Genomic DNA, 55565 nt, shown 5'->3' on the forward strand with positions numbered 1-55565 from the left:
GACGTAGCTGGGTGGGATGAGCCGCACATCGTGGCCGAGCTGCTGGATCGCGCGGCCCCATTCATGAGCGCTGGCGCATGCCTCCATAACGACCACGCAACGCGGCTGCGCCGACAGGAACGGAAGCATTTGAGCTCGGGTCAACCGCTTCCTGAACGCGACGCTGCCGTCGATGTGTGCTCCGTGCGCGTGGAAGACGCGCTTCGCCAGATCGATGCCGATGATGGTGGCGTTGTTCATGTCCTTCCTCCTCTTCACCGCAGCTCATCCTGCTACTGCCACTGTGCCACGCCTCGGCACGGCGGGAGGGGCATCCACTCCATCAACTCCTGAGTAAGGTGGAGCATCATGAGCAAGACAACGAACAAGTTTTCTCCGGAAGTGCGTGAACGCGCGGTGCGGTTGGTCCTGGACAATGAGGGTCAGCATGGATCGCGGTGGCAGGCAGTCATGTCGATTTCCGCGAAGATCGGCTGTGCGCCCCAGACCCTGAACGAGTGGGTGAAGAAGGCCGAGGTCGACAGCGGCAAGCGTCCGGGCGTCTCCAGCGAGATGGCCGAGAAGATGAAGGCGCTGGAACGCGAGAACCGCGAGTTGCGCCAGGCGAACGAGATCCTTCGCAAGGCGTCAGCATATTTTGCGATGGCGGAGCTCGACCGCCGGTCGAAGTGATGGTGGGTTTCATCGACGCGCACCGGGATGCGCACGGGGTCGAGCCGATCTGCGACGTGCTGCCGATCGCCCCGTCCACCTATTATGATCACCTTGCGAAGCGGGCCGATCCGTCTCGGCTGTCGGATCGGGCACGTCGGGACGAAGCGCTGCGCCCCGAGATCCTGCGCGTGTTCGAAGAGAACTGGCGGGTCTATGGTGTCCGGAAGGTCTGGCGACAGCTTGGCCGTGAGGGCTTCGATGTCGCGCGATGCACGGTGGCACGGCTGATGAAGAGCATGGGTATTCAGGGCATTATCCGCGGCAAGCCGCACAGGACGACGATCCCGGACAAGAAAGCTCCCTGTCCGCTGGACAAGGTGAACCGCCAGTTCCGCGTTCCGGCCCCGAACATGCTGTGGGTGTCGGATTTCACCTATGTCGCCACCTGGAAGGGTTTCGTCTATGTCGCCTTTGTCATCGATGCCTATGCTCGCAAGATCGTTGGCTGGCGCGTCAGCAGTTCGGCGCATGCGGGGTTCGTTCTCGATGCCCTAGAGCAGGCGGTGCATGATCGCCGCCCGGGAAAGGGCATGGGGCTGGTTCACCACAGCGACAGGGGCTCGCAATACCTGTCTATTCGCTACACTGAGCGCTTGGCGGAGGCCGGTATCGAACCCTCGGTGGGCAGCGTCGGCGACAGTTACGACAACGCCTTGGCCGAGACGATCAATGGCCTGTTCAAGGCGGAGGTCATCCACCGCCGTGGCCCATGGCGCAGCTTGGAAGCCGTGGAATACGCGACGCTCGAATGGGTGGACTGGTTCAACAACCGCCGTCTTCTCGAGCCCATAGGGAACATCCCGCCCGCAGAAGCCGAGGCCAACTTCTATGCAGCTCTGGAAACTGAAGCCATGGCTGCGTAACTAACGTCAATCAGCCTCCGGAAAACCCGGCGCGGTTCACAGGGGGCAAGAACAAAAAGGGGTCAATATTTAGGATTCTCAGCCGACAGACGCCGGAAACAATCGCGGTACCGGGCGCGATCCTGTTCATTCAGTGCCTTGTAGATTTCGTTGCGTAGTTGCGAGTACCGTCTGTAATCCGCCATGTCTGCAAACTCGGGGAGGACATACATTGCCGGACAGGGAAATGGCGCAAGCCCGTAGTAGGTTGGGTCGTTGACGCGCTCCCATTCCCAGTCTGCGACGCGGTTGTAGTCTGTCCATTCCTCGATCGCTTCACGAATGTCGCGCTGTGTTACCTGAAGGTCGGGATTGCCCTGTTCCCTGCGCAGGCGGTCACGATTGGTTAGCAAGCCAGTCGCCACGAAAAGCGCGTCTCTTGGGTTCAGACCAGTACTCATTCCGAAACTGTGACCATCCGGGCGCTGACACATTCCCCATATCGTACTTTGCAGGCTAAGAACCTCGCCTACGATGGCATCGTAATCAATCAGCGGAGCAGACCACCCGGTCAGAAGGCTGGCCGCACTGATATTGGTGCGCTTTGCGAGCAATTGCAGCGCAGTAGCTGGAACCTTGCGAACTTCCTGACCCTCGTAGCCCTTATAACTACGCAAGCTGACTCCCATCAGTGCAGCCATTTTCGCTTGGGTCAGCTTCAGGCTCTTACGTACATCCTTCAGTAAACGGCCCAACGGGCGAGATGATGGGCGTGTCGTACCAGGGACGTGAGTCTCGTTACAGAGCAGATATGATTCGTCTTCTTCGTTTTCGTCGTCGCCGAAATCGAAATGCGTGTGGTTATCCTGCTTCATGATCGCCTCATGCTGTCACTTCGATGCAAAAAGTGCAAGAACTTGCACCGATATGGCATGGATTTCCTGAACTATTGAAACACTTTCTCGACCGTGCACCGATGTCGCCAGAAAGGAGATCTGCCATGTCGAAAATTTTCGATCTGGGCCGTACCCCCGAGGAGTGGTCCGCTCGCCTGCGCCCGCGCGGCGTCGAATTGTCGCCGCGAACTCTGCGCTCCAAAGCACGGGAACATGGTCAATATTTCGCCATCGGGCGCGCCATCTTCATCACCCCCGATCAGATGGATGAGATACTGCTGCGGGAAGCCGACCGCACATCGCGCTTTGCAGAGCTTCAGCACAACAGCGGTTCGAAGGGGGGATGACATGCCGGCACCAACTACTACTCAGGCTGCGATCCGCCGGGCGCTTGAGGCGGCTAAAGATATCGGGCTGAACGTCGCTGGCTATACTGTGGCGAAAGACGGTACGATTTCTGTGACGTTAGCCGGGGCCGAGGCCGGACAGCATGCACGCCCCGCGCCTCGCCAGATCGCCCCGAAATCCTGGGCAACGAGGTAGATCGTGAGAGTGGACTTCCCCGGATTGTTGATCGAGAGCCATCGCAACGGCTCTCCTCGCTATCGCGTTCGCGTCGAGGGCCGGAAGCATGTTCGTATTCACCTTCCGGTCGGACCGGAGGACAAGGACTTTGCCAACTACTATTACGCGGCGCGAGCAGGCGAGAGATGGCTTCCATCTGAGCGGAAGGCGGTCAAGGGCTCGATTGACTGGCTCTGCGCCGAATACCTGTCCTTTGTCGCGCGGATGGTCGAGGCCGGGCAGATGTCGCCCGCAACGCTGAAGCAGCGGCGCAGTGTCCTGCGCCGCCTCTGCGACTATTCGGGTGGGGGCAGCGTGCGCTATGGCGATTTCGACATGGATGCCCCCGCTGCCGCTTTCATCGAAATCCGGGATGCTTGGGCTACGCATCCGGGCGCTGCGGACAATCTCATAAAGACTGTTCGGGCGGTCTATACGTGGGCGCAGGAGCGTGAGTACATCAGGCACAATCCGGCGGCGGGGATAAAGGCCATCAACGTCAATCCTGCTGGTGGCGCCGTCCCCTGGTCCGTCGCCGAACTGAAGAAATTCAGGGAACATCATCCCAGAGGCACGACTGCGCATCTTTGGCTGACGCTGCATGCCTTCACGGCGTGCAGGATCGGGGATGCGATCTGGTTGGGGCGCGCGCAGGAAGTGATGCGCGACGGGCAACTCTGGCTGGGCTGGCAACCCAGAAAGCGCGGATCGGCCTTCGTTTCCATCCCCATGATGCCGCCCCTGATCGCGGCAACTCGTGCAGCCGACGGCCCGGCATACCTTCTGAACGAAAAGGGTAAACCCTTCGCCAGCGTCGAGGCGCTGCGCGTGCGTGTCCAGCGTTGGTGCAGCGCGGCAGGGATACCGGATCGCTCGTCCCACGGCATTCGCAAGGCGGTAGGCGAACTGATGGCCCAGAACGGGTGCACGCAGTATCAGGTCATGGCTGTCATGGCTCATACCCAGGCAAAGACCAGCGAAATCTACACCAAGCGTGTTAAACGACAAATTCTTGCGGCGGATGGCGTTAAGGCCCTGGCCGCGCTAGACTGGTGAGTGTCCCGCAGCATGGATTTGCGGGACACATATGGCAACAATCACTGAGGGAAATGAGGGAATGGGATTCCAGGGTCGCCCACCACTCAATCTTTTCAATAAATTACGGGACGGTGGCGCCGCTTCGGCTGCTTCATGTAAGCGCGGCTGTGTAAGCAATATGTAAGCGCCCCGCTTGGTTACGCCTGTATTGGCTTTGGTTGAAAATGGTGTGATTCTGATCTCGGTCCGTGTTCGCGGGGCCGTGAGCAGGGGGTGAAGATGCTTAATATCGAAGTGTGGGAAGCTCGAACCTATGTAAAGCAAAGCGACGGCGAAGATTATGAATTTCAAGACGACATTTCGCTGGGCAACTTCCGGGTGGCCGCGCTACCAGCTGCTGGCGAAAGGATCGTTATCACGGCCTACGGCGCCCCTGACTATGGCGAAGGGTTCTCGGAGAACATCTACGTCGTTCAAGAGGTTTGGCATGTTGCCCGCCATATCGATCCGACGGGGGGCCAGGTGACGGACTGGCGGGAAACAGATAACGAACCGTCGGCCAAGGTCTTTGTGGCATTCAGCCATTCGCGCAGGGGCTTTCATCGGTCAGACCGAAACCACGATCTTCGCCGCATTATCATCCCCGTTCAAGATCAGCCCTAGTTTTTTAGTCTTCGGCCCCGACGAAGGCGTCAAACGCCTGGTCCTCGGGGCTGTAGCCGCCCAATTCCTCGTTCACGATGTTGGCCAGGTGCGGCACCCGCGCCCCGAACTTGCGCAGCAGCCGGCGCCCCATGACCTGGGTGTCATGCGGGTTGTATTTGCGCAGCAGCGCGGCCGCCAGCGCCGGATCGTCCATGGCCTTGGTCATCAATTCGTTTATCGCCGCGGCCTGGACTTTCGAGGACCGGCCCCGGATCCAGCCCGACAGAAGATGAATGCCGGCGATCGGCTTGGACAATTGGCCGCGCGAGACGCTGCGCAGGGTCGATGCCACCGACGTGGCCGTCAGCGCCGGATCGGTCTTGCCCTGCAAGCTGATGGACGCGGTGCCCGAGGACGCCGGAGGCTTGGCGCGCAGCGCGCTTTCGCTGTCGATCAGCGCCGCGCCGATCTCGCGCAGGTTCTCCAGGTGCTCGCGCTGTTCGGGGCCGGTCCAAAGCTCGTCCATGACCTTCTGAACCTTGGGGTTCTTCAGGAAGCCGTCCAGCACCCGCCCGTTCCAGACGATGTTGCCTGCCGCGTCATGCGCGCTGTTCGTCGTGGTCCGCGCCAGATCTTCGAAGAAAGCCGCGCGGGCGTTCTGCAGGTTCTCGGGCGTTCGGCCTGCGGTATCCAGAAGCTCCTTGATCTCGTCACGGGCCCGCGGCGATTTCCAGACGCCGCGCATGGCGTCCGCGACGCCGGTGTCGTCGTGGCGGGTGAACTTGCCGACGGGCGTATTGCGGCCCGGCGCATAGCGCGCTTCCCGCGCCCGGGCGAATGCCTCGGCCTGGTCCAGCGCGGTCTTGCTGGCGCCGGCGGCCTCCAGCCCAGCGCGCACGTCCGGGAAATCGCCCACGGCATAGGCCCGATCGGCAAAGAAGCGGTTAAGCGTTTCCTGGTTGCGCAGCGCGCCGGCGTTCTGGGCATCGGCCAGGATCTGGTCGCGCACCGCAGCGCGGGTGCCGTCGCGGTCGCCGACAAGGCGCATGGTGTCGCGATAGGGCGTTTCGCCGGCGGTGACGCGCGGGCCGATCGTCTCGGCCGGCAGCCGATTCCGCCCGCGGGCGGTCGTGCCAAGGATGCGCGAGGGCAGGTTGCCGTCCTCGAAATCGGCCGCCACGCCGCGGCGCAACTCGCGGGCCTGGGCGTCCAGCGTCCGCGTCTCGGGCGACATGGCGTCGTCGATGGTGCCGCGCAGCCCTTCGGACAGGCGCGACAGCGCCCGGTGCTCGGGCGCGCGACCGGCGGCCAGGGCCTCGCGCTGGCGGGTCGTGAGCCCGTGCCGCAGCGCCAGCGCCTCGGATAGCGGGATTTCGGCCGGCGGGGTGTCCTGGGCGCGCAGGATCTGCCCGCCGAACATATCCAGCAGCCCGGTTCCCTGCGGGGCGGGTGCGGCCTCGGGCGCCAGCTTGCGCGCGCTGGCCATGATGTCGCCCGGCACATAGGCGTCACGCTCGAATGTCGTCAGCCGGTTCGCCTCATCCTGCAAGGCGCGATAGGGGGCGCCGGCGTCGATCCGGTCGCCCGCCATGGCTGCGTCGCGCGCATCATAAGCGCGCCGATATTCCGCCGTGCGATCATCGAACAGCGCGCCCAGGTCGTCGCGGATCTGCTGGCCGCGGTCGAGCGGCTGCATGCGGGGCCGGACGGCCTCCAGCGCGTCGTCCAGCCGGCCGCGCGCCGTGCTGGCCGCGCCCTGGGCGCTGTCGATCATATCTGCGGCAGCGGTGCGGACGTTGTCCAGGAAGGCGGCGCCGTCGCCATCGGGGACAATGCCCCGAATAAAATCACCCACTGCTGTCATGTTGCGTTCGCGGCGCACGCCGGCCGCGCCCGGCGCCAGCCCTTCCACGTTATACGCCAGCGAGCGCAGGCCGCTGTCGCCCGAGCGATCCGCGGTGCTGGAACGATAGCCCGGCACCAGATCGTCAAGCGCGGTCGGCTGGTCGAGACGCTGGGCCAGAACCTCGGCATCCAGCGGACGGCCCGCGAAATGCTCGCCCTGCATGACGGTCGAATTGTCCAGGATGCGATCGGCCACGGCTTCCCCGGCGATCTTCTGCTGATACCGCGGGTTGTTGCTGACGCGGCGATAAACGTCCGTTACGGTGCGCGCCAGGCCCTCGGTTATGCCAGCGGCGCCCAGACCGCCAAGTCCGCCCAGAAAATCGGTCCACCATGTCCCGCCGTCGCCGCCGGTGGCCAGGTCGTGCGCGGCATTGGCCGTCGCGGCACCCACGCCCGTGGCCGTGGCGCCGGCCATCTCGCGGCGCAGCGCGGCGCCGGGATTGCGACGAAGGGCTCGACCATGTTCTGCAAGCCCGCATGCGTGGTGGCAGGCGCGCCGGCTCCGGGAACGAAGCGCGCGCCGTATGCCGTGGCCAGGCCGGCTGGCAGTGCCGAGGCGCCGATTTCTTCGCCGACACGATGCGCGAATTTCCCGGCCCGGGTCTGGGGCTCATAATCCAAGGCACCGAAACCGCCGGTAACGTCGCGCAACAGGGCCGGGCGAGTATCGGCGCCCTCGGGCACCGCGAATTCGCCGTCGCCCATCGCCCAGTTCATGAAGGCGTTGGCGCCGTCGGTGACGGTGCCCACGTCGCCATAGGCATCTTCCATGCCCGGGATCATCTTCGGCAGGTTCAGCACCCGCGGCGCCTGGTCGACGGCATGAATGGCCACATCAGGCAGGGCGGTGAAGCCCTCGCGCACGCCGTCCGCGCCCGAGGCGCCGACATCCAGCGCCCAAGACGCAAGGTCGGAAAGATCGCTGCGGAAACGCTCGCCCCTTGTCTGGGGGCCGCGCGTCTCGCCCTGCTGATCGATCGCGGGCGAGGCGATAGGCACGCCGGCGGCCATGTCGTTGTTCGCCGGGCTCGCAAAGCGACGGGCCGAGGGCGCGTCGAACTGGTCGAAGAAATTACCGCTCCCTTCCGGGGCGTCGAACTGGTCGAAGAAGTTCGCCATGCGTCAGTTCCCCAAAACCCGCGCCGCCGCACCGGCACCATATTTCGCATCGAATTGGCCCCGCAGAGACGGGTCGGCCTGCAGTGCTTGCACAGCCCCGGCGGGCGGCGCTGCGGCCTGCGCACCCGGAACCGCCGGCGCTGTGCCGGGTGTCTGGGGAATGGGCGTGTTGCCGATCGAAGCGCGCAGCCGGGCGTCCCGGGCGTCCAGCATGGCCACTACCTGTTGCAGCCGCGCGATGCTGTCGGCCTGGTTCGAAAGCAGGTTGCCGATACCCATAGCCTGCCGCCAGCTCTTGACCGCTTCGTTGGTCAGGCGCTCTCCCGTCAGGGACTTCGCATATTGGTAGACCAGCGTATTGGCCCGAAGCTCGATCGCGGGCAGGCTGGGGTCGAATGCGCCGCCCGGCGACATGAGACTACCGGCCAGTTCCTGGGACTGCTGCGCCGCATCCTCTATCACGGCCTGCACGTCGCCGCCCAGCGCCTGGCCGAGTTCGTCACCCACCTGTTGCAGGTTCTGCAAGGTCATCCGGGCGCGCCCGACCAGCCCCTGGGATGATGGGTTGTCGCTGATCATCTGCGCCAGCTGCAGCGCGGTATTCCTTGGCCGTGCCGATCTCGATCAGCTCCCTTTCGACATGTCCGGCTGTGCTGGTGGTCAATCCGACATCCTGGGCGGTGCCCTGCGCCGCGGTCGAGAACATTCGCGACTCTCGCAGAGAGTGACTTCTGTCGGCACCGAACGGAAGGCCGGGTTTTCACCCGGCCCGCTTCCATGCCACCGGGGGGATGCAAGCGCGTCAGGTCGCGATGCGAGGGTGACAGGTAAAGGGAAGCGCCGATGAGCCGGCCCGGAATGATCCGCATCAGTCCTGAGGAACGGTGCCGCCGGGCCATGGCCGGGAAACGGTGATGGCGGTCCTGGCTCGGCTGCTTCTTTCCGTGGCGTGCGGCCTTGTTCTGAGCATCGTCTTTGCCGTGCTTTTCGTGCCGGTCTATACCCTGCTTCTGGACTGGGAGCATTTCTGCCTGCGAGGCATCAACGGCGGCGTGAACGGGTGCCTGAGGGACATCCCTATGGGCGCGCTGATATTCGGCCCGCTCTTTTCCATCGTCGGGCTGGTCGTCGGGACTCCGATCATTTTCGCCTGGTTTTCGGCGCGCGCGAAATAGCCGGAAGCATGCAGCCCATCGAACGAGCGGGGTCGGCATGGCATGTCCTCCCGGCCGTTCCGATCGCTCCCTGACATTGCCTGCGAGCCGACCCGTGCCGCGCGTTCGTCCAGCCGAAGGCGGCGCGAGAATGGTCGTGAGGGCGCTGCGCTAAGAGGGGTTCAGCGCCCCTCAGCGCTGATACCATGGCGGGTTTGCGCGCCTTCGTGAGCGGACGCCATTGATGAAAACGCGGTAAGACGTAGGGGCCGGCGGGGCGGGCATGGGCCAGTGATCTTGTCGGATTGCCATGCCGGAATCGGGCGTCGGGAGGCTGGCGCAAGGCCCTGTTCATGCGCAATCCCGAAGCGGATTTGAAGTTTTCGCACAAGACGGTATAATCGCTGCCACCGAAATCGGGGCCTTTGCCCCATTCCACGCAACAGGGTCGCATCCGACCCGCGGAGGTGACCGGCGCTGAGCGCCGGTTGGTTTCGCCCCCTGCGCCGCTTCATGTGCGCGCATTGAAAATCCGGAGAGAACGTTTGATGGGCAAATTTCTTGCTTCGACTACGCTTGCCTTCATGGCACTGGCCGTCCCCGCATTCGCCGCTGACGAGGAATGCGGCAGCATCACCGTGGCAGAGATGAACTGGGCCTCGGCGGGGCTGGCGGCGTGGGTCGACAAGATCATCCTCGAAGAGGGCTATGGCTGCGACGTGGCGCTGGTCTCGGGCGATACGATGCCGACTTTCGCGTCGATGAACGAAAAGGCCCAGCCGGACATGGCCCCCGAGTTGTGGGTCAACGCGGTCAAGGAGCCGCTGGACCAGGCGGTCGCGGAAGGGCGGATCGTGATCGCCTCGCAGATCCTGTCCGATGGCGGGGTCGAGGGCATCTGGGTGCCGACATGGCTGGCCGAAGAGCACAACATCCACACGCTCAAGGACGCGCTGGAACATCCAGAACTGTTCCCCGGCGCCGAGGACAGCAGCAAGGGCGCCTGGTTCGGCTGTCCCTCGGGCTGGGCCTGCCAGGCGATCAACCGCAACCAGTTCGTCGGCTCGGGCGCTGCGGACAAAGGGTTCGAACTGGTCGATTCCGGCTCGGCCGCCGCGCTGGACGGCTCGATCGCGCGGGCGGCGAACCGCAAGGAGGGCTGGCTGGGCTATTACTGGGCACCCACTGCCATCTTGGGCCAGTATGACATGACCCGGCTGGAACTCGAGGCCGAATTCGACCGCGAGCGCTGGGACAATTGCATGGTCAAGCCCGACTGCGTCGATCCGCAGGTGACGGAATGGCCGGTCTCGGACGTCTATACCGCCGTGACCAAGGAGTTCGCCGACAAGGCCGGCGTGGCCATGGATTACGTCAAGACCCGGGCCTGGAGCAACGAGACCGTCAACGCCATGCTGGCCTGGATGGTCAAGAACCAGGCCAGCAACGAGGATGCCGCCTATGAGTTCCTCGAACGGCACGAGGACATCTGGACCGAATGGGTTCCCGCCGAAGTGGCCGACAAGGTCAGGGCCGCCCTTTAATCCGCGCCATCGCGCCTGACGGGCAAGGTCGCGGGTCGCGGCCTTGCCCATTTCCGTTTCCAAAGGACGAAAAGACATGGACCTGATCCGTTTCCCGGAAATGAGCCGCGGAAACCTGCGCGCGATGCGCCAGACCGTCGACGGCGCCTTCCGCGACTTCACCCGCGCCTGGGGGGATACGCTGGAGGCGATCTTTGCGCCGCTGCAAAGCCTGCTGACCTTTATCGAGAACCTGTTGATCCGATCGCCCTGGATCGCGGTGCTTGCGGTGCTGGCGGCAGGCATCTGGCTGGTCAGCCGAAGCTGGAAGATCGCGCTGGGATCGGTGCTGGCGCTGCTGGTGGTCGGCTATTTCGGCATGTGGGAGGACACGATGCGCACCATTGCCATGGTTGCGGTCTGCACCCTGATCGCCGTGGTGCTGGGCATCCCCGTCGGCATCCTCATGGCGCAGTCGAACCGGATGAATGCCATGGTGACGCCGATCCTGGACATGATGCAGACCATGCCCAGCTTCGTCTACCTGATCCCGGTGGTGATGATCTTTGGCCTGGGCAAGGTGCCGGGGCTGATCGCGGTGGTGATCTATGCCATCCCGCCGGTGATCCGGCTGACCAACCTGGGCATCCGGCAGGTGGCGCCCGACGTGCTGGAGGCGGCCGAGGCCTTCGGCTCGTCCAGTTGGCAAAAGCTGCGCGACGTGCAATTGCCGCTGGCCCTGCCGACGATCATGGCCGGGATCAACCAGACCATCATGATGAGTCTCGCCATGGTCGTCGTCGCCTCGATGATCGGGGTGCGCGGGTTGGGCCAGCCGGTGCTGCAGGCGATCAACCAGCAATATTTCACCATGGGGGTGATGAACGGCCTGGCCATCGTCGCCATCGCCATCATCATGGACCGCACCACGCAGGCCTACGGCAAGCGGCTGCAAAAGCACACGGAGGCCGGCAAATGAACAAGGCGGGCACGCATGACATCGAAATCCGCGATCTCTACAAGATCTTCGGCCCCGAGGCCGGGCAGCATGTCGAGGCGGTCAAGGCCGGGCTGACCAAGGCCGAGCTGAACGACCGCCACAACCATGTCCTGGGGTTGCAAGACATCAACCTGACCATCCCGCATGGCCGGATCACGGTCATCATGGGGCTGTCCGGCTCGGGCAAGTCGACGCTGATCCGGCATATCAACGGGCTGATCCAGCCGACGGCGGGGCAGGTGCTCTATGACGGCATGGACGTGGTGACCATGACCCCGACGCAATTGCGCGATTTCCGGCGGCAAAAGACGGCGATGGTGTTCCAGAAATTCGCGCTGTTGCCGCATCGCACGGTGCTGCGCAACGTGGCCTATGGGCTGGACATCCGCGGCATGGCCGAGGCCGAGGAGCGCGCGCGGCACTGGATCGACCGCGTCGGATTGCAGGGTTACGAGGATTATTATCCCCGCCAGCTTTCCGGCGGCATGCAGCAGCGCGTAGGCTTGGCGCGGGCGCTGGCCAACGATGCCGAGATCCTGCTGATGGACGAGGCGTTTTCGGCGCTGGACCCGCTGATCCGCATGGACATGCAGTCGATCCTGCTGGAATTGCAGCAGGAGTTGCGCAAGACCATCATCTTCATCACCCACGACCTGGACGAGGCGCTGCGGCTGGGCGACAAGATCGCGATTCTGCGCGACGGCGCGATGGAGCAGGTGGGCAACGGGCAGGAAATCGTCCTGCGCCCCGCCAATGCCTATATCGCCGAATTCGTGCGCGAGGTGAATCGGGGTCGCATCATCGAGGCGCGGACCATCGCCACGCCCGCCACTCAGGGCCGCGAACTGCCTGATTTCACCGTCAAGGCGCGCTCGAAGCTGGACCTGGTCGCGCGCCGCATGACCAAGGCCGGCATGTCCGAGGCGCAGGTCCGCGATGGGGAGGTGCTGGTCGGCACCATCGATCTGCCGGCCATCCTGGAGGCGATGGTCAACCCGGCGGATGCGGCGAGCGACGACTGAGGCCAGCCCGCATCATGCGCCCTCGCCGGCAATGGGGGATGGTCGCTGATCCCCCTGGCGCTGGCGTGGGCCGTGGATAGGGCGGCATGCCCCGGGATCAACCTTGCCCGGCTTGCCCTGCAGGCGACCGAGCCCGGTTCAACATGCAAATGCCGCCGACAAGCCAGCGGGCGCCACGGCACCAGCCAAGCGCCCGTTTTCGCGAATGTCCGGATGGATCGATTTGTTCCGGGAATTGGAGCCCGAACTGCTCGCCATCGAATTTTCCAAATGAAATCAATAGGAAATGGCGGAGAGGGTGGGATTCGAACCCACGGAACCCGTGAAGGCTCAACGGTTTTCGAGACCGCCCCGTTCGACCACTCCGGCACCTCTCCGCGCTTTTCGGGTGGTGGCGGCGATGTAGACGGGCGGGGGTTGAAGCGCAAGGGGCTTCGCGCCAAAACCGCGAAAAATTTCTCTTACGGGTGAATCATGGTCAGAAGACGCAGCACCAGCCGGATCGCGAACTCCAGGAGGCTGCAACCATGCCGCTGCTGATCGGACCGCTTGCCCATCCGCTTATCCGTGCCCGGCTTGCCCCCCAGGCGACCGAGGCCGGGTCGCTGCAAGCTGCGCTGATTGGCGGCGGGCTGGCCGGGATCGCGCCCGATGGCTGGCCCCGGCTTGCTGCGGGCGATGATCGCCTGCCGCTCTGGCAGGCCGACTGGACGCCCGCCCTGCGCCGCTATGCCGAGATCTTCGGGCTCGCCCCGCAGCATCACCAGGGGCAGGAGTTGCTGGGCCTGGGCGAGCCCGCGAGCGATGCGCCGCAATGGCAGTCGGAACTGGCCGCCGCGATCGCCGACCGGTTGCTGGGGCTGCCCGGGAATCGCCCGGCAGAGGCGATCCGCAAGCGCCTGCCGATGATCGCAAGCTGGGTGGCCTCGCGTCTGCGCGCCGAAATCGAGACGGCAAGCCTGCCGCATGTCGGGCCCGCGGCCATCGACCGGGTCAGGATCGATTCGGTCGAGGAACCCCATGCCGAGTATTTCTCGGTCGAGGCGATCCGGTTGAGCCAGCACCGCAACGACGGCGGCTGGACCGAGCCGCTTGCGCGCGCGGTCTTCGTCTCGGGCGACGCGACGGTGGTGCTGCCCTGGGATCCGGTGCGCGACCGGGTGATGCTGATCGACCAGATGCGGGCCGGGCCGCTGGCGCGCGGCGATGCGCAGCCCTGGCTCTACGAGACCGTGGCCGGCCGCGTCGATGCCGGCGAAACCCCGGAACAGGCCGCCCGGCGCGAGGCGGTCGAGGAGACGGGCATCGCCCTTTTGCAACTCTTCCCGGCGCCGCACAACTATCCCAGCCCCGGGGCCGTGGCGGAATACCTCTATCTTTATGTCGGCATCGCCGACCTGCCGGACGACAGCGCCGGGCTTGGCGGGCTTGCGACCGAGGACGAGGACATCCGCTCGCATCTGGTCCCGCGGGCCGAACTGACCCGCATGGCGCTGGCGGGCGAGATCCGCAACGGGCCGCTTCTGAATCTCGCGCTGTGGCTGGAATTGCGCCACCACGAAATCCGCCGCGAACTGGGGCAGGGGACCGAGACCGCCCTGGCGGGGTTGCCGCCATCGGTCGGCGGCGTGTAAACCGGGCGGGAACATCCTGCGAAAGGCCAAGCCCATGCGCATCTGCCCCGACCTCGCCTCTGCCATCGGCAATACCCCCCTGATCCGGCTGCGCCGCGCCTCGGAAGAGACCGGCTGCGAGATCCTGGGCAAGGCCGAGTTCATGAATCCGGGCCAGTCGGTCAAGGATCGCGCCGCGCTCTACATCATCAAGGACGCGGTGGCGCGGGGCGAGTTGAAGCCGGGCGGCACAATCGTCGAGGGCACGGCGGGCAATACCGGCATCGGCCTGGCGCTGGTCGGCGCCTCGATGGGCTTCCGCTCGGTCATCGTCATCCCCGAGACGCAGAGCCAGGAGAAAAAGGACATGCTGCGCCTCGCGGGGGCCGAACTGGTCGAGGTGCCGGCGCAGCCCTACAAGAACCCCAACAACTATGTGCGCTATTCCGGCCGCCTGGCCGAGGAACTGGCCAGGACCGAGCCGAACGGCGCCATCTGGGCCAACCAGTTCGACAATGTCGCCAACCGCGAGGCGCATCTGCACACCACCGGCCCCGAGATCTGGGAACAGACCGGCGGCCGCGTGGACGGCTTCATCTGCGCCGTCGGCTCGGGCGGGACGCTGGCGGGCGTCGCCATGGCGCTGCAGCCCAAGGGCGTGAAGATGGGGCTGGCCGATCCCGAGGGCGCGGCGCTTTACAGCTTCTATACCGAAGGCAAGTTCGAATCGCCCGGCTCCTCCATCACCGAGGGCATCGGCCAGGGCCGGATCACCGCCAACCTGGAAGGCTTCACCCCGGATTTCGCCTATCGCATTTCGGATGCCGAGGCGCTGCCGGTGATCTTCGACCTGCTGGAATACGAGGGGCTGTGCCTTGGCGGCTCGTCGGGGGTGAACGTCGCCGGCGCGATCCGCATGGCAAGGGACATGGGCCCCGGTCACACCATCGTGACGGTGCTTTGCGACTATGGCACGCGTTACCAGACCAAGCTCTTCAACCCCGACTTCCTGCGGGCCAAGGGCCTGCCGGTGCCGGAATGGATGACGCGCAAGCCGGCGGACCTGCCCGAGGTTTACGAGGACTGATCCGAACCATGCCCCGCCTCGCCGCGCTGTCCCGGCTCGCATCGCTGATCCTGGTGCTGTTTCTGGCGCTGAACCTGCCTGCCCTTGCCCAGCAAGAGCAGGAGGCGCCGGATCTTGCCGCCTGGGACAAGCTGGCCGAGCAGGCCGAGCAGATCGTGGCATCGGGCTCGGCCAACGATGTCCGCTTGCAGGCCATCCGCGAAGAGGTGGTGAAATGGCGCGAGCGGCTGAAGGCGGGGCAGGGTATCAACGCCACCCGCATCGCCACGCTCAAGGACCAGATCGCCGCGCTGGGGACACCCCCTGCCGAGGGCCAGACCGAGCCCGAGGAGATCGCCGCCCGCCGCAAGGAACTGAACGAGCAGCTTGCCACGTTGCAGGCACCGGGCTTGCAGGCGGTCGAAGCCTATGGCCGCGCCGACGGCATCGTCGCCCAGATCGACCAGACCCTGCGCGCCCGCCAGACCTTTGCGCTGATCCGCAAGACGCCCACGCCGCTGAACCCGGCGAACTGGGGACCGGCCATGGCCGAAGCGGGCCATGTCGCCGGACAGATCTATGCCGAGGCGCGGGCGCGCTGGGACGGCACCGGCGGCATGTCCGGCTTTACCCAGCGCCTGCCGCTGATCGGGGGTTTCCTGCTGGTGGCGCTGATCCTGCTGTCGCGGGGCCGGCACTGGATCGATTCGCTGCCCTCTCGGCTGTCGGCGCGGGCCAGCGAGCGGTCGCGCGCGGCGCTGATCTTCGGCGTCTCGCTGGGCCAGATCGCCATCCCGCTGATCGGCGTGATCCTGTTCGCGGCGGCGCTGGCCTCGACCGACCTGCTCGACGACTGGGGCCTGCCGCTTCTGCGCTCGGTGCCGGCGGCGGGGCTGTCCTTCTTTGGCGGCATCTGGCTTGGGCGGCAGCTGTTCCCGGCCGCCGATACCGCCGTCCAGCCGCCCCTGCCGATGGACGAGGAGCGCCGTGCCAAGGCACGTTTCCGCGTCACGCTGCTGGCTTCGGCGTTGGCGCTGCACCAGCTTTTCGCCCGCTCGATCCTGCCGCTTTCCGGCTTCAACAGCCAGAACGACAGCGGCACCGTGCCCCAGCGCCTCAGCGAGGCTTCGGCCGGGGTCTGGCACTTCCTGCTGATCCTGTTCGGGGCCTTCTGCCTGTTCAGGCTGTGCAACCTGCTGCGCGGGCTGCGCCCCGCCGAAGCGGCCGATACGCCCGATTACCGCGTCCGCGTGGTAAGCTTTCTGGCCATGACGGGGCGGCTGGCGGCGCTTGTCGCGCCGGTGCTGGTGGCGGTGGGCTATGTCACGGCGGGCAATGCGCTGCTCTGGGCGCTGGTGCTGACGCTGGCGCTGGTCGGGCTGCTGGTCATCCTGCAGGATTTCATCGCCGATCTTTATGCCCTGGCCAAGGGCGGCGACCAGTCGGCGCGGGATGCGCTGATGCCGGTGCTGATCGGATTCGCGCTGATCCTGCTGTCGCTGCCGCTTTTCGCGCTGATCTGGGGCGCGCGCGCCAGCGACCTGGCCGAGGCCTGGACCAAGGCGCAGCAGGGCTTTTCCTTCGGCGGCGTGCGGCTGTCGCCCATGGCGATGCTGACTTTCCTGATCGTCTTTGCCGCCGGCTATTTCCTGACCAATTTCGTGCAGGGGGCATTCCGCAGCTCGATCCTGCCCAAGACGAAACTGGACTCGGGCGGGCAGAACGCGGTCGCCTCGATGATCGGTTATGTCGGGCTGGCGCTGGCGGCGGTCTTTGCCGTCACCTCGGCCGGGATCGACCTGACCTCGCTGGCCTTCGTCGCCGGTGCGCTTTCCGTCGGCATCGGTTTCGGCATGCAGCAGGTGGTGTCGAACTTCGTCTCGGGCATCATCCTGCTGGTCGAGCGTCCCATCGCCGTCGGCGATTGGATCGAGGTCGGCGGCCAGCAGGGCGTCGTCAAGAAGATGGCGGTGCGCGCCACGCAGATCCAGACCTTCGACCGCACCCAGGTGATCGTGCCGAACTCGAACCTGATCACCCAGCCGGTCACGAACTGGACGCGCGGCAGCCTGTCGGGCCGGATCATCGTGCCGGTCACCGTCTCGCATGGTTCGGACAGCCGCAAGGTCGCCGAGCTGCTGCGCGAGATCGCCGAGGATCAGCCCACGGTGCTGATCAACCCGGCGCCCGCCGTGCTGTTGCGCAGCATCACCGCCGACGGGCTGAACTTCGAACTGCGCGCCGTGCTGTCGGACATCAACGGCGGGTCCGGGGTTTCGTCCGAGATCAACCACCAGATCCTCGAACGCTTTGCGGCGGCCGGCATCGTCCTGCCGGGCAGCACCCGCCCCTCGCGCGACATCTACCTGCATGGCGAGGCCGACATGCCCGCGCCGGCGCCGAAACCCGTGCCCGCCGCGGCAGCTGATCCGCGCAAGACCACGCCGCAGGAGGCCGAGACGCATGACAGTGGCGAATTCGGTCCCGCCGGCATGCAGGACGACGATGGAGGCCGCGCATGACTTCACCCGAGGAGCCGCGCTTCCTGGCTGCCATCCCCGTCCTGCGCAGCTTCGACGAGGGCAAGGCGCGGGAATTCTACTGCGGCTTCCTGGGCTTCTCGGTCACGTTCCAGCACCGTTTCGCACCCGGCCTGCCGCTTTACTTCGAGGTCGAGCGCGCCGGGCTGAGGTTGCACCTGTCCGAGCATCATGGCGATGCCTGCCCGGGTGCCACGGTCTTCGTGCCGATGCGGGGTGTCGCGGCCTTCCATGCGGAGCTGAGCGCGCGGCGCTACGCCTCCAACCGGCCGGGTCTTGAAGAGCTGCCCTGGGGCATGCAGGTCGAGGTGATCGACCCGTTCGGCAACAGGATCCGCTTTTGCGAAAGGCCGGGCGAAGGCTAGCGGCGCAGGCCGCTGGCCGGCTCCTGCTCGGGCAGGCCCTCTTGCGACAGCATGATCGCGACCGGGCGCAGCCAGGGGATCTGGGCGCAGACGATCATGATCGCCACCATGATCGGCACGGCCAGGAACGTGCCGGCGATGCCCCAGACCACGCCCCAGAACGCCAGCGACAGCACGATCCCGAACGAGGACAGCCGCAGCGTCTGCCCCAGCAGCATCGGGTCGAACACGTTGCCGATGATGAACTGCACCGCCACGGTCAGCCCGCCCACGGTCAGCGTCACCGTCGGATCGCCGGTCTGCGCCAGCACCATGGCGATGGTGATGACCGTGGCCGCGATCGAGCCCAGCGTCGGGATGAAGTTCAGGATGAAGGTCAGCATGGCCACCGCCCCGGCCAGTTCCAGCCCCTGCACCCGGAAGATCGTCCAGATCAACCCTGCCGTGACCGCGCTGATCGCCGCCTTGACCACCAGATAGCGGTTCACCCGGCGCATGATCTTGTGGACCGTCTCCAGCACCTGCCGGGCCTGGTCCGGGTCGCCGGTCAGGCGCTCGATCTTGATCGGGAACCAGATCCGTTCGCTGAACATGAAGCCGACGAAGGTCAGGATCAGCACCGAGCCCGAGATCAGGTTCGAGGCCTGCGCCGCCGCCGAGCGTATCCAGCCGGCGAAATCTATGCTGGCCATGAAGGTGCCGATCGCCTCCTGCACGTTCGGCCCCCAGCGTTGGCTGAGCCGCGCCAGTGCCGCCTGCGCCCGGTCGGCATAGACGATCGAGGTCGAGACCACCTCGTTCACCTGCGCCACCAACGCCGTCGCGGCCCAAAGCAGGCCGACTGCGATGGCGATCAGCGCCAGCGTCGTCGCCAGCCAGTTCGGCACCTTCAGCCGGGCAAAGGCCGAAATCGCGTCGCTGGTCAGCGAGAAGATGATGATGGCCAGCACCAGGCAGATCAGGATGAAGCGCGCCTGCACCAGCAGGAACAGGATCAGGCCAAAGGCGATCACGCCCAGAAAGCCGGTCTGCAACCGCTCGCTCAGATGCGAGTCCCGCCCGTCCAATCGCGTCCCCTCATGCTGCGGCCCGTGCGGGCGGCGGGGTGCGTCATGCGCACCCCGGTCCCGGCTCAGGCTTCGGCCTCATCCTCGCCATTCTCGGCGATGCGGGCAACAGAAACCACCTCTTCGCCCGGCGCCGTGTTGAAGACGCGCACGCCGCCGGCGGAACGCGAGCGGAAGCTGATGCCGTCGACAGGCACCCGGATCGACTGGCCGGTCGAGGTGGCCAGCATGATCTGGTCGTCGCGATCCACCGGGAAGCTGGCGACCAGCGGCCCGCCGCGCATTGCCTTGTCCATGGCCATGACGCCCTGGCCGCCGCGGCCGCGCACCGGATAGTCGTGCGACGAGCTGATCTTGCCCGCACCGCGCGCGGTGATGGTCAGGATCAGATCCTCGGCCGCCGACATCTCGGCATAGCGCTCCTGGCTGATCGCGGCCTCGACGACGTTGTCCTCGTCCTCGTCTGCCTCGGCGCCGTCGTCCAGTGCGCCCTCGACGGCGCGGCGCATCTTCAGATAGGCGGCGCGCTCGCCGGCATCGGCCTCGAAATGCCGGATGATCGACATGCTGACCACGCGGTCGCCGGATGCCAGGCGGATGCCGCGCACGCCGGTCGAATCGCGACCCTTGAACACCCGCACATCGGTGGTCTGGAAGCGGATCGCACGGCCGGCGGCGGTGAACAGCATCACGTCGTCGCTTTCGGTCGCCATGCGCGCGCCGATCAGTTCGACCCCTTCGGGCAGCTTCATGGCGATCTTGCCGTTACGCATGACATTGGCGAAATCGGACAGCGCGTTGCGGCGCACGTCGCCCTCCGAGGTCGAGAAGATCACCTGGTAGCCGTCCCACTCGCTTTGCGGCGCATCGACCGGCATCAGCGCGGCGATGGAAACGCCGGACCCGATCGGCAGGATGTTGACGATGGCCTTGCCCTTGGCGGTGCGCCCGCCCAGCGGCAGCCGCCAGGTCTTGAGCCGGTAGACCATGCCGTCGGTGGTGAAGAACAGGAGCTCGGTATGGGTATTGGCGACGAACAGGGTGGTGACCACGTCGTCCTCTTTCGTGGCCATGCCCGACAGGCCCTTGCCGCCGCGCCGCTGGGCGCGGAACTCGGCCAGCGCCGTGCGCTTGATATAGCCGCCCGAGGTGATGGTGACGACCATGTCCTCGCGCTCGATCAGGTCCTCGTCGTCCAGGTCGCCGGCCCAGTCTGTGATTTCGGTCCGGCGCGGCACGGCGAACAGGTTCTTCACCTCGCGCAGTTCGTCCGAGATGATGCCCATGATCCGCTCGCGCGAGGCAAGGATCGCCAGGAATTCCCGGATCGCCTCGGCCAGCGATTTCAGCTCGTCGGTGACCTCCTGCACGCCCAGCTGGGTCAGGCGCTGCAGGCGCAGTTCCAGGATGGCGCGGGCCTGGGTCTCGGACAGGTTGTAGGTGCCGTCCTCGTTCACCGGATGCAGCGGATCGTCGATCAGCTTCAGATATTCCACGATCTCATGCGCCGGCCAGCGCCGGGTCATCAGCCGCTCACGCGCCTCGGCGGCGTCTGCCGAGGAGCGGATGGTCGCCACTACCTCGTCGACATTCGAGACCGCCACGGCGAGGCCGCACAGCACATGCGCGCGCTCACGCGCCTTGCGCAATTCGTAAGCGGTGCGGCGGGCGACGACTTCCTCGCGGAAAGTCAGGAAATGGGTCAGGAAGTCGCGCAGCGTCAGTTGCTCGGGCCGGCCGCCGTTCAGCGCCAGCATGTTGGCGCCGAAGCTGGTCTGCATGGGGGTAAAGCGGAACAGCTGGTTCAGCACCACCTCGGCGGTGGCGTCGCGTTTCAGCTCGATCACCACCCGCACGCCGACGCGGTCGGATTCGTCCTGCACATGGGCGATGCCCTCGATGCGCTTTTCCTTGGCCAGCTCGGCGATCTTCTCGATCAGGCTGGCCTTGTTCACCTGAAAGGGGATCTCGTCCAGGATGATGGCCTGGCGGCCGGCGCGGGTCTCCTCGATCCGGGTCTTGGCCCGCACGATGATGCTGCCGCGCCCTTCCAGGTAGGCCTTGCGCGCCCCCGAGCGGCCCAGGATGATGCCGCCGGTGGGGAAATCCGGGCCGGGCACGATCTCCAGCAGCCGTTCGGTCGGCAGGTCCGGGTCCTCGATCAGCGCCAGCGTGGCGTCCACCACCTCGCCCAGGTTGTGCGGCGGGATGTTGGTCGCCATGCCGACGGCGATGCCGCCGGCGCCGTTGACCAGCATGTTCGGGAAGCGTGCCGGCAATACGGTCGGCTCGCGGTCCTTGCCGTCGTAGTTGTCCTGGAATTCGACGGTGTCCTTGTCGATGTCCATCAGCAGATAGGCCGAGGGCTTGTCCATCCGCACCTCGGTATAGCGCATGGCCGCCGGGCTGTCGCCGTCCATGCTGCCGAAGTTGCCCTGGCCGTCCAGGAGCGGCAGGGACATGGAAAAGTCCTGCGCCATCCGCACCAGCGCGTCGTAGATCGAGGCGTCGCCATGCGGGTGATACTTACCCATGGTGTCGCCGACCGGGCGGGCCGACTTGCGATAGGGCTTGTCATGCGTGTTGCCGGTTTCGTGCATGGCGAAGAGCACGCGGCGATGCACCGGCTTCAGCCCGTCGCGCAGGTCGGGAATCGCCCGGCTGACGATGACCGACATGGCATAGTCGAGATAGGACGAGCGCATCTCGTGCGCGATGTCGATCACCGGGCCGTCGTGATGCATCACGGCGCGCTCCGATCCGCCGTTCTCGGGGGTATCGTCGTCGTTTTCAGGGATGTCAGCCACGGGGGAAACCTCAAGATCTTGTTGGGCATGGGTCTATCCCATACCCGCCTTGGGTGCAATCTTGACGGGCCGGTGCGTGGCGGGAAATCCGGCCTCAGGCCAATCCGGCCTCGCGCCTGCGGCCGCGGACCGAGGCCAGCCACAGCGCCGAGAGCCCGGCAGAGAGGATCGCGTTCCAGCCCGCCATGGAAATGCCGAACAGGCTCCAGGCCACCTCGTCGCAGCGCACGACCGGCGCCTTTTCCAGCGCCGCCATCAGGTCCTGCGTGGACATGGTGGCAAGCCCCGAGACCCCGCCCGAGCAATGCTGCGGCCCCAGCCACAGCTTCAACTCGACCCCGGCGTGATAGATGGCAAGGCCGGTGGCGCAAAGCGCGGCGATCAGCCCCAGCGCCGCCAGCCAGCGCTTCCAGCCGAAAAACCAGATCAGCCCGCCGATGATCGCGGCCACGAGATGCGGCCAGCGTTGCAGGATGCAGAGCTCGCAGGGCGCATAGCCGAGGCTCTGGAAGGTCAGCGCGGCGACCAGCAGCGCGGCGGAACCCGCGCCGGCGGTCACGGCGATATGCTTGCTCGAAAATCCGTTCATGGCTTCCGGTTAGGACCGCGCATGGCGGCGGGCAAGTGCCAATCGCGTGAACTCAATGCGGCTTCCAGGTGACGACGCGGTAGAGATAGATCGCCACCACCGCGATCACCACCAGCTTGGACAGCGGATCGACGTAATCCGCGACCAGCGCATAGTTTTCATGCAGCATCAGCCCGGCAAAGGTCAGCACCCCGGTCCAGAGCGCGCTGCCGATCACCGTGTAAAGCAGGAACTTCCACATCGGCATGCGGGCGAGCCCGGCGGGAACCGAGATCAGCGTGCGAATGGCCGGAATCATGCGGCCGAAGAACACCGCCATGGCACCGTGGCGCTGGAACCATTCATGCGCCGCGTCGATGTCCGAGGGCGAAAGCGTGAGCAGCCGGCCATGCCGGGCGGCGAAACGCTTCAGCCGCTCCTCGCCGAACCACAGGCCGATGTAATACCACATCAAGGTGCCCAGCACCGAGCCGATGGTGCCCACGACGATGGTCAGGGTCAGCGACAGCCGCCCGCTGCCGGCAAGAAAGCCGGCCAGCGGCATGATCACCTCGGAGGGGATGGGGGGAAAGACGTTCTCGGCCACCATGAGCATCAGCACGCCCAGATAGCCCCAGCCTTCGATCGTCGAAACCACCCAGTCGAACATGTCCGCCCCTTTCGTTTCGCGACGTGCTGCGGGCTGGGACCGGAACTGTCAACCCTGCGCAGGTGTTGCGCCCTGCCGGGGTTGCGGTAACCTTGGCGTGAAGGGCCGGATCATGGCGGAGGGGGTGGCGGATGGAGTGGCGGGGCAGACGGGGCAGCCGGAATGTCGAGGACCGGCGCGGCATGGGCCGGGCGGCCGGCGCGGGCGGCATGGGTGTCGTCGGCGTGCTGGTGGTTCTGGCGGTGGGTTATTTCTTCGGCATCGACATCTCGCCCATCGTCGGCGCCATCGACGATGGCGGCCGGCAGGGAGAACCGCGGGCGCTTACGCAGGTAGAGCAGGAGATCGGCCAGTTCGTTTCGGTCGTGCTGGCCGATACCGAGGAGGTCTGGGCCGGCGTGCTGCCCGGCCAGGCCGGGACGCGCTATCAGGATCCGGGGCTGGTGCTGTTCTCGGGCGCGGTGCAATCGGCCTGCGGCGGTGCTTCGGCGGCGATGGGGCCGTTCTATTGTCCGAACGACCGCAAGATCTACCTGGACACGGATTTCTTCCGCACGATGGCCGGCAAGATGGGGGCAGGGGGCGATTTCGCCTATGCTTATGTCATTGCCCATGAGGTCGGGCATCATGTGCAGAACCTGCTGGGCACGCTTTCCGAGGTGAACGGGCTGCGCGCCCGCGTCAGCCAGCGCGATTCGAACCGGCTGTCGGTGCTGACCGAATTGCAGGCGGATTGCTATGCCGGGATCTGGGCAAGGCAGGCGAGCGAGCAGTTCGGCAGCATCGAGGAGGGCGATATCGACGAGGCGATCAACGCGGCTGCTGCGGTGGGCGACGACACGCTGATGGAAAGCGCCGGCCGGGCGGTGGTGCCCGACGCCTTTACCCATGGCTCGGCCGCCGAGCGCCAGACCTGGTTCAAGCGCGGCTTCGCCTCGGGGCAGATGGGGCAATGCGACACGTTCGGGGCCGCGGGGATGTAGGGCGGCTACGGTGGCGCGTGTGGCGCGGTCGCATGAGTATTTGCAGAACGAAGAAGCGCGGGGGTGCCCGAATCGGACCGGCCGGCGCGAGCGGTTGCGGGCGCGGGAGTATTTGGGAAACGGTGAATGGGTGGGGCGGCGCCCGGAACGATTCGCCGGCCCGTCGCGGTTCAGGGGCGTTGCAGCCGCAGGCCTTGCGGGCGTTCGGTCGTGGCCCAGTCGGGCCAGAGGCCGAAATGTTCGAGCCCGGCGAGCAGCAACCCCAGCGCGATGATGCCGAGCACCAGCTTGACCATCCTGGCGCTTGGCGGGTTGCGCGCCCAGCGAGAGGCCCGGATCAGCCAGATGAGGTTGTTCATGCGCCCGTTCCTTTGCTAGTGCTGCCCCGAAACCGAACACGCCCCGGGACGACGACCTCTTGCCTCAGCACAGCGACAGCCGAATCCTGCCCTATACCGCCGACCAGATGTATGCGCTGGTGGCCGATATCGAAAGATACCCCGAGTTCCTGCCCTGGAACACCGCCGCCCGCATCCGCTCGCGCCGGCCGGGCGCCTCGGGCAGCGAGGTGGTCGAGGCCGATCTGGTCATCAGCTTCAAGGTCTTTCGCGAACGCTTTGGCTCGCGCGTGACGCTGTGGCCCGAGACGAAGCGCATCGATACCGAATATCTGGATGGTCCCTTCAAGTATCTGCGCAGCGGCTGGAGTTTCGCCGACCTGCCGGAGGGCGGCTGCAAGGTCGATTTCTTCGTCGATTTCGAATTCCGCAACGCCATCCTGGGCAAGGTGATCGGCGTGGTCTTCGGCGAGGCGATGATGCGCATCGTCCGCGCCTTCGAGGACCGGGCGAGGGCGCTTTACGGCGCCTGACGCGCGGCCTGCCAGATCGCCTGATCGGTGGCCAGCGCGTCGCGCAGCCGCGCCTCGGCCTCTGGCGGCAGGTCCGTCGCGGCGGGCGGCGAGACGTTGCTGCGCTGCAGCCTGATCGCGGTTCCCAGCCGTTGCGACAGGAAGTCGATCAATGCCGGCATCGCCTCGTAGCGGAAGAGGTGATCGACGGCGATCTTGCCGTCATGGCCGGCCAGGAACTCGGATTGCCGGCCAAGCCGGGCGTAGGCAGGGCGGTCGCCGGGGTGCAGGTAGTCATCCACGAAACGCGCGAAGCTGACCCGGGCGGTGCTGTTCGGATGGCCGATCAGCTCGTCGCGGGCCCGGAAGCGATACCAGCTGCGCAGCCAGTCCAGCGGCTCGCGGATCACCGCCACCGTTTCGAACTCGGGCCCGCCCAGCGGGGCGAGCAGCGGCCGGATGCGGTTCTGATACTGCCGCAGGTTCAGGTGCTTGATCTCGGGCCGGGTGCGAAAGACGATCTCGGCCCTGGGCGCCAGGGCCTGCTCCAGCGCCGTGGTCCCGGTCTTGGGCACCGACAGAAGCACGATGCGGGGTTGGAGAAAGATCAGCATGAGCGGGCCCTGGATGCGGCGGCATGCCTGCCGATTAGCGGTCCGCATCCGGGCTGGCAAGGCGGGCCGCGGTCCGGCCCGCCTGCTGCGGCATCAGATCACGCCGAAGGCGCGCATCGGTTCGGCCACGCGGATGAAGCCGGCGATGTTGGCGCCGATGACATAGTCGCCCGGAGCGCCGAATTCCTCGGCCGTGCTGTAGCAGCTGTCATGGATGTCGCGCATGATCTCGGCCAGCTTGGCCTCGGTCTTTTCGAAGCTCCAGCGGTCGCGCGAGGCGTTCTGCTGCATCTCCAGCGCCGAGGTGGCGACGCCGCCCGCATTCGCCGCCTTGCCGGGGCCGAACTTGACGCCGGCCTGCTGGAAGGCCCGAATCGCCTCGGGGGTGCAGGGCATGTTCGCGCCCTCGCCGACCGCCGTGACGCCGTTCTTGACCAGTTTCGCGGCATCCTTGCCGGTCAGCTCGTTCTGCGTGGCCGAGGGCATGGCGACCTCGCAGGCCACGTCCCAGATCGAGCCCTCGCCCGATTTGACGAAATAGGCGCCGTTGCCTTCGCCCTTCATGCGGACATATTGCGAAATGCGGCCGCGGCGCACCTCCTTGATTTCCTTGACCAGCGCCAGGTCGATGCCGGCCTCGTCCACGATATAGCCCGAGCTGTCCGAGCAGGCGATGACCTTGCCGCCGAATTCCTGCACCTTCTCGATGGTGTAGATGGCGACGTTGCCCGAGCCCGAGACCACGACCGTCTTGCCGTCGAAATCGGTGCCGCCGGTCTTGAGCATGGCCTGGGTGAAATAGGTGTTGCCGTAGCCGGTCGCCTCCTTGCGGGCCAGCGAGCCGCCGTAGAACAGCCCCTTGCCGGTCAGCACGCCCGCCTCGTAGCGGTTGGTCAGGCGCTTGTATTGGCCGAACATGTAGCCGATCTCGCGCGCGCCGACGCCGATGTCGCCCGCGGGCACGTCGGTATATTCGCCCAGGTGACGGTAGAGCTCGGTCATGAAGCTTTGGCAAAAGCGCATGATCTCGCCGTCCGAGCGGCCCTTGGGATCGAAGTCCGAGCCGCCCTTGCCGCCGCCGATGGGCAGGCCGGTCAGCGCGTTCTTGAAGATCTGCTCGAAGCCGAGGAACTTGATGATGCCCACGTTCACCGACGGGTGGAAGCGCAGCCCGCCCTTGTAGGGGCCCATGGCCGAAGAGAACTGCACCCGGAAGCCGCGATTGATCTGCACGCGGCCCTTGTCGTCGGTCCACGGCACGCGGAAGATGATCTGGCGCTCGGGTTCGCAGATGCGTTCGATCAGCGCGTCCTCAAGGTAGTCCGGGCGCTTGGCGACGACGCGGCCAAGGCTTTCCAGCACCTCGCGCACGGCCTGATGGAACTCGGGCTCGCCTGCGTTGCGGCGGACCACCTCCTCATAGATGGGGGCAAGTTTGTCGTCGATCTGCGGCATGTCGCGGAATCCTTCCCTTGGGGTCGGACGGCTCCTTAGCTCAAGGTTCAGGCAGTTTGAATGGGCAAAGAGCAATATTTGGGCAAAATGCCGCAGTTTTTGGCGGAATGTCGGGACCGAGGCCGCGAAAATCCATGAAAATCAGCGGATAGTGCGATCTTTTTCTGCCCGATCCCAAGGCAGCGGGCGGTGCTGCGACAAAAAAGACCGCCCGGCACCTCCTCGCGCCGGGCGGTCCGCATGCGCCGGGGCCGGGGTCAGCGGCGCCCCGCCTCCAGCGCGTCCTCGAAGGTGCGCAGGCCCGTGACCGGCGCCTGGACCAGCACCGCCATGTTGCCGGGCTTGTGTTCGTTGCGCAGCATCTTCAGATGCGCCTGCGGGATTTCGGCCCAGGGAAAGACCTCGGACATGCAGGGGTCGATGCGGCGTTCCAGCATCAGCTTGTTGGCGGCGCTGGCCTGTTTCAGATGTGCGAAATGGCTGCCCTGCAGGCGCTTCTGGTGCATCCACATGTAGCGCACGTCGAAGGTGCAGTTGAAGCCCGAGGTGCCGGCGCAGATCACCACCATGCCGCCCTTCTTGCAGACCAGCGTCGAGACGGGGAAGGTGGCCTCGCCCGGGTGCTCGAAGACGATGTCGACATTCACGCCCTTGCCGGTGATGTCCCAGATCGCCTTGCCGAACTTGCGCGCCTCGGTGAACCACTCCTTGTATTCGGGGGTGTTCACCCTGGGCAATTGCCCCCAGCACTTGAAGTCCTTGCGGTTGATCACACCCTTGGCGCCCAGGCTCATCACGAATTCGCGCTTGTCCTCGTCGCTGATGACGCCGATGGCATTGGCGCCCGCCGCGTTGATCAGCTGGATCGCAAAGCTGCCCAGCCCGCCCGAGGCGCCCCAGACCAGCACGTTCATGCCCGGCTTCAGCTCATGCGGCTCGTGTCCGAACAGCATCCGGTAGGCGGTGGCCAATGTCAGCGTGTAGCAGGCCGATTCCTCCCAGGTCAGGTGGCGCGGGCGCTTCATCAGCTGCTGGGCCTGCACGCGGGTGAACTGGGCGAAGCTGCCGTCCGGCGTCTCATAGCCCCAGATGCGCTGGCTGGGCGAATACATCGGGTCGCCGCCGTTGCATTCCTCGTCGTTGCCGTCGTCCTGGTTGCAATGGATGACGACCTCGTCGCCGACCTTCCAGTTCTTGACCTTGTCGCCCACCGCCCAGACGATGCCCGAGGCGTCCGAGCCGGCGATGTGATAGGGCGCACCGTGGCCGTCGAAGGGGCTGATCGGCACGCCCAGGCCCGCCCAGATGCCGTTGTAGTTGACGCCCGCCGCCATCACCAGGACCAGCACCTCGTTGCTGTCGATCGGCGGCGTCTCGACCACCTCGACCTGCATGGCCTTGTCCGGCTCGCCATGGCGTTCGCGGCGGATGGCCCAAGCGTACATCTGCTTGGGCACATAGCCCAGAGGCGGCATCTCGCCGATCTCGTAGAGATCCTTTTCCGGCGCGTCATAGGGCGCGATCGGGGTCGGTTGATCCAGGGCCATGTCACATTCCTCTCTTGCCGCGTTTCTTGCGCCCGGGGTTTCCGCCGCAGCGCAGAATCAGCGCGGGTTGCTGAGCCGGTTGTAAGGTCGCTTGCGCAACATTGCAATATTACAGATGCAGAAATTGTAATAATCTGTCGTAACGGATTTGCGAGCGCCGCGATGCAGCGCAAGCTTGCCGGCAGCGCCGCCTATCCCGCCAGATGCCGCGCCAGGAAGGCGGCGAGCTGCCCCCGCGTCCTTGTGCTGGCAAAGCCGACGCTGCCATGACCTTCATCCGGCAGCAGGGCGAAATCGACCGGCGCCTCGGGGTCGATCTCCTGCCAGGCCTCGCGCAGGCGGCGCGCCTGTCCCGGGGGCACGATGCGGTCGCGCGCCCCATGCCGGATCAACAGCGGCGGCAGGGCGGTGCCGGGGCGCATGGCGCGCAGCCGGCCCACGGGCGACAGCGCCGTCGCCTCGGCGCGGCGTTGGCCCACGGCATAGCCGACCAGCAGCGATTCGGCGCTTTTCGGCGAATCGGCCGGCAGCCGCGTCGGCTTGCCGTCCATGCGCGCCATATCCGCATCCATGCTGCCGAAATCCATCGGCCCATAGAAATCGACCACCGCTCGCGGCGGCCTGCCGTCCTGCACCAGCGTCAGTGCCGCGGATACAGCCATGAACGCCCCGGCCGAACGACCGCCAAGGGCCATCCGGCCCGGCGCCAGGCCCAGATCCGGCCCGTGGCGGTTCAGAAAGGCTGCGGCGGCCAGAACGTCCTGCTCCTGCGCGGGCCAGCGTGCCTGATTCGACAGCCGGTAATTCATCCGCACCACGGCGATGCCGCTTTCGCCAAGCTGCGGCGGCACCGGCAGCAGCCGCTTGTCGCCGGCGCGGAATCCGCCGCCATGCAGGTCGAGCAGCCAGGGAAACGGCCCGTCGCCCCGCGGGAGGTGGATGTCCAGCAGGTTGCGGGGCGAGCTGTCCGAATAGGCCAGATCCAGCAGTTCCTGCCGCGCCACCACCGGTCCGGCGGCCAGCGCGGCCAGGATCGCAAGGGTCGAGCGGCGGGTCAGCGCCATGCGGACGGTCCGTATCCTTGTCGGTTGCGCCAAGGCTAACATTCGTCCCGCCCTGCGCCAATGCTGCATATGCATTGCCGGGCCTCAGCCGGTCTTTCCCCGGCGGTTCTGCTGGTTTCCAGGGCATTGCCCATGAATGGCGCGCGGCCGTCACCTCGCGGCCTCTCTGCGATGCGGCGAATTGACCGGGCATGATTGTTACGCTATCGGTTTGTCAGTCGTAATATTGTTGCGAGGACAAATCGTGGCCGAGAAAGACAAACCCTGGCTTTTCCGCACCTATGCGGGCCATTCGACCGCCGAGAAATCCAACGCACTTTATCGGGGCAACCTCGCCAAGGGGCAGACCGGCCTGTCGGTGGCCTTCGACCTGCCGACCCAGACCGGCTATGACAGCGACCATGTGCTGGCGCGGGGCGAGGTCGGCAAGGTCGGGGTGCCGATCTGCCATCTGGGCGACATGCGGATGCTCTTCGACCGGATCCCGCTTGAACAGATGAACACCTCGATGACCATCAATGCGACGGCGCCCTGGCTCTTGTCGCTCTATATCGCCGTGGCCGAGGAGCAGGGGGCCGACATCGCCAGGTTGCAAGGCACGGTGCAGAACGACATCATCAAGGAATACCTGTCGCGCGGGACCTATATCTGCCCGCCCAAGCCCTCGCTGCGCATGATCACCGACGTCGCGGCCTATACGGCGAAGCATCTGCCGAAGTGGAACCCGATGAACGTCTGCTCCTACCACCTGCAAGAGGCGGGGGCGACGCCCGAGCAGGAACTGGCCTATGCGCTGGCCACCGGCATCGCGGTGCTGGACGACCTCAAGGACAAGGTCGAGCCACAGGACTTTCCGGCCATGGTCGGCCGCATCAGCTTCTTCGTGAACGCCGGTATCCGCTTCGTGACCGAGCTGTGCAAGATGCGCGCCTTCACTGAGCTGTGGGACGAGATCTGCCGCGAGCGCTACGGAATCGAGGAAGAGAAATTCCGCCGCTTCCGCTATGGCGTGCAGGTGAACAGCCTGGGCCTGACCGAGCAGCAGCCGGAAAACAACGTCTATCGCATCCTGCTGGAGATGCTGGCGGTCACGCTGTCCAGGAACGCCCGCGCCCGCGCCGTGCAACTGCCGGCCTGGAACGAGGCCCTGGGCCTGCCGCGGCCCTGGGACCAGCAATGGTCGCTGCGCATGCAGCAGATCGTCGCCTACGAGACGGACCTGCTGGAATATGGCGACCTCTTCGACGGCAACCCCGTCATCGCCGCCAAGGTCGAGGAACTGAAATCCGGGGCCCGAGCGGAACTGGCGACGCTGGACGAGATGGGCGGCGCCATCGCCGCCATCGAATACATGAAGTCGCGACTGGTCGAATCGAATGCCGAGCGCCTGAATCGCATCGAGGCGAACGAAACGGTGGTCGTGGGCGTCAACCGCTGGCAGCAGGGCGAGCCCTCGCCGCTGACCGCGGGCGACGGCGGCATCATGGTCGTCGACCCGGCGGTCGAGCAGGACCAGATCGCCCGGCTGCGCTCTTGGCGCGAGGCGCGCGACGAGGCGGCCGTCGAGGCCGCCCTCGCCGCGTTGCGCGATGCCGCGCAGGCGGGACGGAACGTGATGCCGCCTTCGATTGCTGCCGCCAAAGCCGGCGCCACCACCGGCGAATGGGCGGCGGTGATGCGGCAGGTCCATGGCGAATATCGCGGCCCGACCGGCGTCTCCAGCAGTCCCTCGAACCGCACAGAGGGCCTGGAGCCGATCCGCGAGGCGGTGGACGCTGTCAGCCGCCGTTTGGGCCGGCGGCTGAAATTCCTGGTCGGCAAGCCCGGCCTCGACGGCCATTCCAACGGCGCCGAGCAGATCGCCTTCCGCGCCCGTGACTGCGGCATGGACATCACCTATGAGGGCATCCGCCTGACCCCCGAGCAGATCGTCGCCCGCGCCGCCGAGGACAATGCCCATGTCGTCGGCCTGTCGATCCTCTCGGGCAGCCACCTGCCGCTGATCGAGGAACTGATGGAGCGCATCCGTGCCGCGGGCCTTGCACATGTCCCGGTCGTGGTCGGCGGCATCATCCCCGACGAGGACGCGGCCAGGCTGCTGAAGATGGGCGTGGCACGCGTCTACACGCCCAAGGATTTCGAGCTCAACCGCATCATGATGGACATCGTGGCCCTGGTCGAGCCCGAGGAGGCTGCCGCCTGATCCGGCGGCAAGGCCGGATGGGTATTTAAGAAACGGAAAGCACCTGGGAGGCGCCCGGTTCTTTCCGTTTTACAAATACCCCAAGCGCAACCGCGCCGTCAGTCCTTCAACAGCAGCAGAAGCGCGGCGATGGTCGCCAGCACGCCAGGCAGCACCGCCAGCGGCGGCACGCCATGGGTCAGCGCGGCCTCCAGCCCGATGACCCAGGCCGGCGTCAGATAGGTATAGGCCATCACCTTGGACGAGGGCAGGCGCATGGTTGCGAATTGCACCAGCGCCGTGGTCAATGCGCTGGCGAAGATCGCCACATAGAGCAGTGTCACCCAGACGATGGCCGGCAGATGCGCCCAATCCGTGTGCAGGATCGCCTGTCCGCCCCAGACCAGCAGGATCAGCCCGCCGGCGCAGAGCGTGGCGAAGGTCGATACGATCGGTGTCTCGCCCCGGTTCAGCCGGCGCACCATCGGCGTGTAGAGCGCATGGGCCGCGCAGCCGATCAGGTAGATCGCCTCGCCGCGGCCGAATTCCAGCCGCATCAGCGCCGCCACATCGCCGCGGAAGATCACCCAGAGCGATCCCGCCGCCCCCAGCGCCAGCGCCCCGGCGATGCGCCCGGTCATGCGTTGCCGCATCAGGAGCCAGCCGAATCCCGCCGACATCAGCGGCGTGAGCGTGAATACTGCCGCCGCCGAGACCGGCAGCGCGGTCTTGAGCCCCTCGAACATCAGCACGAAATAGGCGGCGAAGAGTCCGCCGAGCAGCAGGTAGCGCCAGGGTGCACGAAAGCTTGCGCGCGGGATGCCGGGGCCGGCCATGGCGATGCCGCCGACGACGCCCGCGGCGATGGCGAAGCGGGCCGCCGAGATCGCCGCGGGGTCGATCAGGTTCGCCGCCCGCGCGCCCAGCGAAAACGAGCCGGCGATCGCCGCCGAGAACAGCAGCATCGCCGCATGGCCTTGCAGCGCCTCGCGGCGCGCCTCGGGCACGGCGGAAAGCTCGGCCATCAGTTGCGGCCCAGCATGTAGAATTCGTCGTTCGGCCGGATGTCGCCGGCATTCACCAGCCGGTTCGACATGCCGAAGAAGGCGGCGATGGCGCCGATGTCCCAGATCTCGTCCTGGCTGAATCCGGCCTCGTGCAGCGTCTGGTGATCCGCATCGCCGATCTCTTGCGCGTTCAGTGCCACCTTTTCGGCATAGGCCAGCATGGCGCGTTCGCGCGCACTCAGGTCGGCCTTGCGCCAGTTCACCGCCACCTGATCGGCGATGAAGGCGTTCCTGGCCCGGATGCGCAGGATCGCGCCATGCGCCACCACGCAATACTGGCACTGGTTCAGACCCGAGGTGGCGACCACGATCAGCTCGCGCTCGGCCTTGCTCAGCCCGCCCTCGCGCTCCATCAGCGCGTCGTGATAGGCGAAGAAGGCGCGGAATTCGTCCGGGCGATGCGCTAAGGCCAGGAAGACGTTCGGGACGAATCCCGATTTCTCGGCCACCTTGCGGATGCGCAGGGCGATGTCCTCGGGCATTTCGTCCAGCGAGGGCACGGGAAAGCGGCTGATGGGATGGGTCATGGTTCGGTCCTCCGGGCGCGAGGTTTTCACCAAAGCCGGGGCAGGGTCAACCGGCCCGCGCTTGACTTTGACGGCCGTCCGGCCTATCCACGCCCGGATTCCCGGAAGGTCTGCCCTTCCGGTCCCCGCGCCTTGCCGGGGATCGCCCCCCGTCAGCGCGTTGCGCCCACGGGGGCGTTACTGTTTATTCGCGCCCATCCGGGCAACGGCAACCATTGGAGGGCCGCCGATGTTTGAAAACCTGTCCGACCGCCTTGGCGGCGTCTTCGACCGGCTGACCAAGCAGGGCGCGCTGTCCGAGGACGACGTCGCCGCCGCCATGCGCGAGGTGCGCGTCGCGCTGCTCGAGGCCGATGTCTCGCTGCCCGTCGCGCGCAATTTCGTCAAGGCGGTGACGCAGAAGGCCACGGGAGCCGCCGTCACCAAGTCGATCACGCCCGGCCAGCAGGTCGTGAAGATCGTCCATGACGAGCTGATCAAGGTTCTGCAGGGCGAGGGTGCGCCCGATGCGCTGCGCATCGACAACCCGCCCGCGCCGATCCTGATGGTCGGTTTGCAGGGCTCGGGCAAGACCACCACCACGGCGAAGCTGGCCAAGCGCCTCAAGGATCGCGAGAAGAAGCGGGTGCTGATGGCGTCGCTGGACACCAACCGCCCGGCCGCCATGGAGCAGCTGGCGATCCTGGGCCAGCAGATCGGCGTCGATACCCTGCCCATCGTGCCGGGCGAGAATGCGGTGCAGATTGCGAAACGCGCCAAGCAGCAGGCGACGCTGGGCGGCTATGACGTCTATATGCTCGACACCGCCGGCCGGCTGCATATCGACGAAGTGCTGATGGACGAGGTGCAGGCGGTCCGCGACGTGGCCAGCCCGCGCGAGACGCTGCTGGTCGTCGACGGGTTGACCGGCCAGGACGCGGTGAACGTCGCGGCCGAGTTCGACGGCAAGGTGGGCATCTCGGGCGTGGTGCTGACCCGGATGGACGGCGACGGCCGCGGCGGTGCGGCGCTGTCGATGCGCGCCGTCACCGGCAAGCCGATCCGCTTCGTGGGCCTGGGCGAAAAGATGGATGCGCTGGAGGCCTTCGACGCGCAGCGCATCGCCGGCCGCATCCTCGGCATGGGCGACATCGTGGCCCTGGTCGAGAAGGCGCAGGAGGTGCTGGAGGTCGAGCAGGCCGAGCGCATGATGAAGCGCTTCCAGAAGGGCATGTTCAACATGAACGACCTGCGGGGCCAGCTTGAGCAGATGCTCAAGATGGGCGGCATGCAGTCGATCATGGGCATGATGCCCGGCATGGGCAAGATGGCCAAGCAGGCCGAGGCCGCCGGCTTCGACGACAAGGCGATCAAGCGCCAGATCGCGCTGATCAACTCGATGACGAAAAAGGAACGCGCCAATCCCGACCTGCTGCAGGCTAGCCGCAAGAAGCGCATCGCGGCCGGCGCCGGCATGGAAGTGTCCGAGCTGAACAAGCTTCTGAAGATGCAGAAGCAGATGGCCGACACGATGAAGAAGCTGGGCAAGATGGGCAAGGGCGGGCTGCTGAAGCAAGCCATGCGCGCCATGACCGGCAAGGGCGGCGGGCTGCCCGACATGGGCAATGTCGATCCCGAAAAGATGGCCGAGGCGACCAAGATGCTGCAGGACCCCAAGGGGCTGGGTGGGCAGTTGGGCGGCATGAACCTGCCCGGCGGGCTCTCGGGCCTGTTCGGAAAGAAGTGAGCGCATGATCCGGCTTGCCGACACTCCGCTGATTGCGACCGAGCGTCTGGTCCTGCGCGCGCCGCAGGCCGGCGACTGGCCGGCATGGCGCGATTTCGCGACCAGCGAGCGGGCGCGCTGGATCGGCGGCCCGATGGTCGAGCCGGGACAGGCTTGGCGCGCCTTCGGCCATATCGTCGGGCATTGGGTGCTGCGCGGCTTTGGCTCCTTTGTCGTGACGGATCGCGACAGCGGCGCGCCGCTCGGCTCGGTCGGCCCCTGGTTTCCGGATGGCTGGCCCGAGCATGAGCTGGGCTGGACGCTGTGGACCGCCGAGGCCGAGGGCAGGGGCATCGCCCATGAGGCGGCGCTGGCCACCCGCGACTTCGCCGCCCGCGAACTGGGCTGGACCAGTGCCGTCAGCTACATCCTGCCCGGCAATACCCGCTCGGCCGCGCTGGCCGAAAGGCTGGGCGCGCAGCGCGACCCGGATGCCGCGCATCCCGGCAAGGAGCCCTGCCTCGTCTATCGCCATCCCATGGGGGCCGCCGCATGAGCGACCACCCATGCCCCGTGCAGCCAGAATTCCAGCCAGCGGAGACCCCGATGAGTGACCCGACCGCCCGCGCCGCGGCCCTGCTCAAGGAGCATCGCGCCAGCATCGACCGGCTGGACGCGATCCTGGTCTATACGCTGGCCGAACGCTTCAAGCACACCCAATCCGTCGGCCGCCTGAAGGCCGAACACGACCTTCCTCCGTCCGATCCCGCCCGCGAGGCGCAGCAGATCGAGCGGCTGGAACGCCTCGCGCGCGAGGCCGATCTGGACCCGGAATTCGCGCGCAAATTCCTGAACTTCGTGATCGCCGAAGTGATCCGGCATCACGAGACCTTCCAATCGTAGGCAGGGCATCGCCCCGCCGCAATCACGCCATTTCAAAGGAGAAAACCCAATGGCAATGAAAATCCGCCTGGCCCGTGGTGGCTCGAAGAAACGCCCCCATTACGCCATCGTCGCGTCCGATTCGCGCATGCCGCGCGACGGCCGCTTCATCGAGAAGCTGGGCACCTACAACCCGCTGCTGCCGAAGGATTCCGAGGATCGCATCAAGATGAACCTCGAGCGCGTGCAGTACTGGCTGGGCCAGGGCGCGCAGCCGACCGACCGCGTCGCCCGCTTCCTGGAAGCCGCCGGCGTCAAGGAGAAGGCCGAGCGCAAGAACCTGAAGAAAGGCGAACCCGGCAAGGCCGCGAAAGAGCGCGCCGAAAAGCGTGCCGCCCGTGAGGCCGCCGCCAACGCCCCGGCCGAAGAAGCCGCTTCGGAATAATGACTGAGCGGGTCTGTGTCGGTGCGATCGCGGGCGCCTTCGGCGTCCGGGGCGAGGTGAGGCTGAAGAGCTTTACCTCGCAACCAAACGATATTGCCGGATATTCCCCGCTTTACACCGAAGACGGAAACCGCTCGTTCACCATCCGCCTGACGCGGCCGGTGACGGGCGGGCTTGGCGCCCGGCTATCGGGCGTCGAGACGCGCGAACAGGCCGAGGCGCTGAAGGGCGTGACGCTTTGGGCCGACCGCGACAAGCTTCCGGCCCTGCCGGACGACGAATTCTATCATGCCGACCTGATCGGCCTGTCGGTCTATGACACCGGCGGGGCGCTTCTCGGCAAGGTCCGCGCGATCTACGACCATGGCGCCGGCGACATCCTGGAGATATTCGGACCCGGTCGCCGGCAGGTGCTGCTCTTGCCCTTTACCCGCGCCTTCGTGCCCACGGTCGATCTGGCCGCCGGCCGCATCGTCGCCGACCCGCCGGAAGAGCAGGAATGAGCGAGGCTCCGAAATCCCACGGCCGGCTGTCCATCCGCGCCAGCACGCAGCCGCGCGACCTCATGGCCGAGCCGCAGGTCAAGGGCGCCTGGACCGCACAGGTCGTCACGCTTTTCCCCGAGGCTTTTCCGGGGGTTCTGGGCCTTTCCTTGACGGGAAAGGCGCTGGCCGAGGGGCTGTGGAACCTGCGCAGCATCGACCTGCGCCCCTTTGGCATCGGCAAGCATCGCAACGTGGACGATACGCCCGCCGGCGGCGGCGCCGGCATGGTGATCCGTCCCGACGTGATGGATGCGGCGCTGCGCGAGGCGGGCGGCGATCTGCCGGTGATCTATCTTTCGCCGCGCGGCAAGCCTTTCACCCAAGGCCGGGCCAGGGAGTTGGCGCGGGGCCCCGGCATGACGCTGATCTGCGGCCGGTTCGAGGGCGTGGACCAGCGCGTGCTGGACGCCCATGGCGTCGAAGAGATCAGCATCGGCGATTATGTCCTGACCGGCGGGGAACTGGCGGCTCAGGTCTTGATCGACGCGACGGTTCGCCTTATACCGCGCGTGCTGGGGAATCAGGACTCTCTGGCCGAGGAATCCTTTTCCCCGGACCATGGCGGCCTGCTGGAACATCCGCAGTATACGAAGCCCGCCCTTTGGGAAGGCCGCGCGATCCCGGAAGTGCTTTTGTCCGGCAATCACGCGGCTATTGCCAGTTGGCGGCGCGACATGGCCGAAAGGCTGACCAAGGAACGCCGCCCCGACCTGTGGCGGGCATATGGGCAAGCCCATATGGACCCGGCAAAGGACCGACAGCTCTCGGGCGCATCAGACCAATCGCGGGACTACCGCGAGCATCAAGAGGAACCAAAGCGATGAACCTGATCGCCCAGTTGGAAGCCGAGCAGATCGCCGCGCTCGGCAAGGACATCCCCGATTTCAAGGCCGGCGACACCGTGCGCGTCGGCTACAAGGTGACCGAAGGCACCCGTACCCGCGTGCAGATGTACGAAGGCGTGGTCATTTCGCGCAAGGGCGGCGGCATCGGCGCCTCGTTCACCGTGCGCAAGATCTCGTTCGGCGAGGGCGTCGAGCGCGTCTTCCCGCTCTATTCGACCAACATCGACTCGATCACCGTCGTGCGCCGTGGCCGCGTTCGCCGCGCCAAGCTGTATTACCTGCGCGATCGCCGCGGCAAGTCGGCCCGGATCGCCGAGGTCAGCAACTACAAGCCCAAAGCCGACGCCAAGGCCTGAGGAGACGCGCCATGAAAGCAGACATCCATCCCGATTACCACCTGATCGAGGTCAAGATGACCGACGGCACCACCTATCAGGTGCGTTCGACCTGGGGCAAGGAAGGCGACACCATGTCGCTGGACATCGATCCGAACTCGCATCCCGCCTGGACCGGCGGCTCGGCCAAGCTGATGGACACCGGCGGCCGCGTGTCGAAGTTCAAGAACAAATACGCCGGCCTGGGTTTTTGATCCAGTCGCCTGCCGGAAATACGAACGCCGCCCCGAAGGGCGGCGTTTTTCGTTGCGGCGGGCGGTGGGCGGCCCGGAGGCGGCGCGGTCGCGACAGGTCGGGCCGCGCCGGATTGCAGGCTCAATAGGCCAGGCCGAACAGCGGCATCCAGACCGGCATGCCGGGGCTGCGGTTCAGGGCATGGCCGGCCAACTGGCCCCGGCCGGTATCGATCACCACCCGGCCGTCGTGATATTCGCGCAATACCGGGCCTTGCGCGCTTTGATAGGGTGACAGCGCGATGGTGGCGTAGTCGCAGCTCGGCTTGGAGAAGATGGCGCGGATCATTGGATCGTCCCTTTCCGGTCGAGGCGATGGATGGCGGTGTCCCAGCGCGCCGGATCGCGGTCGCGCATCAATTCGCGTGCTGTCTCGAAGGGTTCGCAGGTGATCAGCCGCAGCGGAATGTCGGAAATGCGATGCGGCTTGCCGGTGCGCCGGTCGATCAGGCTGACGGCATAGCGGGGCGGGGCAGGGGTGATCCGCCGCGTGCGACCGGCAAAGGCCGTCAGATGGTTCAACATGGTCATCTCTGGCTCCTTCCCTTGGCTGATCCGGCCGGGGGTTCCGGCATGGCTATATAACGACATGTTTGATCGTGTTTTACAAGATAAATATCGACTCATCTTGTCGTGATGAAAGAATGAAGCCGGAACAAAAGGTTGAGCAGCCGGACGGGCGGCGGCGTTCCGTCGCGAAAAGCACGCCTCCCGTTGCGATTCGGCCGGTCTCGACGCTTTTCATCGTGGCGGGCGCGGCCTATGGTCCGGCGCGACGCGGGCGGGCATCGCAGGGGGATTCGTGGCGCATATCATCGTCGTCGGGAACGAAAAGGGCGGTTCGGGCAAGTCCACGACCTCGATGCATGTGGCGACCGCGCTGGCGCGCATGGGCCATAAGGTCGGCGCGCTGGACCTGGACGTGCGCCAGCGCAGCTTCGGCCGTTATCTGGAGAACCGCGCCGCCTTTGCCCAACGCGAGGGGCTGGACCTGCCGACGCCGCTGCTGGGGCATCTGGAGCCCGAAAGCCCCGGCGGCCCCGACCCCTTGTCGCAGGCGGTGGACGCGCTGGACCGGGAATGCGATTTCATCCTGCTGGACTGCCCCGGCTCGCATACGCGGCTCAGCCAGATGGCGCATACGCTGGCCGACACGCTGATCACGCCGATGAACGACAGTTTCGTCGATTTCGACCTCTTGGCCCGCATGTCGCCCGAGGGCAGGATCCTCGGCCCCTCGATCTATGCCGAGATGGTCTGGTCCGCCCGCCAGTTGCGCGGCGAGGCCGGTGCCGGGCCGATCGACTGGCTGGTGCTGCGCAACCGGCTGGGCACGCAGGCGATGCACAACAAGCGCAAGGTCGGCGGCGCATTGACCACGCTGTCCAAGCGCATCGGCTTTCGCGTCGCGCCCGGTTTTTCCGAGCGGGTGATCTTTCGCGAGCTGTTTCCGCGCGGATTGACGCTCCTGGACCTCAAGGATATCGGCACGGAACAGCTCAGCATGTCGAATATCGCCGCCCGCCAGGAACTGCGTGAGCTGATCGGCGAGTTGAACCTACCCGGCGTCAGCGTTTCCTTCTGAAACCCGGCTGGCATTGTTGCCGGCGACTGGCGCCATTATGTTGCGCCGCAGATTGGTTTGGAGGGGACGATGACGGCAACCTGCCGGATCACCCGGATCGCGATTCTGGCGCTTGCCTTGTCCCTGTCGGGATCGGGTCTGGCCGCCATGGCCGAGACGGCAGGCGCAGTCGAGCAAGCCGAATTGCCCGTGGTGACGCTGGCCGATGCCGAGCGCGGCTGGATCGAGGCGCGCGTGCCGGTCTCGGGCTCTCTGGTCGCCCGGCAGGAGGTGCAGGTCCATGCCCTGGTCTCGGGTCACGAGATCACCCGGCTCGAGGCCGAGGTCGGCGACCGCGTCGAGGCCGGCGCGGTGCTGGCGCGGCTGTCCGAGGATGTGTTGTCGGCGCAACTGGCTCAGGCCGAGGCCGAATATCAGCGCGCCGAGGCGGGAATCAGTCAGGCCGAAAGCCAGATCGCCAGCGCCGAGGCCAGCCTGACGCAGGCGGTGGCGACGTTGGAGCGCACCCGCAGCCTGCGGCAAAGCGGCAATGCCAGCCAGGCGGTGCTGGACCAGGCCATCGCGGCCGAGGCTTCGGCGCGGGCGGCGGCGGCCTCGGCCTCGGACGGGCTGGGGGTGGCGCGGGCCGCGCTTGCGCAGGCTGCGGCGGCGCGGCGCATCGCGCAGCTGAACCTGGGCCATGCCAGCGTCACGGCGCCGGTCGACGGCGTGGTCGTGGCGCGGACCGCCCGGCTGGGTGCCATTCCCGGCAGTGGCGGCGAGCCGCTGTTCACCCTGATTGCCGGCGGCGAGGTCGAGCTTGAGGCCGATGTGATCGAAACCGCGCTGAGCCAGTTGAAAGCCGGCGATGCTGCCGAAATCCAGGTCGCCGGCCTTGGTCGCGTCCAGGGCAAGCTGCGGCTGGTGCCGGCCGCCGTCGACCCGGTCACGCGGCTTGGCCCGGCGCGAATCGCGCTGGACCCCGACCCGCGCTTGCGTCCGGGGCTTTTCGCCAGCGGATGGATCATCACCGACCGCCGTGAGGCGGTGACCGTGCCCGCCTCGGCCATCCTTGCCGATGCCTCGGGCGAGCGGGTACAGGTGGTCAAGGACGGCCAGATCGAGACGCGCGAGGTCCGCGGCGGGCTTGTCTGGCAGGGCCGCCGCGAGATCCTCGACGGGCTGGCCCCGGGCGAGACGGTCGTGGCCCGCGCCGGTGCCTTCTTCCGCAGCGGCGACCAGGTGCGGGCGGCGCCATGAACTTCTCGGCCTGGTCCATACGCCATCCGGTGCCGCCCATCGCGATCTTCCTCGTGCTGATGCTGATGGGGTTCTACAGCTTCAGCCGGCTGGCGGTCACGGCCATGCCGAACATCGACCTGCCGCTGGTCAGCGTGGTGGTCAGCCAGCCCGGCGCCGCGCCCAGCGAGCTGACCCGGCAGGTGATCCAGCCGATCGAGGATTCCATTGCCTCGATCACCGGCGTCCGGCACATCACCTCGTCTGCGACCGACAGTTCGGCGCGGATCTATGTCGAGTTCGAGTTGGAGACCGATACCGACCGCGCCGTGAACGACGTGAAGGACGCGGTGGCCAATGTCCGCGCCGACCTGCCCGAATCCATCGTCGAACCGCTGATCCACCGCATCGATATCAGCGGCATGGCGATCCTGACCTATGCCGTCAGCAACCCCGGCATGAGCATCGAGGGGCTGTCGGATTTCGTCGACGACGTGGTGTCGCGCGACCTGTCCACCGTGTCCGGCGTGGCCAGCATCACCCGTATCGGCGGTGCCGACCGGCAGATCAATGTCGAGCTGGACCCCGATCGCATCATGGCCTTCGGGCTGACGGCGGCCGAAATCTCGGACCAGCTTCGGGCCAAGAACATCGACATGGGCGGCGGGCGCGGCGATCTGGCCGGCACGGAATACTCCATCCGCGCGCTGGGATCGGCGGGCGACGTGGCCCGGCTGGGTGCGACGCCGATCCTGATCGGCGGCGGGCGCACGGTGCGGCTGGACCAGTTGGGCAGCGTGACCGACGGCGCCAGCGAGGAACGCAAGTTCGCGCTGCTCGACGGCCAGCCGGTGGTGGCCTTCGGCGTCTTCCGCGCCAGCGGCGAATCCGACCTGGAGGCGGGCGACGGCGCCAAGGCCCGCATCGCCGAGATCGAGGCGCGCAATCCCGGCACCCGGATCACCCTGATCGACGATGCGACGACCTATACCTCGGGCAGCTATCACTCGACCATGGAGACGCTCTACGAGGGCGCGGCGCTGGCGGTGGTGGTGGTGTTCCTGTTCCTGAGGAACTGGCGTGCGACCCTGATCGCCGCCGTGGCGCTGCCCCTGTCGATCATCCCGACCTTCTTCGTCATGCACTGGCTGGGCTTTACGCTGAACGGCATCAGCCTTCTTGCCATCACGCTGGTCACCGGCATCCTGGTCGACGACGCCATCGTCGAGATCGAGAATATCGTCCGGCACATCAACATGGGCGTTCCGGCCTACGAGGCCAGCATGGAGGCCGCGAACGAGATCGGCCTGACCGTCATCGCCATCAGCTTTTCCATCGTGGCGGTGTTTGCTCCGGTCAGCTTCATGGGCGGGATTCCGGGGCAGTATTTCAAGCAGTTCGGGCTGACCGTCGCGGTCTCGGTCCTGTTCTCATTGCTGGTGGCGCGGCTGATCACGCCGATGCTGGCGGCCTATTTCCTGCGCGACAACACCCGCCTGCCCGAAGAGCGCGACGGGCCGGTGCTGCGCAACCTGATGGCGGTTCTGGCCTGGACGCTGCGCCATCGCGGCCTGACGCTGCTGATGGGGCTGGGGGTCTTTGCCGGCTCGATCTATTCCGCCACGCTGCTGCCGACCGAGTTCATCCCGGCCTCGGATGTCGGCCGCAGCCAGATCAGCATCGAACTGCCGCCCGGCGCGACGGTTTCCGAAACCGAGGCGGCGGCGCGGATGATCTCGCAGCGCATCAAGGCGGTGCCCGAGGTGCGCTCGGTCTTCGTCAATGGCGGCGAGGACGACGTGACCAAAGCCAAGCTGATGGTCAATTACGGCCCCAAGGAAGAGCGCGAGCGATCCAGTTTCGTGATCGAGGATGAATTGAAGCGCGACCTGTCGCAGATCCCCGACATGAGGATCAATTTCCAGAACGAGGAGGGCAATGCCGATCTGTCGATCTCGGTCCTGGGCGACAGCGAGGAGGGCGCGGCCGATGCGGCCGAGCGGCTGATGGCGGCGATGAAGACGCTGCCCACGCTGGAGGGGGTGACATCCTCGGCCAGCCTGCAGCGCCCCGAGATCCAGATCCATCCCCGGCCCGAGGTCGCGGCCCAGCTTGGCGTGACCGCAAGCGCGCTGGCGACGACGCTGCGGGTGGCGACGCTGGGCGACACGGAATCGAACCTTGCCAAGTTCAACACCGGAGACAAGCAGATCCCGATCATGGTGCGGCTGGACGAATCCGCCCGGCGCGACCTGATGACGGTGCGCAACCTGCGGGTGCCAAGCTCGGCCGGGCAGGTGCCGCTGGAGGTGGTGGCGGATGTGTCGATTTCGGCCGGGGCGACCGAGATCGGCCGCTATGACCGACGCTATCGCACCACGGTATCGGCGAACCTGGCGGGCGGTGCGCTGCTGGGGCCGGTGAACGCGCAGGTGACGGCCTTGCAGGGCCAGGTGGAACTGCCGGCGGGGACAGAGATCCAGGCCTCGGGCGATGCCGAGATCATGGCCGAGGTGTTCCAGGCCTTCACCGTGGCGATGATCTCGGGCGTGCTCCTGACCTATGTGGTGCTGGTGCTCCTGTTCCACAATTTCGTCACTCCGGTTTCGATCCTGATGTCGCTGCCGCTGGCCATCGGCGGCGCGATCCTGGCGCTGTTCCTGACCGGCAACTCGATCAGCATGGCGGTGGTGATCGGCTTCCTGATGCTGATGGGGATCGTGACCAAGAACGCCATCATGCTGGTGGAATTCGCGGTCAGCTCCATGGACCAGGGCACCGAAAAGCGGGCGGCGATCCTGGATGCGGTGCACAAGCGCGCCCGGCCCATCGTGATGACCACCATCGCCATGACGGCGGGCATGGTGCCCTCGGCGCTCGGCACGGGCGAGGGGGCCGAGTTCAGCTCGCCCATGGCCATCGCGGTGATCGGCGGGCTGCTGCTGTCCACGCTGCTGTCGCTGCTGTTCGTGCCCTCGCTGTTCTCGGTCATCCATGGCGGGCAGGTGCGGGTGGCGCGCTGGCTGCGGCGGCGGATCGGGCTGAATGCGGCACCGGAGGCGGCGGGCGAGTGAGGCCGCACCGGGGGCTTCGCGCCCCCGGACCCCCGCGGGGTACTTGGAAAACGAAAAAAAAAGGGGGCCGCGAAGGCCCCCTTGTCCGTTCGTTCTTGCCGGCGATCAGGCCAGCATGCCCATGGGGTTTTCCAGATGCTTGACGATGGCTTCCAGCAACTGGGCGCCAAGCGCGCCGTCGATCACGCGGTGGTCGACCGACAGGGTCATCGACATGACGTTGCGGACCACCACCTCGCCATTCTCGACCACCGGGGTCTGGATGCCGGCGCCGACGGCAAGGATCGCGCCATGCGGCGGGTTGATCACCGCGTCGAAGTTCTCGATCCCGAACATGCCGAGGTTCGAGATAGCGAAGCTGCCGCCCTGGTATTCATGCGGCGCTAGCTTCTTGGTCTTGGCGCGGTTGGCCAGGTCCTTCATCTCGGCGGACAGCGCCGACAGGGTCTTTTGCTGCGCGTCCTTGAGCACCGGGGTGAAGAGTCCGCCCTCGATCGCCACGGCGACGGCCACGTCCGAAGGCTTAAGCTTGAGGATGCGGTCGCCGGCCCAGACCGCGTTGGCATCCGGCACCTCTTGCAGTGCCAGCGCGCAGGCCTTGATGATGAAGTCGTTGACCGACAGCTTCACGCCGCGCGATTCCAGCTGCTTGTTCAGCATGGCGCGGAACTTCATCAACTCGTCTAGCTTTGCGGACCGGCGCAGGTAGAAATGCGGGATGGTCTGCTTGGCTTCCGACAGGCGTGCGGCGATGGTGCGGCGCATGCCGTCCAGCGCCACTTCTTCGGTCTCGCGGTCGGCATACATCTTGAGGATGGTTTCCGCGGAGGGGCCGGCAGGTGCGGCGGCCGCCGGGGCAGGGGCGGCTTTCGGAGCCTCGGCGGCGGGCTTGGCCGCGCCGGGCTTGGCGCCCTCGACATCCGCCTTGACGATGCGGCCATGCGGACCCGAGCCGGCGACCGAGGCGAGGTCGATGCCCTTTTCGGCCGCGATGCGCCGGGCCAGCGGCGAGGCGAAGATGCGCCCGCCATCGGCCGATTTCGGCGCGGCCGGGGCAGGGGCTGCGGCTGCCGCCGGTGCCGCGGCGGCCTCGGCCTTCGGGGCATCGGCCTCGGCCTTGGCTTCGGGTTTGGGCGCCGGCGCCGCGCCGATGTCGTCGGCGGATTCGCCTTCTTCCAGCAGCACGGCGATGGGGGTGTTGACCTTGACCCCCGCCGTGCCCTCGGCGATCAGGATCTTGCCCAGCTTGCCTTCGTCCACGGCCTCGAATTCCATCGTGGCCTTGTCGGTCTCGATCTCGGCCAGGATGTCGCCGGATTTGACCTCGTCGCCCTCTTTCACCAGCCATTTGGCCAGCGTGCCCTCTTCCATGGTCGGAGAAAGCGCGGGCATCAGGATTTCTGTCGGCATCTCGCTCGCTCCTTAGCGGTAGGTGACTTTCTTGACCGCCGCCACCACCTCGTCGGCGGTGATCAGCGCGTGCTTTTCAAGGTTCGCGGCATAGGGCATGGGCACGTCCTTGCCGGTGCAGTTGATCACCGGCGCGTCGAGATAGTCGAAGGCGTTCTCCATGATATAGGCCGAGAGGTGGTTGCCGATCGAGGCGACCGGGAAGCCCTCTTCCACCGTGACGCAGCGGTTGGTGCGCTTTACCGATTCGATCAGCGTGCCGTAATCGATGGGGCGCAGGGTGCGCAGGTCGATCACCTCGGCCTCGATGCCCTCGGCGGCCAGCTTCTCGGCCGCTTCCAGCGCGTGGGCCATGCCGATGCCGAAGCTGACCAGCGTCACGTCCTTGCCGGGGCGCACGATCCTGGCCTTGCCGAAGGGGATGGTGAAATCCTCGAGATCCGGCACCTCGAAGCTGCGGCCGTAGAGGATCTCGTTCTCCAGGAAGATTACCGGGTTCGGGTCGCGGATCGCCTGTTTCAGCAGGCCCTTCGCATCGGCGGCCGAATAGGGCATCACCACCTTGAGGCCGGGGATCTGGGCATACCAGGCGGCGTAGTCCTGGCTGTGCTGGGCCGCCACGCGGGCGGCGGCGCCGTTCGGACCGCGGAAGACGATGGGGCAGCCCATCTGGCCGCCGGACATGTAAAGCGTCTTGGCGGCCGAGTTGATGATGTGGTCGATGGCCTGCATGGCGAAGTTGAAGGTCATGAACTCGACGATGGGGCGCAGCCCGGCCATGGCGGCGCCGGTGCCGATGCCGGCGAAGCCGATTTCCGAGATCGGCGTATCGACCACGCGGCGCGGGCCGAACTTGTCCAGGAGGCCCTGGCTGATCTTGTAGGCACCCTGGTATTCGCCGACTTCCTCGCCCATCAGGAAGACGGTCTCGTCGCGGTTCATTTCCTCTTCCATGGCCTCGCGCAGGGCTTCGCGCACGGTCATGGTCTTCATCGGCGTGCCTTCCGGCCAGTCGGGCGAGAGGTCCGCGACCGGGGCGGGGGCAGGCGCGGCGGCCTGCGCCGGGGCGGCCGGAGCCTCTGCCCTGGCCTCGGCGGGTGCGGCCTCGGTCTTCGGCGCCGGGGCGGCATCGACGGATTCGCCTTCCTCGACCAGCACCGCGATGGGGGTGTTGACCTTGACCCCCTGGCTGCCCTCGGCGATCAGGATCTTGCCGAGGATGCCCTCGTCGACGGCCTCGAACTCCATCGTGGCCTTGTCGGTTTCGATTTCGGCGATGATGTCGCCGGATTTCACGTTATCGCCTTCCTTGACCAGCCATTTGGCCAGCGTGCCTTCCTCCATGGTCGGCGACAGGGCGGGCATCAGGATTTCGGTTGCCATGGTTCCCTCCCCTCAGGCGTTCGCTTCGGCGCCGCCCTGCGGCACTTCTTTGGCATAGATGTCGGTCCACAGCTCTTCCAGCGGCGGCTCGGGGCTTTCCTTGGCGAACTCGGCGGAGTCGTTCACGATATCCTTGATCTCCTTGTCGATGGCCTTCAGGTCCTCTTCGGAGGCGTGCTGGCCCTGCAACAGCAACTCGCGCACATGTTCGATGGCGTCGCGTTCGTCGCGCATCTTCTGCACTTCCTCGCGGGTGCGGTATTTCGCCGGGTCGGACATCGAGTGGCCGCGATAGCGATAGGTCATGACTTCCAGGATGTATGGCCCCTTGCCGGCGCGGCAATGCGCCACGGCCTTTTCGCCCGCGGCCCTGACCGCCAGCACGTCCATGCCGTCGACCTGTTCGCCCTTGATGCCGAAGCTTTCGCCGCGGCCGAAAAGCGTGGTCGATTTGGTCGAGCGCTTCATCGAGGTGCCCATGGCATACTGGTTGTTCTCGATGACGAAGACGACCGGCAGTTCCCACAGCTCGGCCATGTTGTAGGTCTCGTAGACCTGGCCCTGGTTCGAGGCGCCGTCGCCGAAATAGACGAAGGTGACGTTGTCGTTGCCCAGATACTTGTCGGCAAAGGCCAGGCCGGCGCCCAGCGGCACCTGGGCCGCGACGATGCCATGGCCGCCGTAGAAATGCTTCTCGCGGCTGAACATGTGCATCGAGCCGCCCTTGCCCTTGGAATAGCCGCCGATCCGTCCGGTCAGCTCGGCCATCACGCCGCGGGCTTCCATGCCGCAGGCCAGCATGTGGCCGTGGTCGCGATAGCTGGTGATGCGCTTGTCACCTTCCTTGGCGATGGATTCCAGGCCGACGACCACGGCTTCCTGCCCGATGTAGAGGTGGCAGAAGCCGCCGATCAGGCCCATGCCGTAAAGCTGGCCGGCCTTTTCCTCGAATCGCCGGATAAGCAGCATGTCGCGGTAGTATTTGAGCAGCTCATCCTTGGACACGTTGGGCGTGCTTTGCTTGGCTGCGGGCTTTCTGACCATGGGCCTCCTCCTCGGGGCGGGGATAGTTCAGCGTTAAACTAATTCTAGGCGAAGCTTTCGGGGGAAGTAAACCGGACTCGTGCATCCGTCCAGAGGGCTGATGCGAAAAGCCGCTTGCACGGGCAATTCCGGCGGCACCGGGGATCGGGCGCCTCAGACGCGGGCGCGGCGCCCGGCGGCGCGGTCGCATGAGTATTTGGGGAACGGTGAAATTCGGGACGAGCCGAGAAAGGCTCAGCGGATGATGATTTCGTCCGCGCGCACCAGGCCCAGCACGTCGCGGGCGCGTTCGTCCAGAAGGTCGAGGTCCAGATATTCGTCCGACAGCCGCCGGGTCAGGTTGCGCATGCGGTCGACCTCGGCCTGCAGCCTGTCGCGCTGCTGGATCAGTTCCTGCGTCTCGGCCTGCAACTGCACCCGTCGCAGGATGCCCGAGGGGCCCTGCACCGCCGCATAGGCGAAATAGACGCCCAGGAGGATCATCACGATAAAGAAGATGAGGGCGCTGATCGACAGGCGTTGGGTCATGGGCTGCTCGGTTGTTTCGCGCGATCATGCCACAGGCGGCCGGCCGGGGGAATCCCCCGATGCGCCGTGCAGGATGTCGTCGAGCACCAGGGCCATGACACGAGCGGAATCCTGCATATCCTGCACGCCGACCCATTCGTCGGGCTGATGCGCCAGGTCCAGCACGCCCGGCCCGTAGGCGATGCAGTTCTTCAGCTTGCCGATGCGGTCGATATGCTTCTGGTCATAGGTGCCGGGGCTGACCACATAGCCAGCCTCGCGGCCCAGCACCCGCTCGATGGCGGCGGCGGTCGAGCGCACCACCGGCGCCTCGCGGTCGGTCATGCTGGGGATCACCTCGAACAGGTCGCGGATTTCATAGGTGAAACCGGGCCTTTGCGCCTTGACCTTTTCCAGGAGCGCGGCGACCTCGCGCTTTACTTCCGACAGTTCCTCTTCGATCAGGAAGCGGCGGTCGATGATGATGCGGCAGCGGTCGGCGACGCAGGGCGCTGGCAGGCCGGTGAAATCCGGGCCGAGATCCGGCTCGCCGCCATGGATCGAGTTGATGTTCAGCGTCGAATTGCGCGCGCCTTCGGGGATCACCGGCATCTGGGTCCGTTTGGTCATGAGCAGCGGGAACAGCGTGCGCTCCATCTCTTCCAGCACCGCGCCCATGTGGCGGATGGCGCTGTCGCCCAGGAAGGGCATCGAGCCATGGGCGATGCGGCCGTGCGTCTCGATCTCGGCCCACCATACACCGCGATGGCCCAGGCAGATGCGGTCCTTGTGCAGGGGCTCGGGGATGATGACATGGCCGACATGGGCAAAGGCGCCCTGGCCTGCCAGATAGGCCACGCCGCCGAAGCCGCCCGATTCCTCGTCCGCCGTGGCGCTGATCTCGATCTGGCCCGGATGGTCGGGGTAAAGCGCGGTAAAGGCTTCGGCGGCGATGATGCTGGCGGCCAGCCCGCCCTTCATGTCGCAGGCGCCGCGGCCATAGATCCGCCCGTCGTCCAGTTCCGCGGCAAAGGGATCGCGGCTCCAGCCATGGCCGACCTCGACCACGTCGTGATGGCTGTTGAAATGCACGCATTCGCCGCGCGGGCCGCCCCGATGGCGGGCGACCAGGTTCCAGCGCGGAAAGGCCTCGCTGTCGCCCGGGGCACCGTGGGCGCGGATCAGTTCGCAGGTCCAGCCCCGGGGCGCCAGCCGTGCCTGAAGATATTCGCAGATCTCGCGATAGTTGCGGCCCGGCGGGTTCAGCGTCGGAATGCGGATCAGATCCTGCGTCAGGCGGATCAGATCGTCGCGGCGGTTTTCGATTTCGAGGGCAAGCGCGTCCATGGCCCAAGGCTAGGCCGCGGCGTCCCGCGCGGCAATGGGGTCATTGACAGTCGGGTCGCGCGGGCCTTCCATGGGGCAGGCTTTGCAACGAAGGTTCCGCCCGATGATCGCCTTTCTTCGCCTGATCGGCATGGTCCTGGTCGTCGAGCTGATCTTTTACGTGCTGATCTGGATCTATATCCGCAGCCTGCGCCGCGAAGAGCTTGAAAAGGAATGGGATCGCCGGCATCCCGAACGCGCGGGCGCTTCGCCGGAACGCGCCGAGTTCGTGCGGCGTTCGATGGTGGGGTTCAGCAACACCCTGCGGGCGCGGCTCGTCGGGCTGGTGCTGGTCCTGCCGGTGGTCGCGATCGTCGTGATCATCGTGATCGTGAACTACAATTGAGGGGGCGCCGATGCGCTGGTTCCTGACCGTCCTTGGGGTGATCTTCGGGATCGTGGTCTTTCTGTTCCTGGATTACACGCTGCCCTCGAAGCAGACGGTCCGCATCACCAACACCTATAACCGGCTGACCGACATCGGTGCCAATGCGGTCTTCTACGCCTCGCCCGACACCGGCACGGTGCAGAACGCGCAGGGCCAGCGCGACGTGCGCTTCATCGACACGGTGCGCCCGAACGGCAAGCCCTATGTCTATCGCAACGAGGATACCGGCTGGATCTGGCCGCCCTATTTCAAATACGACAGCTCGAACCTGCATGCGCAGGCGACCGACCTGCGCTCGACCGCGGCCAGCCCGGAATGGGTCAGCGTGACCTCATACGGCTGGCGCATCGCCTGGCTCTCGGTCTATCCGAACGCCATCTCGATCAAGCCGGTGGCGGGGCCCGAGATGCGGCCCTTCAACTGGGCGGCGCAGATCATCCTGGTGATCCTGGGCGGGCTGCTGTTCCTGCTCTGGCGCATGTGGAACCAGTTCCGCGAACGCACCATCGACCCCGCCATGCGTTCCGCCGACGAAGCATGGGACCGGCTGGACGCCCGCGCCGACGCGGCCCGCGACCGGGCACGCGGCCGCATGCGGCGCTGGTGGGACGGGCTGCGGGGACGCTGAGCGATGGAGCGCAAGAACCCCGGCACCGATTTCCGCCTCGACTGGTTCGAGAACATCCAGGTCAACACCCCGGCCGCCGAGCGCCGCGCCACGAGCCTGGCCGCGCGACGCAGTCTCAAGAAGGAATGGCAGGCGGCCTGGCTTCTGAACGCGGTGCGCTGCATCGACCTGACCACGCTTTCGGGCGACGACACGCCCGACCGCGTGGCGCGGCTTTGCGCCAAGGCGCGCCAGCCCGTCGATGCCGGCCAGCTTGCCGCGCTGGGGGTCGAGCATCTGACCACCGGCGCGGTCTGCGTCTATCCGACCATGGTCGCGGCGGCAAAGCGGGCGCTGCGGGGCACCGCGATCCCCGTCGCCTCGGTCGCGACCGGCTTTCCCGCCGGGCTGATGCCGCTGGACCTGCGGCTGGCCGAGATCCGCTATGCGCTGGACCAGGGCGCGGACGAAATCGACATCGTGATTTCCCGTGCGCTGGTGCTGCGCGGCGAATGGGCGGCGCTTTACGACGAGATATGCGAGATGCGCGAGGCTTGCGGCTCGGCGCGGATGAAGGCGATCCTGGCGACGGGCGAGCTCAAGACCCTGACCAATGTCGCCAGGGCCAGCCATGTCGCCATGCAGGCCGGCGCCGATTTCATCAAGACCTCGACCGGAAAAGAGCCGGTGAACGCCACGCTGCCGGTGTCGCTGGTCATGTTGCGCGCCATCCGCGACTATCGCGACCAGACCGGCTTTGCCGTGGGCTTCAAGCCGGCTGGCGGGTTGCGGACGGCCAAGGATGCGCTGAACTGGCAGGTGCTGATGGCCGAGGAGCTGGGCCGCGACTGGCTGCGGCCCGATCTGTTCCGCATCGGCGCCAGTTCGCTGTTGGCCGATATCGAGCGGCAGATTTCCCATCACGTCACCGGGCGCTATGCCGGCGCCCATCGTCTGGCCGCGGGGTGAACATGCCGAAGGTAAGCGAGATCATGGAAAGCATGGAATACGGCCCTGCGCCCGAGGATGCCTCTGCCGTCCGCGACTGGCTGCGCGAACGCGGCAGCTTCGGCCATTTCATCGCCGGGCGCTTTACCCGGCCGGGCGTGACATTCGCCAGCCGCGATCCCTCGACCGGCGATGAACTGGCGCAGGTCACGCAAGGCACGGCCCGCGACGTGATGAAGGCGGTGCGTGCCGCCCGCCGGGCGCAGCGCGGCTGGGGCGCCATGCCGGGACACGACCGGGCGCGGTTCCTCTATGCCATTGCCCGGACCATCCAGAAGCGCGAGCGTTTCCTGTCGGTGCTGGAGAGCCTGGACAACGGCAAGCCGATCCGCGAAAGCCGCGACATCGACGTCCCGCTGGTGGTGCGGCATTTCTACCACCATGCCGGCTGGGCCGAACTGGCCGAGACCGAGTTTCCCGGCCATCGCCCGCTGGGCGTTTGCGGCCAGGTCATCCCCTGGAACTTTCCGCTGCTGATGCTGGCCTGGAAGGTCGCGCCGGCCCTTGCCGCCGGCAATACGGTGGTGCTGAAGCCCGCCGAATACACGCCGCTGACCGCGCTGGCATTCGCCGAGATCTGCGCCCATGTCGGCCTGCCTGCCGGGGTGGTGAACATCGTCACCGGCGATGGCGAGACCGGGGCGGCGCTGGTGCGGGCGCCGGTGGACAAGATCGCCTTCACCGGCTCGACCGAGGTCGGGCGCGGCATTGCCCGTGCCGTTGCGGGTTCGGGCAAGCGGCTGACGCTGGAACTGGGCGGCAAGTCGCCCTTTGTCGTCTTGGAGGACGCCGACCTGGACGCTGCGGTCGAGGGCGTGGTTGATTCGATCTGGTTCAACCAGGGCGAGGTCTGCTGCGCCGGCTCGCGCATCCTGGTCGCCGAGTCGGTCGCCGCGCGGTTCGAGGCGCTCTTGCGAGCGCGGATGCAGAAGCTGCGTCTTGGCGCACCGCTCGATAAGTCCACCGATATCGGCGCCATCGTCGATCCCGTGCAAAAGGACCGCATCCTGCGGCTGATCGACCGGGCGACCGCCGCCGGGGCGGAACTGGTCGGCGGCGCGGCGGCGCCGGGCTGCTTCATCGCGCCGGGCTATCTGAAGAATATCTCGCCCGCCAATCCCGGCATGGTCGAGGAGATATTCGGCCCCATCGCCACGCTTTCGACCTTTCGCACCCCGGACGAGGCGGTGGATCTGGCGAACAATACCCGCTATGGCCTCGCGGCCTCGGTCTGGTCGGAAAGCGCGACCGTGGCGACGGATCTCGCCGCACGGATCAAGGCCGGCGTGGTCTGGGTCAATTGCGCGAACCTCTTCGACGCCGCGGCCCCTTTCGGCGGCATGCGCGATTCCGGCTATGGCCGCGAGGGCGGGCGCGAGGGGATGCTGGACTATCTCGCCGCGCCCGTTGCCCCGCAGCGCGATCCGGCGCCGTCCGAAATCGTCCCGGCCGAGGCGCCCGAGGAAAGCGCCGGGATCGACCGCACGGTCAAGCTTTACATCGGCGGCGCGCAGAAGCGTCCCGACGGCGGCGCCAGCTATGCGGCGCAGGACGAACTGATCCCGCTGGGCAACCGCAAGGACATCCGCAACGCGGTCGAGGCGGCGCAGGGCGGCTTGGCGAAATGGCAGGGGCTGGGCGGCCATGGCCGGGCGCAGGTGCTGTATTTCCTGGCCGAGAACCTGGCGCAGCGCCGCGCGGAATTCGCCGGCTTCGCCAGCCCGGCCGAGGTCGATGCCGCCATCCGCCGCTGCTTCTTCTATGCCGGTTTCGCCGACAAATACGATGGAGCGACGGTCTCGGCCAAGCCAGGGCATCTGTGCCACGTCCAGCCCGAGCCGCATGGCGTGATGGGGTTGATCGCGCCCGTGGCCGCGCCGCTGGCCGGCTTCATGGCGCTGGTGCTGCCGGCCATCGCCATGGGCAATGCGGTGGTGGCCATCCCGTCGCAGGACCGGCCGATGGCGGCCCTGACGCTGGCGCAGGTGCTGGCCTGTTCGGACGTGCCGGGCGGCGTGGTCAACATCGTCACCGGCCCGCGCGACGACCTTGTCCGGGCGCTGGCGGGCCATGACGGCGTCTCGGCGATCTGGCATGCCGGGCTGGGCGAGGGGCTGGCCGAAGTGCAGCGGGTCGCGGCCGAAACCCTGATCCCGGTCTGGACGCCCCAACCTCGCGACTGGAGCGGTCCGCAGGCGCAGGGCCGCGAGTTCCTGCGCGCGGCCAGCCGCACCAAGACCATCTGGCTGCCCTATGGCGCCTTGCCTGCGGGCACCGGCAGTTCGGCCTATTGACCCGAAGTCCGGCGCGACATTTCCACGAGGTCGCTGGGGCCATCGAGCGCCCCGGACCCGTGGCCCCTCCCGTGCCGCCCGCTTCAGGCCAGGCTTAGCCAGCGCAGCCCGGCCTCGGTCGAGTTGCGGGGGGTGTATTCCGCGCCGACCCAGCCGCGATATCCCGAAGCGTCGATGGCGCGGAACAGTTCGGCGAAGTCGATATCGCCCTGCCGCGGCTCGTGCCGGCTGGGCCAGTCGGCGATCTGGACATGCCGTATCCGCCCGGTATGGCGCTGCCAGACCGCCAGCGCATCGCCATGGATCATCTGCGCCTGATAGACGTCGAATTGCAGCCCCAGGTTCGGCGCCCCGACCTCGTCCATGATCTCAGCCGCCAGATCGAAGCTGTCGAGGAAATAGCCCGGCATGTCGTGGCGGTTCATCGGCTCGATGGTCAGGCTGGTCCGGGCATCGCGGGCGCAGGCCCATTTCAGGTTTGCGACGAAGGTGCGTCGCGCCAATCCACCCCGGGCCTTGCCGGCCATCACATGCAGATGCTTGACCCCCAGCGCGCGGCCAAAGCGCAGCGCGCGGTCGAAATCGTCGCGAAAGCGCGATTCGTTGCCCGGTTCGGCGGCAAAGCCGCGCGGCCCGCCGGCCCAGTTCGGCGGCGGCGTGTTCATCAGCACGAACTCCACCCCCGCCGCCTGTGCGGCCTGGGCCAGCTCCTTGACGGCAAGGTCATAGGGAAACAGGATCTCGACCCCGTGAAAGCCCGCACGCCTTGCAGCGGCAAAGCGTTGCAATATGGGCATCTCGGTGAACAGATAGGTCAGGTTGGCGGCAAATCGCGCCATGGTCAGGGCTCCAGGGGAAAGACCGTCCCTCCCGATCGCACTTCCATACGCCCGTTGTCGCCGGGCATAGCCGCATCGGCCAGTCGGTAGAACGTCTTGCGGTCGATCAGCGCCCAAAGACCGCGGCGGATATGGACATAGGGCCGGGGCTCTTCCGGCGTCCCGCGCATTTCTATCTCATGCCCGGGACCTGCGCTCACCCGGTCGCCCACATTGGTGGTAAAGACGATGTCCTCGCCGATTTCGGCATCGACGGCGATGAAGGGCGCATCGACCACGCGGATGCCGACCTTTTCGACGGGGGTGACCAGGAAGTAATCATCCCCCTCGCGCTTCAGGATCGAGGCGAAAAGCCGCACCAT

Annotated in this window: 53 protein-coding genes, 1 tRNA gene, 1 pseudogene and 1 other annotated feature (1 of these 56 running past the window's edge); of the genes and pseudogenes, 30 read left to right on the forward strand and 25 right to left on the reverse strand. The window is 66.4% G+C overall.

Annotated features, from left to right (window positions below):
* A pseudogene (locus BLT64_RS06140) lies at positions 1 to 240 on the reverse strand (IS110 family transposase); the annotation flags it as partial.
* 108 nt (positions 241 to 348) lie between these two features.
* Here BLT64_RS06140 and BLT64_RS06150 point away from each other — a divergent pair.
* A protein-coding gene (locus tag BLT64_RS06150) for an IS3 family transposase (protein ID WP_086000168.1) occupies positions 349 to 1577 on the forward strand; the annotation gives its coding sequence in 2 pieces (ribosomal slippage) (positions 349 to 637 and positions 637 to 1577; 1230 coding nt in all).
* Positions 630 to 746, forward strand: a sequence feature (AL1L pseudoknot). (Overlaps the previous gene by 117 nt.)
* 62 nt (positions 1578 to 1639) lie before the next feature.
* Here the strand turns inward: BLT64_RS06150 and BLT64_RS26245 are convergent.
* Positions 1640 to 2431, reverse strand: a complete 792-nt coding sequence (locus BLT64_RS26245) for a helix-turn-helix domain-containing protein (protein WP_011750080.1) — start codon at positions 2429 to 2431, stop codon at positions 1640 to 1642.
* A gap of 125 nt (positions 2432 to 2556) precedes the next feature.
* Between BLT64_RS26245 and BLT64_RS06155 the strand changes: the two genes are divergently transcribed.
* From BLT64_RS06155 to BLT64_RS06165, 3 genes are all read left to right on the forward strand, one after another.
* Positions 2557 to 2799 carry a hypothetical protein gene (locus BLT64_RS06155; RefSeq protein WP_041530423.1) on the forward strand — a complete coding sequence of 81 codons (243 nt, stop codon included), beginning with the start codon at positions 2557 to 2559 and terminating at the stop codon, positions 2797 to 2799.
* A gap of 199 nt (positions 2800 to 2998) precedes the next feature.
* On the forward strand, positions 2999 to 4072 hold the full coding sequence (locus BLT64_RS06160; protein ID WP_011750082.1) for a tyrosine-type recombinase/integrase: 1074 nt from the start codon (positions 2999 to 3001) through the stop codon (positions 4070 to 4072).
* Positions 4073 to 4333: 261 nt separating this feature from the next.
* The gene (locus tag BLT64_RS06165) at positions 4334 to 4717 is read left to right on the forward strand and encodes a hypothetical protein (protein WP_128493059.1); all 384 of its coding nucleotides are present in this window, start codon (positions 4334 to 4336) and stop codon (positions 4715 to 4717) included.
* Positions 4718 to 4721: 4 nt separating this feature from the next.
* Here BLT64_RS06165 and BLT64_RS06170 read toward each other — a convergent pair whose 3' ends face one another.
* Together BLT64_RS06170 and BLT64_RS06175 are read right to left on the reverse strand one after the other, a co-directional pair.
* On the reverse strand, positions 4722 to 7022 hold the full coding sequence (locus BLT64_RS06170) for a hypothetical protein (protein ID WP_041530424.1): 2301 nt from the start codon (positions 7020 to 7022) through the stop codon (positions 4722 to 4724).
* Between the two features lie 707 nt (positions 7023 to 7729).
* Positions 7730 to 8305 carry a hypothetical protein gene (locus BLT64_RS06175; protein ID WP_011750086.1) on the reverse strand — a complete coding sequence of 192 codons (576 nt, stop codon included), beginning with the start codon at positions 8303 to 8305 and terminating at the stop codon, positions 7730 to 7732.
* 335 nt (positions 8306 to 8640) lie between these two features.
* Here BLT64_RS06175 and BLT64_RS06180 point away from each other — a divergent pair, with 335 nt between their 5' ends.
* The 4 genes from BLT64_RS06180 to BLT64_RS06195 all read left to right on the forward strand — a co-directional run bounded on the left by BLT64_RS06180 (position 8641) and on the right by BLT64_RS06195 (position 12425).
* Entirely contained in the window at positions 8641 to 8901 is a 261-nt protein-coding gene (locus BLT64_RS06180; protein ID WP_011750087.1) for a hypothetical protein, read from the forward strand.
* A gap of 527 nt (positions 8902 to 9428) precedes the next feature.
* On the forward strand, positions 9429 to 10424 hold the full coding sequence (locus tag BLT64_RS06185; RefSeq protein ID WP_011750089.1) for an ABC transporter substrate-binding protein: 996 nt from the start codon (positions 9429 to 9431) through the stop codon (positions 10422 to 10424).
* A gap of 76 nt (positions 10425 to 10500) precedes the next feature.
* Entirely contained in the window at positions 10501 to 11382 is an 882-nt protein-coding gene (locus tag BLT64_RS06190; RefSeq protein ID WP_011750090.1) for an ABC transporter permease, read from the forward strand.
* Positions 11379 to 12425, forward strand: a complete 1047-nt coding sequence (locus tag BLT64_RS06195; protein WP_011750091.1) for a quaternary amine ABC transporter ATP-binding protein — start codon at positions 11379 to 11381, stop codon at positions 12423 to 12425. The genes BLT64_RS06190 and BLT64_RS06195 overlap by 4 nt, the downstream gene beginning before the upstream one ends.
* A 287-nt stretch (positions 12426 to 12712) precedes the next feature.
* Here BLT64_RS06195 and BLT64_RS06200 read toward each other — a convergent pair.
* A tRNA-Ser gene (locus BLT64_RS06200) sits at positions 12713 to 12802 on the reverse strand.
* Positions 12803 to 12952: 150 nt separating this feature from the next.
* Here BLT64_RS06200 and BLT64_RS06205 point away from each other — a divergent pair.
* The 4 genes from BLT64_RS06205 to BLT64_RS06220 are packed head-to-tail and all read left to right on the forward strand — an operon-like array spanning position 12953 to position 18009.
* A complete protein-coding gene (locus BLT64_RS06205; RefSeq protein ID WP_011750093.1) occupies positions 12953 to 14059 on the forward strand; it encodes an NUDIX domain-containing protein in 1107 nt (368 codons plus the stop codon).
* Between the two features lie 34 nt (positions 14060 to 14093).
* Positions 14094 to 15125, forward strand: a complete 1032-nt coding sequence (locus BLT64_RS06210) for a cysteine synthase A (RefSeq protein ID WP_011750094.1) — start codon at positions 14094 to 14096, stop codon at positions 15123 to 15125.
* An 8-nt stretch (positions 15126 to 15133) separates the two neighbouring features.
* Positions 15134 to 17626 (forward strand): DUF3772 domain-containing protein, encoded by a 2493-nt coding sequence (locus BLT64_RS06215; protein WP_011750095.1) that lies wholly within the window; start codon positions 15134 to 15136, stop codon positions 17624 to 17626.
* Positions 17623 to 18009: a glyoxalase superfamily protein gene (locus BLT64_RS06220; RefSeq protein ID WP_011750096.1), complete on the forward strand. Its 387-nt coding sequence runs from the start codon at positions 17623 to 17625 to the stop codon at positions 18007 to 18009. Before BLT64_RS06215 ends, BLT64_RS06220 begins: the two co-directional genes overlap by 4 nt.
* Here the strand turns inward: BLT64_RS06220 and BLT64_RS06225 are convergent.
* From BLT64_RS06225 to BLT64_RS06240, 4 genes are all read right to left on the reverse strand, one after another.
* Positions 18006 to 19076 (reverse strand): AI-2E family transporter, encoded by a 1071-nt coding sequence (locus BLT64_RS06225; RefSeq protein ID WP_011750097.1) that lies wholly within the window; start codon positions 19074 to 19076, stop codon positions 18006 to 18008. The two genes, BLT64_RS06220 and BLT64_RS06225, sit on opposite strands and share 4 nt — an antisense overlap.
* 65 nt (positions 19077 to 19141) lie before the next feature.
* Complete coding sequence (gyrA, locus tag BLT64_RS06230) at positions 19142 to 21883, reverse strand: DNA gyrase subunit A (protein ID WP_011750098.1); 2742 nt, start codon at positions 21881 to 21883, stop codon at positions 19142 to 19144.
* Between the two features lie 94 nt (positions 21884 to 21977).
* Positions 21978 to 22472 carry a disulfide bond formation protein B gene (locus BLT64_RS06235; protein WP_011750099.1) on the reverse strand — a complete coding sequence of 165 codons (495 nt, stop codon included), beginning with the start codon at positions 22470 to 22472 and terminating at the stop codon, positions 21978 to 21980.
* 52 nt (positions 22473 to 22524) lie between these two features.
* The gene (locus BLT64_RS06240; RefSeq protein WP_011750100.1) at positions 22525 to 23121 is read right to left on the reverse strand and encodes a DedA family protein; all 597 of its coding nucleotides are present in this window, start codon (positions 23119 to 23121) and stop codon (positions 22525 to 22527) included.
* A gap of 131 nt (positions 23122 to 23252) precedes the next feature.
* Here BLT64_RS06240 and ypfJ point away from each other — a divergent pair, with 131 nt between their 5' ends.
* Positions 23253 to 24104: a KPN_02809 family neutral zinc metallopeptidase gene (gene ypfJ, locus BLT64_RS06245; RefSeq protein ID WP_011750101.1), complete on the forward strand. Its 852-nt coding sequence runs from the start codon at positions 23253 to 23255 to the stop codon at positions 24102 to 24104.
* A 170-nt stretch (positions 24105 to 24274) separates the two neighbouring features.
* Here the strand turns inward: ypfJ and BLT64_RS06250 are convergent, their stop codons facing one another.
* A complete protein-coding gene (locus BLT64_RS06250; RefSeq protein WP_011750102.1) occupies positions 24275 to 24463 on the reverse strand; it encodes a hypothetical protein in 189 nt (62 codons plus the stop codon).
* Between the two features lie 59 nt (positions 24464 to 24522).
* Between BLT64_RS06250 and BLT64_RS06255 the strand changes: the two genes are divergently transcribed.
* On the forward strand, positions 24523 to 24975 hold the full coding sequence (locus BLT64_RS06255; protein WP_011750103.1) for a type II toxin-antitoxin system RatA family toxin: 453 nt from the start codon (positions 24523 to 24525) through the stop codon (positions 24973 to 24975).
* Here BLT64_RS06255 and BLT64_RS06260 read toward each other — a convergent pair.
* The 4 genes from BLT64_RS06260 to BLT64_RS06275 form a co-directional block, all read right to left on the reverse strand.
* Positions 24963 to 25568 (reverse strand): hypothetical protein, encoded by a 606-nt coding sequence (locus tag BLT64_RS06260; protein WP_011750104.1) that lies wholly within the window; start codon positions 25566 to 25568, stop codon positions 24963 to 24965. The genes BLT64_RS06255 and BLT64_RS06260 overlap by 13 nt on opposite strands.
* Positions 25569 to 25661: 93 nt before the next feature.
* The gene (gene gdhA / locus BLT64_RS06265) at positions 25662 to 27023 is read right to left on the reverse strand and encodes an NADP-specific glutamate dehydrogenase (protein WP_011750105.1); all 1362 of its coding nucleotides are present in this window, start codon (positions 27021 to 27023) and stop codon (positions 25662 to 25664) included.
* Positions 27024 to 27280: 257 nt separating this feature from the next.
* Positions 27281 to 28570 (reverse strand): crotonyl-CoA carboxylase/reductase, encoded by a 1290-nt coding sequence (gene ccrA / locus BLT64_RS06270; protein ID WP_011750106.1) that lies wholly within the window; start codon positions 28568 to 28570, stop codon positions 27281 to 27283.
* Positions 28571 to 28761: 191 nt separating this feature from the next.
* The gene (locus BLT64_RS06275; protein ID WP_049792408.1) at positions 28762 to 29634 is read right to left on the reverse strand and encodes an alpha/beta hydrolase; all 873 of its coding nucleotides are present in this window, start codon (positions 29632 to 29634) and stop codon (positions 28762 to 28764) included.
* A gap of 244 nt (positions 29635 to 29878) precedes the next feature.
* Between BLT64_RS06275 and BLT64_RS06280 the strand changes: the two genes are divergently transcribed.
* Entirely contained in the window at positions 29879 to 31837 is a 1959-nt protein-coding gene (locus BLT64_RS06280; protein ID WP_041530425.1) for a protein meaA, read from the forward strand.
* A 98-nt stretch (positions 31838 to 31935) separates the two neighbouring features.
* On the opposite strand, the gene BLT64_RS06285 is transcribed toward BLT64_RS06280, so the two are convergent.
* Together BLT64_RS06285 and BLT64_RS06290 are read right to left on the reverse strand one after the other, a co-directional pair.
* A complete protein-coding gene (locus tag BLT64_RS06285; RefSeq protein ID WP_011750109.1) occupies positions 31936 to 32841 on the reverse strand; it encodes a DMT family transporter in 906 nt (301 codons plus the stop codon).
* The gene (locus BLT64_RS06290) at positions 32841 to 33410 is read right to left on the reverse strand and encodes a peroxidase-related enzyme (protein WP_041530426.1); all 570 of its coding nucleotides are present in this window, start codon (positions 33408 to 33410) and stop codon (positions 32841 to 32843) included. The genes BLT64_RS06285 and BLT64_RS06290 overlap by 1 nt, the downstream gene beginning before the upstream one ends.
* Before the next feature lie 229 nt (positions 33411 to 33639).
* Here BLT64_RS06290 and ffh point away from each other — a divergent pair, with 229 nt between their 5' ends.
* The 8 genes from ffh to rpmE are packed head-to-tail and all read left to right on the forward strand — an operon-like array spanning position 33640 to position 38421.
* Positions 33640 to 35136, forward strand: coding sequence for a signal recognition particle protein (gene ffh, locus BLT64_RS06295; protein WP_011750111.1), 1497 nt, complete (start codon positions 33640 to 33642; stop codon positions 35134 to 35136).
* 4 nt (positions 35137 to 35140) lie between these two features.
* Complete coding sequence (locus BLT64_RS06300; RefSeq protein ID WP_011750112.1) at positions 35141 to 35671, forward strand: GNAT family N-acetyltransferase; 531 nt, start codon at positions 35141 to 35143, stop codon at positions 35669 to 35671.
* Positions 35672 to 35721: 50 nt separating this feature from the next.
* Entirely contained in the window at positions 35722 to 36018 is a 297-nt protein-coding gene (locus BLT64_RS06305) for a chorismate mutase (RefSeq protein ID WP_041530427.1), read from the forward strand.
* 49 nt (positions 36019 to 36067) lie between these two features.
* Complete coding sequence (rpsP, locus tag BLT64_RS06310; protein WP_011750114.1) at positions 36068 to 36442, forward strand: 30S ribosomal protein S16; 375 nt, start codon at positions 36068 to 36070, stop codon at positions 36440 to 36442.
* The gene (gene rimM, locus BLT64_RS06315) at positions 36442 to 36945 is read left to right on the forward strand and encodes a ribosome maturation factor RimM (protein ID WP_011750115.1); all 504 of its coding nucleotides are present in this window, start codon (positions 36442 to 36444) and stop codon (positions 36943 to 36945) included. Before rpsP ends, rimM begins: the two co-directional genes overlap by 1 nt.
* Positions 36942 to 37811, forward strand: a complete 870-nt coding sequence (trmD, locus tag BLT64_RS06320; protein WP_011750116.1) for a tRNA (guanosine(37)-N1)-methyltransferase TrmD — start codon at positions 36942 to 36944, stop codon at positions 37809 to 37811. Before rimM ends, trmD begins: the two co-directional genes overlap by 4 nt.
* Positions 37808 to 38188, forward strand: a complete 381-nt coding sequence (rplS, locus tag BLT64_RS06325) for a 50S ribosomal protein L19 (protein ID WP_011750117.1) — start codon at positions 37808 to 37810, stop codon at positions 38186 to 38188. The genes trmD and rplS overlap by 4 nt, the downstream gene beginning before the upstream one ends.
* Before the next feature lie 11 nt (positions 38189 to 38199).
* On the forward strand, positions 38200 to 38421 hold the full coding sequence (gene rpmE, locus BLT64_RS06330) for a 50S ribosomal protein L31 (protein ID WP_011750118.1): 222 nt from the start codon (positions 38200 to 38202) through the stop codon (positions 38419 to 38421).
* A 121-nt stretch (positions 38422 to 38542) separates the two neighbouring features.
* On the opposite strand, the gene BLT64_RS06335 is transcribed toward rpmE, so the two are convergent.
* Both BLT64_RS06335 and BLT64_RS06340 read right to left on the reverse strand, forming a co-directional pair.
* Positions 38543 to 38749, reverse strand: a complete 207-nt coding sequence (locus tag BLT64_RS06335; RefSeq protein WP_041530428.1) for a hypothetical protein — start codon at positions 38747 to 38749, stop codon at positions 38543 to 38545.
* Positions 38746 to 38991 carry a hypothetical protein gene (locus tag BLT64_RS06340; RefSeq protein ID WP_011750119.1) on the reverse strand — a complete coding sequence of 82 codons (246 nt, stop codon included), beginning with the start codon at positions 38989 to 38991 and terminating at the stop codon, positions 38746 to 38748. Before BLT64_RS06340 ends, BLT64_RS06335 begins: the two co-directional genes overlap by 4 nt.
* 271 nt (positions 38992 to 39262) lie before the next feature.
* Between BLT64_RS06340 and BLT64_RS06345 the strand changes: the two genes are divergently transcribed.
* From BLT64_RS06345 to BLT64_RS06355, 3 genes are all read left to right on the forward strand, one after another.
* Entirely contained in the window at positions 39263 to 40045 is a 783-nt protein-coding gene (locus BLT64_RS06345) for a division plane positioning ATPase MipZ (protein ID WP_011750120.1), read from the forward strand.
* A 69-nt stretch (positions 40046 to 40114) separates the two neighbouring features.
* Positions 40115 to 41284, forward strand: a complete 1170-nt coding sequence (locus BLT64_RS06350) for an efflux RND transporter periplasmic adaptor subunit (protein ID WP_011750121.1) — start codon at positions 40115 to 40117, stop codon at positions 41282 to 41284.
* A complete protein-coding gene (locus tag BLT64_RS06355; RefSeq protein WP_011750122.1) occupies positions 41281 to 44337 on the forward strand; it encodes an efflux RND transporter permease subunit in 3057 nt (1018 codons plus the stop codon). The genes BLT64_RS06350 and BLT64_RS06355 overlap by 4 nt, the downstream gene beginning before the upstream one ends.
* A gap of 105 nt (positions 44338 to 44442) precedes the next feature.
* Here the strand turns inward: BLT64_RS06355 and BLT64_RS06360 are convergent, their stop codons facing one another.
* From BLT64_RS06360 to BLT64_RS06380, 5 genes are all read right to left on the reverse strand, one after another.
* Positions 44443 to 45747, reverse strand: a complete 1305-nt coding sequence (locus BLT64_RS06360; protein WP_011750123.1) for a pyruvate dehydrogenase complex dihydrolipoamide acetyltransferase — start codon at positions 45745 to 45747, stop codon at positions 44443 to 44445.
* Between the two features lie 12 nt (positions 45748 to 45759).
* Positions 45760 to 47130 (reverse strand): pyruvate dehydrogenase complex E1 component subunit beta, encoded by a 1371-nt coding sequence (locus BLT64_RS06365; protein WP_011750124.1) that lies wholly within the window; start codon positions 47128 to 47130, stop codon positions 45760 to 45762.
* Between the two features lie 12 nt (positions 47131 to 47142).
* Positions 47143 to 48174 carry a pyruvate dehydrogenase (acetyl-transferring) E1 component subunit alpha gene (gene pdhA, locus BLT64_RS06370; protein WP_011750125.1) on the reverse strand — a complete coding sequence of 344 codons (1032 nt, stop codon included), beginning with the start codon at positions 48172 to 48174 and terminating at the stop codon, positions 47143 to 47145.
* Positions 48175 to 48408: 234 nt separating this feature from the next.
* Entirely contained in the window at positions 48409 to 48702 is a 294-nt protein-coding gene (locus BLT64_RS06375) for an FtsB family cell division protein (RefSeq protein WP_011750126.1), read from the reverse strand.
* A 24-nt stretch (positions 48703 to 48726) separates the two neighbouring features.
* Positions 48727 to 50028 carry an acetylornithine deacetylase/succinyl-diaminopimelate desuccinylase family protein gene (locus tag BLT64_RS06380; protein ID WP_011750127.1) on the reverse strand — a complete coding sequence of 434 codons (1302 nt, stop codon included), beginning with the start codon at positions 50026 to 50028 and terminating at the stop codon, positions 48727 to 48729.
* A 103-nt stretch (positions 50029 to 50131) separates the two neighbouring features.
* Between BLT64_RS06380 and BLT64_RS06385 the strand changes: the two genes are divergently transcribed.
* The 4 genes from BLT64_RS06385 to BLT64_RS06400 are packed head-to-tail and all read left to right on the forward strand — an operon-like array spanning position 50132 to position 54364.
* Complete coding sequence (locus BLT64_RS06385; RefSeq protein WP_011750128.1) at positions 50132 to 50413, forward strand: hypothetical protein; 282 nt, start codon at positions 50132 to 50134, stop codon at positions 50411 to 50413.
* A gap of 10 nt (positions 50414 to 50423) precedes the next feature.
* Positions 50424 to 51083, forward strand: coding sequence for a DUF1523 family protein (locus tag BLT64_RS06390; RefSeq protein ID WP_011750129.1), 660 nt, complete (start codon positions 50424 to 50426; stop codon positions 51081 to 51083).
* A gap of 3 nt (positions 51084 to 51086) precedes the next feature.
* Entirely contained in the window at positions 51087 to 52031 is a 945-nt protein-coding gene (gene deoC / locus BLT64_RS06395) for a deoxyribose-phosphate aldolase (protein WP_011750130.1), read from the forward strand.
* A gap of 2 nt (positions 52032 to 52033) precedes the next feature.
* The gene (locus tag BLT64_RS06400) at positions 52034 to 54364 is read left to right on the forward strand and encodes an aldehyde dehydrogenase family protein (RefSeq protein WP_011750131.1); all 2331 of its coding nucleotides are present in this window, start codon (positions 52034 to 52036) and stop codon (positions 54362 to 54364) included.
* Between the two features lie 83 nt (positions 54365 to 54447).
* Here BLT64_RS06400 and BLT64_RS06405 read toward each other — a convergent pair whose 3' ends face one another.
* Together BLT64_RS06405 and BLT64_RS06410 are read right to left on the reverse strand one after the other, a co-directional pair.
* Positions 54448 to 55203 carry a hydroxypyruvate isomerase family protein gene (locus BLT64_RS06405; protein WP_011750132.1) on the reverse strand — a complete coding sequence of 252 codons (756 nt, stop codon included), beginning with the start codon at positions 55201 to 55203 and terminating at the stop codon, positions 54448 to 54450.
* A 2-nt stretch (positions 55204 to 55205) separates the two neighbouring features.
* Positions 55206 to 55565 carry the 3' portion of a DUF1285 domain-containing protein gene (locus BLT64_RS06410; protein WP_011750133.1) on the reverse strand. It continues 186 nt past the right edge of the window, so the window shows 360 of its 546 coding nt (coding positions 187-546); the start codon falls outside the window, past its right edge; its stop codon occupies positions 55206 to 55208.

It is taken from the genome of Paracoccus denitrificans (assembly GCF_900100045.1).
GTDB classification, from domain to species: domain Bacteria; phylum Pseudomonadota; class Alphaproteobacteria; order Rhodobacterales; family Rhodobacteraceae; genus Paracoccus; species Paracoccus denitrificans.

Coding starts and splice junctions, on each gene's coding strand:
- BLT64_RS06180 (WP_011750087.1), top strand. CDS start 8,641: ATGGCGGTCCTGGCTCGGCTGCTTCTTTCCGTGGCGTGCGGCCTTGTT.
- BLT64_RS06385 (WP_011750128.1), top strand. CDS start 50,132: ATGATCGCCTTTCTTCGCCTGATCGGCATGGTCCTGGTCGTCGAGCTG.
- BLT64_RS06250 (WP_011750102.1), bottom strand. CDS start 24,463: ATGAACAACCTCATCTGGCTGATCCGGGCCTCTCGCTGGGCGCGCAAC.
- BLT64_RS06365 (WP_011750124.1), bottom strand. CDS start 47,130: ATGGCAACCGAAATCCTGATGCCCGCCCTGTCGCCGACCATGGAGGAA.
- BLT64_RS06375 (WP_011750126.1), bottom strand. CDS start 48,702: ATGACCCAACGCCTGTCGATCAGCGCCCTCATCTTCTTTATCGTGATG.
- BLT64_RS06170 (WP_041530424.1), bottom strand. CDS start 7,022: ATGGCCGGCGCCACGGCCACGGGCGTGGGTGCCGCGACGGCCAATGCC.
- BLT64_RS06155 (WP_041530423.1), top strand. CDS start 2,557: ATGTCGAAAATTTTCGATCTGGGCCGTACCCCCGAGGAGTGGTCCGCT.
- BLT64_RS06260 (WP_011750104.1), bottom strand. CDS start 25,568: ATGCTGATCTTTCTCCAACCCCGCATCGTGCTTCTGTCGGTGCCCAAG.
- BLT64_RS06380 (WP_011750127.1), bottom strand. CDS start 50,028: ATGGACGCGCTTGCCCTCGAAATCGAAAACCGCCGCGACGATCTGATC.
- ypfJ (WP_011750101.1), top strand. CDS start 23,253: ATGGAGTGGCGGGGCAGACGGGGCAGCCGGAATGTCGAGGACCGGCGC.
- BLT64_RS06210 (WP_011750094.1), top strand. CDS start 14,094: ATGCGCATCTGCCCCGACCTCGCCTCTGCCATCGGCAATACCCCCCTG.
- rpmE (WP_011750118.1), top strand. CDS start 38,200: ATGAAAGCAGACATCCATCCCGATTACCACCTGATCGAGGTCAAGATG.
- BLT64_RS06340 (WP_011750119.1), bottom strand. CDS start 38,991: ATGACCATGTTGAACCATCTGACGGCCTTTGCCGGTCGCACGCGGCGG.
- BLT64_RS06305 (WP_041530427.1), top strand. CDS start 35,722: ATGAGTGACCCGACCGCCCGCGCCGCGGCCCTGCTCAAGGAGCATCGC.
- deoC (WP_011750130.1), top strand. CDS start 51,087: ATGGAGCGCAAGAACCCCGGCACCGATTTCCGCCTCGACTGGTTCGAG.
- BLT64_RS06400 (WP_011750131.1), top strand. CDS start 52,034: ATGCCGAAGGTAAGCGAGATCATGGAAAGCATGGAATACGGCCCTGCG.
- BLT64_RS06290 (WP_041530426.1), bottom strand. CDS start 33,410: ATGACCCATCCCATCAGCCGCTTTCCCGTGCCCTCGCTGGACGAAATG.
- rpsP (WP_011750114.1), top strand. CDS start 36,068: ATGGCAATGAAAATCCGCCTGGCCCGTGGTGGCTCGAAGAAACGCCCC.
- BLT64_RS06205 (WP_011750093.1), top strand. CDS start 12,953: ATGCCGCTGCTGATCGGACCGCTTGCCCATCCGCTTATCCGTGCCCGG.
- BLT64_RS06300 (WP_011750112.1), top strand. CDS start 35,141: ATGATCCGGCTTGCCGACACTCCGCTGATTGCGACCGAGCGTCTGGTC.
- ccrA (WP_011750106.1), bottom strand. CDS start 28,570: ATGGCCCTGGATCAACCGACCCCGATCGCGCCCTATGACGCGCCGGAA.
- BLT64_RS06175 (WP_011750086.1), bottom strand. CDS start 8,305: ATGATCAGCGACAACCCATCATCCCAGGGGCTGGTCGGGCGCGCCCGG.
- BLT64_RS26245 (WP_011750080.1), bottom strand. CDS start 2,431: ATGAAGCAGGATAACCACACGCATTTCGATTTCGGCGACGACGAAAAC.
- BLT64_RS06335 (WP_041530428.1), bottom strand. CDS start 38,749: ATGATCCGCGCCATCTTCTCCAAGCCGAGCTGCGACTACGCCACCATC.
- BLT64_RS06195 (WP_011750091.1), top strand. CDS start 11,379: ATGAACAAGGCGGGCACGCATGACATCGAAATCCGCGATCTCTACAAG.
- BLT64_RS06350 (WP_011750121.1), top strand. CDS start 40,115: ATGACGGCAACCTGCCGGATCACCCGGATCGCGATTCTGGCGCTTGCC.
- BLT64_RS06165 (WP_128493059.1), top strand. CDS start 4,334: ATGCTTAATATCGAAGTGTGGGAAGCTCGAACCTATGTAAAGCAAAGC.
- BLT64_RS06355 (WP_011750122.1), top strand. CDS start 41,281: ATGAACTTCTCGGCCTGGTCCATACGCCATCCGGTGCCGCCCATCGCG.
- BLT64_RS06220 (WP_011750096.1), top strand. CDS start 17,623: ATGACTTCACCCGAGGAGCCGCGCTTCCTGGCTGCCATCCCCGTCCTG.
- BLT64_RS06285 (WP_011750109.1), bottom strand. CDS start 32,841: ATGGCCGAGCTTTCCGCCGTGCCCGAGGCGCGCCGCGAGGCGCTGCAA.
- BLT64_RS06240 (WP_011750100.1), bottom strand. CDS start 23,121: ATGTTCGACTGGGTGGTTTCGACGATCGAAGGCTGGGGCTATCTGGGC.
- BLT64_RS06190 (WP_011750090.1), top strand. CDS start 10,501: ATGGACCTGATCCGTTTCCCGGAAATGAGCCGCGGAAACCTGCGCGCG.
- trmD (WP_011750116.1), top strand. CDS start 36,942: ATGAGCGAGGCTCCGAAATCCCACGGCCGGCTGTCCATCCGCGCCAGC.
- BLT64_RS06235 (WP_011750099.1), bottom strand. CDS start 22,472: ATGAACGGATTTTCGAGCAAGCATATCGCCGTGACCGCCGGCGCGGGT.
- pdhA (WP_011750125.1), bottom strand. CDS start 48,174: ATGGTCAGAAAGCCCGCAGCCAAGCAAAGCACGCCCAACGTGTCCAAG.
- BLT64_RS06275 (WP_049792408.1), bottom strand. CDS start 29,634: ATGGCGCTGACCCGCCGCTCGACCCTTGCGATCCTGGCCGCGCTGGCC.
- rplS (WP_011750117.1), top strand. CDS start 37,808: ATGAACCTGATCGCCCAGTTGGAAGCCGAGCAGATCGCCGCGCTCGGC.
- BLT64_RS06185 (WP_011750089.1), top strand. CDS start 9,429: ATGGGCAAATTTCTTGCTTCGACTACGCTTGCCTTCATGGCACTGGCC.
- rimM (WP_011750115.1), top strand. CDS start 36,442: ATGACTGAGCGGGTCTGTGTCGGTGCGATCGCGGGCGCCTTCGGCGTC.
- BLT64_RS06390 (WP_011750129.1), top strand. CDS start 50,424: ATGCGCTGGTTCCTGACCGTCCTTGGGGTGATCTTCGGGATCGTGGTC.
- BLT64_RS06405 (WP_011750132.1), bottom strand. CDS start 55,203: ATGGCGCGATTTGCCGCCAACCTGACCTATCTGTTCACCGAGATGCCC.
- gdhA (WP_011750105.1), bottom strand. CDS start 27,023: ATGCCGCAGATCGACGACAAACTTGCCCCCATCTATGAGGAGGTGGTC.
- BLT64_RS06360 (WP_011750123.1), bottom strand. CDS start 45,747: ATGCCGACAGAAATCCTGATGCCCGCGCTTTCTCCGACCATGGAAGAG.
- ffh (WP_011750111.1), top strand. CDS start 33,640: ATGTTTGAAAACCTGTCCGACCGCCTTGGCGGCGTCTTCGACCGGCTG.
- BLT64_RS06215 (WP_011750095.1), top strand. CDS start 15,134: ATGCCCCGCCTCGCCGCGCTGTCCCGGCTCGCATCGCTGATCCTGGTG.